This window comes from Sneathiella sp. (genome assembly GCF_041689005.1).
Classification (GTDB): domain Bacteria; phylum Pseudomonadota; class Alphaproteobacteria; order Sneathiellales; family Sneathiellaceae; genus Sneathiella.
This window is the reverse complement of sequence record NZ_JBDNHC010000069.1, coordinates 1-40,912: the sequence shown is the minus strand read 5'-3', so window position 1 is coordinate 40,912 and position 40,912 is coordinate 1. Positions and strand designations below refer to the sequence as shown.

Here is a 40,912-nt window from a genome sequence, read left to right as displayed (position 1 = left end):
TCATTCCCCCCAATTCGTTCGTGCTGGCGAGGACTGTGGAGTATTTTCGCATCCCTCGGGATGTTCTGGTGATATGCCTTGGCAAATCCACCTATGCCCGTTGCGGAATCATTGTCAATGTGACCCCCCTTGAGCCGGAATGGGAGGGCCACGTCACGCTCGAATTTTCAAACACCACCCCCCTCCCCGCCAAGATCTACGCCAATGAAGGCGCTTGCCAGTTTCTTTTCCTGAAGGGAAATGAACCCTGTGAAGTGTCTTATAAGGATCGCGCAGGAAAATATATGAATCAGGAAGGCGTTACACTGCCCAAATTATAATGGACATTATTTTTACTGTTCAGAATATTGAGGTAGCGCCGCGGTATTTTCTTTTCCTTTGGCTTATGAAATACTGTAAAAATTCCCTCGTTTGACGAAAATTGGGGATCAGTTTTACTTTCAGTGGCTGAATGTTACAGCCATGACGAAACAAGGTAATGTTATATGGATAGTATTCGAATAAGAGGGGGAAAGCCTCTTTATGGGAAAATTGAAATCAGCGGCGCAAAGAATGCCGCCCTCCCCCTTATGGTTGCCAGCCTGCTGACGGATGAAACCGTCACGCTTTCGAACCTTCCGCATGTAGCCGACATTTCCACCTTAATAAATTTATTGTGCCAGCATGGTGCCGACGCAAAGATGAACGGCCAGAATGACGCGAACGGATGCACCGGTGGCCGGACCCTGGCGATTACAGCCCGGAACATTACGAGTACGGAAGCCCCCTATGATATCGTGCGCAAGATGCGGGCGGGAGCGCTGGTCATGGGACCGCTTCTAGCGCGTGTCGGGAAGGCGCGTGTTTCGCTTCCCGGCGGGTGTGCGATCGGGACCCGGCCGATGAATTTGCACGTCAGCGCGCTGGAGCAAATGGGGGCGGAGATTAACATCACCGGCGGCTATATGGACGCCGTTGCAAAGAACGGATTGCGGGGCGCTGAAATCCGCTTCGACACCGTCTCCGTAGGCGCGACAGAAAACCTGCTGATGGCAGCATCACTTGCAAAAGGCACAACTGTCCTTGAAAATGCTGCAAAAGAACCAGAAATCACGGATCTCATAAAGTTGCTGCGGCAAATGGGGGCAGATATCGAAGGCGATGAGACAGACAGGCTTGTTATACGGGGCGTAGATAAACTTCACGGCGCGCAGCACCGGGTCATGCCGGACCGGATCGAAACCGGGACATATGCCATTGCGGCGGTCATTACCGGCGGAAGGCTGGAACTTACAAATACCGAAGCAGGCCTTATCCGTTCCGTTCTGGATATTCTGATTGAAGCAGGGGCCGAGATTGTCATAACCACCGACGGCCTGATTGTTTCAAGAACCGGACCCGGGGTTCGGGGCGTTGATATCATGACCATGCCCTACCCCGGATACCCGACCGACATGCAGGCGCAAATGATGGCCCTGATGACGATTTGCGACGGCGCCGCAATGATCACCGAAACGATTTTCGAAAACAGGTTCATGCATGTCCCGGAACTGGCACGTCTCGGCGCCAATATTACCGTACACGGTCATTCTGCCCTTGTACGCGGCGTTAACAGGCTGGTGGGGGCCCAGGTGATGGCTACCGACTTAAGGGCCTCAGTCTCTCTGGTACTTGCGGGCTTGGCAGCGGAGGGAGAAACAGTTATCAATCGGGTCTACCATCTTGATCGCGGATACGAGCGACTGGAAGAGAAGCTGGCGGCCTGTGGTGCAGATATCGAGCGCATAATGGCCGTCTGACTGCTAACTGTGAAATCAGGATATGATATATGCCCAAGGCTTTAAAACTCTATGCCACTGAAGTTGACGATATGGATATCCTTTCTGCGGCGGTAGAGAGACTGATAACCAGTCCCGGAGAAATGAGTTTCCTGAAAGGCAGCAGGGCGTTCCTGCTTGTCGGTTCCCGTTTCAAATGGGAGGATACCAACACCGAGCCTGATACAGCCGCAAACTGGCATCGTATTCGCTCAGGGATTTATATTGGCGACGTCCTGAACGTGAGAACCAGGGGGATATCACAGGAAACGCCGACCGAAGCCCTTGAACTGCTTAATCTCTCGACACAGAGGGGAACGGACGCGGCCGCTGAAATATGCCTGAATTTCGCAGGCGGCGGTACGATCTGTCTTGACACAGAATGTATAAATGTGACCCTGACAGATACTGGTGAGGCTTGGCACACAGAGCATAAGCCGGTTCATGCAGATGACGCCGGGTCGAAATAAATAGCAGTCATGCCGGAGCAATGATTTCCGGATCAAGGTAGCGGGAAAAATGGAGCAGCAGTGTGTCTTCGAGTGAAGAGTTGGTTATCGCCTTGCCGAAAGGGCGTATCTTAAAAGAAGTTATGCCAATGATCCGGGCGGTGGGCATTGAGCCCGAAGCCGCGTTTGACAATCCGGAAAGCCGCTTGCTGCAATTTCGGACGAACCATCCGCATGTCTCCATTATCCGTGTCCGCTCTTTCGATGTTGCGACCTTTGTGGCCTTTGGGGCCGCCCAGCTGGGGGTTGCCGGAAACGACGTCCTTCTGGAATTTGACTATCCTGAAATATATGCGCCCGTCGATCTCAATATCGGTCATTGCCATATTGCCGTGGCCCAGCCTAACAATCTGGAAGACGACAGGGACCCCAGTCGTTGGAGTCATGTCCGGATTGCGACAAAATATCCGAACCTCACTCACAAATTTTTTGCGGCCGCGGGTATTCAGGCAGAGTGCATCAAGCTTTCGGGCGCCATGGAACTCGCTCCGGGGCTCGGTTTATGCCGCCGGATTGTCGATCTTGTCTCCTCCGGGGCGACGTTGAAAGCCAACGGTCTGGTCGAGGTTGAGAAAATCCTCGATATCACCTCGCGCCTTGTTGTCAATCGGGCGGCGTTGAAAACACGGTCAGTTGAGCTGAATGGCTGGATCGAGAAATTCCGCGAGGTCGTCAATGGCGCTTAAGCTCACCAGCACGCAGAAGGATTTCGAAGCACAATTTGTAGCCTTGTTGAGCCGAAATCAGGAAGCTGATGGCGATGTCAATGCCATCACATCTGGAATACTGGCGGATGTGCGGGTTCGCAAAGACGCCGCAGTGCTGGAATATACCAACAAATTTGACCGCGTTTCCCTGACCAATGCCGCGGCGCTTCGCGTTACCGCCGCCGAGATTAAAACGGCGAAAAGCGCCTGTGACGGGCCGACGCTTGAGGCCCTTAAAGTCGCCGCACAGCGCATCGAGGCCTACCACCGCAAACAATTGCCCGAGGACCTATCCTACACCGATGAAGACGGGGTTGAACTTGGGTATCGTTGGACCGCCATCGATAATATCGGGCTCTATGTTCCCGGCGGACTTGCGACCTATCCCTCCTCAGTGTTGATGAACGCGATCCCGGCAAAGGTCGCCGGGGCCTCTCGCCTTGTTATGGTTGTGCCCATGCCCGACGGGGTGATCAACCCTCTGGTTCTCGCCGCCGCCGATCTTTGCGGCGTTCACGAAATCTATCGGATTGGGGGCGCACAGGCCATCGGGGCTCTCGCCTATGGGACCGAAACGATTGCGCCCGTGGATAAAATCGTCGGCCCCGGCAATGCGTATGTGGCCAGCGCTAAAAAACATGTTTTTGGCACCGTCGGGATTGATATGATTGCCGGGCCATCGGAAATCCTTGTTGTTGCAGATAGCAAGAACGATCCCGCTTGGATCGCCGCCGATCTTTTAAGCCAGGCTGAGCATGACCCGGTCGCCCAGAGTATCCTGATTACTGATAATGCGGATTTTGCCCGGGAGGTAGAGCGCGCCGTCGAACGGCACCTGGAAACGCTTGACCGCAAGGCAATCGCCGCCGCCAGTTGGCGTGACTACGGGGCAATCATACTTGTGCAAAGCCTCGACGAAGCGCCCGCATTAGTCGACAGGATCGCGCCCGAGCACCTTGAACTTTGTACCGATGACCCGGATTCTCTTGCCGCCCGTATTCGCCATGCAGGCGCCATTTTTCTCGGCCGCTACAGCCCGGAAGCAATGGGGGATTATGTCGTCGGGCCAAATCACGTTTTGCCCACCTCACGAACGGCCAGATTTTCATCCGGGTTATCAACACTCGATTTCCTAAAACGGACATCGATGATGCGACTGGACGCACAAAGCCTCGGGAAATTAGGGCCCGCCGCACGAACACTCGCAGAGGCAGAGGGGCTCGGGGCACATGCCCTGTCGGTTTCAATCCGATTGAACACGCCGGATTAACTCAGAGGAAAAAGCAAACGCCATGTCGGAAAACCAACATATCATAAAGATTGATCTTGATGAAAGAACGGTTATTCGGCGAAACGCAGACATTGAGCATGAGCGTAAAGTGGCCATTTTTGATATTCTTGAAGAGAACACGTTCGTCGTCACCGGATTTGAGACCGACGGCCCCTACTCCCTTCATCTCTGCATCGAAGACAATCGATTGATTTTTGATGTACGAACAGCGGATGACAGCACAGAACTCGTTCGCATTCCCCTGCCCGTGATTTCGTTCCGCCGTATTATCAAGGACTATTTTCAAGTCTGCGAGAGTTATTTTGACGCCATCAAGACCGCTTCCCCCTCAAAGATAGAGGCGATAGACATGGGACGCAGGGGGCTTCACAATGAGGGGTCGGAACTTCTTAAGGAACGCCTGGCCGAAAAAGCAGTCACGGATTCTAACACGGCCCGACGCCTTTTTACCCTTATGTGTGTTCTTCATATTCGAGGGTAGGATTAAAGATGCTCCTTATGCCCCATACTGCGCCAAAGAGACCGGGCCTCGTTGATTTATGAGCAAGCCTCCCTTTACGGATGAATTGCCCGGCAGTGTGCTGTTTGCCTGTACCCACAACAGCATCCGCTCGGCAATGGCCGAAACAATCATGAAAAGCCTGTATGGACATACCGTTTACGTTGACAGTGTCGGCGTGCTCGCCAAATCAATTGATGGGTTCGCAATCGAGGTGCTCGACGAAATCGGGCTTGATGCAACCAAACATATCGCAAAGAGTTTTGACGATCTGGAAGACAGCTCCTTTGATCTGATAATTTCCTTGTCGCCGGAGGCTCATCACAAAGCCCAGGAGATTACGCGGACAACTGCCGGCGAAACGGAATTCTGGAACATGATCGATCCGTCTCTCACCGAGGGGAACCGGGAAATGAAATTAAACGAATACAGGCATGTGCGGGATGACCTCTATGAAAAGATAAAGGGCCGCTTCAGGATCGCTCCAGCACCGGAAGTGTGAGCGTCACAGGATATTTCTGATAAAATCAGGCAGGTTTTTGCGGGTTTTAATGTTTCTTCACCGCAAAACGAAGGAAAAGCTTGCATTAAAGACCACGGCGACCTTATTTTGCAGCGATTAAAAATTTTGGAATAGGTATTTATGGCTAAAGAAGAACTATTGGAGTTTGATGGGACGGTCACGGAATTGCTGCCGAATGCAATGTTTCGCGTCGTTCTTGAAAATGATCATGAAGTACTTGCCCATACAGCAGGTAAAATGCGGAAACATCGTATCAGGGTGTTGGCGGGCGACAAGGTCACCGTCGAAATGACACCGTACGACCTCACCAAAGGACGGATTACGTTCCGCTACAAGTAAGGCCTCCGCTGATGGGTGACCGTACAGACGACCCGGCGGCGAAAACGCCACCCGCCGTATCTGCGGGTAAATTGACGGCACCGATATCGAAACCCGTGACCCTCGTCCTTGCCTCCGCCTCCCCCAGACGACTGGCTCTTCTCAAGCAACTGGGCATTACACCCGATATAATCGATCCGGCCGACATCGACGAGATGACGTTATCCGGCGAACGGCCACGTGATCTCGCCTTTCGCCTTGCAACAGAAAAGGCCGCCGCCGTGTCGGGCCGGCATGCCGGCGCGTTTATTCTTTCGGCGGATACTGTTGTTGCAGTGGGTCGGCGAGCGCTCGGCAAGGCACGCGACGAGAGAGAAGCCCGCAAATTCCTGTCCTTGCTGTCGGGCCGACGGCACAGGGTGCATACCGGCGTCACCCTGATCACACCAGATAAAAAAGTAATCTCCCGTGTCGTCTCAACCGCCGTTATTTTCAAACCCCTAAACGAAGCGGAAATACGAGGCTACCTCCAGACGGAAGAATGGCGCGATAAGGCGGGCGGATATGCTATCCAGGGACGTGCCGCCGCGTTCATCCGCGATATTCAGGGGTCTTACAGTAACGTCGTTGGCCTGCCTCTGTTTGATATAGGCAACCTTCTCGGGGGCAACGGCTTCAATCTATGGCTACAGGCGGATTAATGACGCGAACCCTGCTGATTGACGAAGCGTTATTTGAAACCCGTGCGGCCTTGATGCAAAACGAGACATTGATCGAGGTTTATATCGAACGGCATGACGATATCTCTTCCGTTGGCGAGTTTTATGTCGGACGCATCAGCAAATTAATGCCCAGTCTTGACGGTGCCTTTGTTGATCTTGGATCCGCGGGAAGCGGCTTCATCGTGAGTCGTGATATCGCAAGAGACGGAAAAAAAATAAGCAATCTGGTGCATGAAGGTGAAAAGCGGCTCTTTCAGGTAACGAAGGATCGCCTCGGAGAAAAACCCGTCCAACTCAGTTGCCGTTACCGCCTGGATAGCCCAAATTTTATTTTCCGGCCCATGGCTACAGGCCTGACTTTTTCAAAGAATATTCAGAGTAGCGATCTCCGCGACCAAATTACGTTGCTTGCCGGGACCCTTTTAGAACAGGGAAGCGTGACAGTGCGAACCTCTGCCAATGCCGCCTCCACAGATAATTTCAAGGCAGAACTCCAATATCTTGCGGACGAGTGGTCGAGAATACAGAATGAGCCAATCCAGAGCAGCAAGCCGCGCCGCCTTGGACCGGCGCAAACACCTCTTCTGCATATCCTGCACTCTTGCCTTACTTCCAATCTCAACATAATTGTCAATCGCTCCCGCGCCTTGAATGAGGCGAAAAAACATATTCAGCGTCTGTTTCCCTCCTCCCTCGCGAACCTGACACTTTGGGATAAGCGGGAGTCATTGTTTGAGGCATTCGGGGCGGAAGAACAGCTTGAGCAAGCGCTTCAGAAACATGTCCCTCTCCCGTCCGGCGCCAATATTGTGCTTGAGCGCACGGAAGCAATGATCGTCATCGATGTTAATTCATCCTCCTATACCTCAGCGACAGAGCCCGCGGCCTCGGCCCTCAGCACCAATCTGGAGGCCGCCCGGGAAATCGCCCGCCAGATCCGGCTTCGCAACTATGGGGGAATAATCATCATCGACTTTGTCCAGACGCAAGGCAGAGGCGATGTTGCAAAGATAACCCAGGAACTCCAGAATGCTTTTCAGGATGATCCCGTTCATACCCGGCTCATCGGGATGACCGAGCTTGGCCTGATGCAGGTGGTGCGAACCCGCACCCGAAAAGCCATCGCCGATATATTGCTTGATGACTGTCGTCTCTGTAATGGCGAGGGTACTATCGAGCAGACAACAACGCTGCTTTCCAAACTCCTTCGTGCCGTTGACAATGCTGCCGGTCACGCGCGAAAAGGCCATATCGATATTTATGCCGGAAGCGAATTGACCACGGAACTAAACCTTCACAAACAGACAATGGAGTCCTATCTGGGAATTAAGCTGAACATAATCCTCGATCCGCAAATGACATTTGGTGAATATACACTAGGGTAATGATTTAAATGACCACTCCTGAAACATCCGCGAAACCCTGCCCTCAATGCGGCAAGCCCGCCGTCACTGAATTTCGGCCGTTCTGCTCGGCCCGTTGTAAAAAAGTCGATCTTGGGAAATGGTTTAATGAAAGCTATGTCATTCCAGGCGACGAAAATGTGCCCGCCAATGATGAAAATGACGATTAAGAAAAAGCGAGGACCGGGCAACGCGGAAAGGCCGCAAGCTGAGGTGAAGTTTTTCGCAGTTTTTGAGTCAACTCCTATGGACAGCCTTGCTTATTTCTTTTATAAACCTGCTTCTTCTTCGCTCACGCATATTCACGTGAATTGACAATGCGCCCAGGTAGCTCAGTTGGTAGAGCAGCGGACTGAAAATCCGCGTGTCGGTGGTTCGAATCCGCCCCTGGGCACCATTTTTCTTAAATCCTCAGTATGCCATTAAGGCGAATAAAGATGTTGGGAATGTCGGCGCGTCGTCATTCTGTCGGTGGTTCGAATCTGCCTCTGGGCGCCACTTCTTCAGCTCTTCAGCGTGATTTCAGTCCAAAAAGAATACTCGACATGTCGACGCTCGACCATCGGCTAATGCGTTAAGCAACTCGGCGGATTGAGGCGAAACCAATCCGCCAGTGCGTTCATCAAGATACGCTCCGGTGCGCCTTTGGATGCCGCGCTTTTGATGATTGCACGCCACGTGATATCAAGGCCGTTCTGCGTCGCGCGCACGGGCCTAAGGTTGCCAGACAGAAACTGTGGGTAAATTGCCCAATGACTGAGAATCGAAATTCCAAAGCCCGCCTTGATCAGCTCGCAGATAGCATCCACCGAGCCAATGTTGTCTTCGCGTGGTGGCATCACGTTTTCCGGTGTCCAGATGCGATCTGCTTCGTACCCGAGCTGTCGCACAAGCGAATAGGTCAGAAACGGGTCATTCACAAAATCGCGCCCCGTTAGGTAACTCTTTTGACCGAGTGCGTGGCTGGGTGGCATAACAGCAACCAGCTCATCGTCAAAAAGATCCATCGATTCAAGTTGCCCCGGGAGCACGATGTCAGGCGACATTACAAGATCAATGCTGCCTTTGGACAACAGGTCGAACGGCGCGATGGCACCTTGGGTTTCGATTTCGATACCAATCTGCGGGTTTGCCACGCGAAACCATAACAAGAAATCTGGCAGCCAGTGGAACGCATTGTACACCGCAACCGATATGCGTAAGACGTGCTGTATGCCTTCAGATGATGCAATGGCGACCCGTTCGGACTGATAAAGATCCTTCATCACGCGTTCCGCAGTATGTGTCAGAATAAGTGCCGCCGCTGTCGGCCGGGCAATGCGTCCTCGCTTTTCAAAAAGGACAACACCCAGACGCCGTTCTGCTTCGCGTATGCGGTGGGTCAGCGCGGAAGGTGTTATCAGAAGCGTTCTGGCAGCATCGCCCATGGTGTCGCACCGATCAATCGCAACGAACATTTCCATATGGCGGAAGGACAGGTGGCGTGCTTCCATTGAATTTCTTTCAAGTAAACATGGAATACATAGAAATATATTAAACAAAAAGTCAAGGTATACTGGCCCTCCCAATCCCGGACAGAGGCGTTACCGCAATAACCCTGCGTTTGAAACGCCCACCGAGACTGTGTGAAAAAGGAAGTACAAGATGGAATTGAATATTAAGAACCGGCCAATGGCAAGTGCGCCGCTCTCCGCGTGCCTGTCGCTGATTGATCTGGAGCGATACCCTATCCATAACCCAAGCAGCCCAGTGTTGTTGGAAGTTATCGCCAAGGCACGCATCGAACTAGCCGACAGCGGGTGTGTACGCCTTCCCGGGTTTATTCTTCCCGAAGCGCATAGCGCTTTAGCGGCTGAAACGACAGCTCTCGCCCCATTGGCGCTGTTCAGCAGTGACGAATATACGCCATACGGCACCGGACCAGATGACAGTTTTTCCGAGCAGCACCCCATGCGCCGCGCCCATAGAACGACAAGTGGCCACGTTACCCGCGATCTTATTCCGGCGCAAACATCCATTCAGCAAATCTATGCAAATAGGGCATTGAAGGCCCTCATTGCCGCTTGCCTTGAGGCCGGCGATATCCATCCGTTCGCGGATCCCATGCGCGGACTGATTATCAACACGATGGACGTTGACAACGTGCTGGAATGGCATTATGACGCCAATGAATTCGTCGTCAGCCTTATGACTCGCTGTGCCGATCAGGGGGGTACACTTGAGTATTGCCCCAATCTGCGGGCACCGGGGAACGAGAATTTTGACGCGGTCCGTTCGGTTCTCGATGGTGAGAAGGACCATGTTCATAGCCTCGACCTGCAGGTCGGTGATTTACAGATATTCAAAGGTCGCTACTCATTGCACCGGGTCAACCGGATCGAGAATGGAACCCGCCATACCGTTATTTTTGGATATGCCCGCCAGCCCGGATTTATCGGAAGCGTCGCCAGCACGATGAAAGTCTACGGTCGCGTGATGCCCGAGCATATCGCAGCCGAGAATGATCGTAATAGCGATGGACTTGCAGGTTGAAACAGGCAAATAGGAGCAGACCTGTGGCGACACAAACCGTTTTGGGGAAAGATCCCGATTGGCATAACCGACTGGAACTGGGAAGGCTTGCGCGATTGAAAGAAAAGCTGCTGGAATTCAATTGCGCGGCTGGGCTTTTCTACGACCCAATCAACATTCGTTACGCCACCGGGACTAGCAACATGCAGGTGTATTCTCTGCACAACCCTTGCCGCTATGTCTTTGTAGCGGCCGAGGGGGCTACGATCTTGTTTGAGTTCAGCGGCTGCGAATTCCTTTCTGACGACCGATCCGCCGTAGATGAAGTTCGTGTTGCAAATGCGTGGTATCACTTTGCCGCGGGCCCGCGCGTGGCGGAGTTCGCGAAAGCATGGTGCGGCGAAATTGTCGATCTAATGAACACATATGGCGGTGATAATCGCCGTCTTGCCATCGACAGGATGGATCCAGTTGGCACCCATCTTCTTGAAGATAACGGTATCCAGATCGTCGACGGGTTCGAAGTTGCGCACTTGGCACGCATCATTAAAACGCCTGAAGAAATTGATGCCGTTCGCCAATCTGTTAATGTTTGTCAGGTTGCCTTAAGAAAAATGATTGCCGAAACAAAGCCGGGGATGACTGAAAACGGGATCTGGTCGATCCTGCACCAGACGAATATTGAACTGGGCGGTGAATGGGTTGAAACGCGCTTGCTGTCATCTGGCCCACGCACCAACCCATGGTATCAAGAAGCAAGCGAGCGACAGGTCGAACTGGGTGACATCGTCTGCATTGATTCAGATATGATTGGCCCACATGGCTACGGTGCAGATATTTCCCGCAGCTGGACCGTAGGTGACGGCAAACCAAAAGATGATCAGCGCAGGCTTTATTCCTTGGCCTACGAACAAGTGCAGCGCAATGTTGAGCTTTTCGTACCAGGGCGCAGCTTTTTCGAGCTGGCTGACCTTGCCCATCGGATGCCGGAGAAATACAAAGCCTTTGAGCTGCCCGCGATTGCCCATGGCAGCGGTCTTTGCAATGAATTCCCGTTGTTGATCCATTCGGACAAAATCCAAGCCAAAGGACATGATGGTATTCTGGAGCCGGGGATGGTGATTTGTGTCGAAAGCTATGCAGGTGCCCCCGGTGGCGCCGAAGGTATTAAGTTGGAGCAACAGATTCTGATTACAAATGAGGGGCTAGAGCTGCTGTCTGATATGGAGTTTGAGGAACCGCTACTGGCCTAGGATCTGGTAAGTTCACCCGGCTGCGCATAGCAATATGCAGGCGCGGCACTTGTGAAAAGGGAATACACCTATTGCATCCCCTGTGATTGCACATACTAACGGAAAACGTTGGACATGCGGCCAATCAGAACGTCATGGACGCAATGTGGCGATTTGAGCTGGAACACTAGGCCAAGAGCCTGGTCGCAAGCCGTTTACACGAGGGCATAGAGTGACCAAAAACGGCTGTTTATGGCACTTTTCAGACTTCGGCGCCTATTGTAGCATCCAGTAGTTTGGGCTTAGAGCCAACATTAAACATCTTCCCTCAATATCTCCTTCGGGCGCAAGGCAAACTCTGCAATACTACGGCTACAGTTTCTACAATCATACAGCATGCTGACGTGCTATCAGGTTGTCGGTGGTTCGAATCCGCCCCTGGGCACCATTTCCTTCCCAGTCCACCAAGACAGCGTATCCAGCCATTGTTCTATTGTTTCAAGATGGAATACCCTTACGCTTGTCAATTGATCTGCTAATATTCTCTGTCTTTAGTATCTGCAAAATCAAAGCAAGAATGGCTCAGGGTTCAACACGCAACCTCCATTCACCTTCCCGGAAATCTTCGCATACATTGCCCGCTTATAGTCTTCCAAAGGATAGCTGTGAGAAACAACGGGTGTGAGCAGGCCATCACTTGCCCATTTAAAGACGCTTTCCAAACGAGGAATACGTATTGAGGGGTCACGGTCGGAATGAATGATCATGGGCGATCCCATCACAAACAGGCCCTTCATCTGCATGATATTTGTCGGAAGACGATCAGCATTATCTGATCCGCGTTTTCCGCCTCCTTTTGCGACTTTCGTATTTTGAGCCCAACCGATGATGACCATCCTGCCGCCAAAGCCAAGCGAGCGCATTGCTTCTTGCGAAACGTCACCGCCGACCGTATCGAACACGACCTCAACCCCGCGTCCATCGGTCAATGCTTTGACTTCGTCACGGAATCTGGGTATCCCCTCTTCCCTGGGGCGAGGAGACGTATTGATGACATGATCTGCCCCAAATTTCTTCACCTGTTCCAGTTTTTTATCCGACCGACCTGTCGCAATCACATTTGCACCGAGTAACTTGGCGACCTGTATAGCGGCCATTCCGGCTGCTCCAGATGCCCCGGTTATCAGGACTGTTTCTCCTTCCCGCAATTGTGCACGGTTGATAAAAGCGTAATAGGGGGTTTCGTAATTGAGGAGCAGATTACATCCTTCATCAAAGGATAGGCAATCCGGCAACTTATGGACACCCTGTTCCGGTGCGACGGCAAAAGTCTGCCAGCCGCCGTCACCCTGATAGGCGCCGTTGCTACGAGGTCCTGTAACAAGAAAATCGCTCAAAACCCTGTCACCGACTGCGAGTTTACTCCCGTCTACATCACTTCCCGTCGCAAGCACCACACCGGAATATTCCATACCTAGAACACATGGCAACGGCGGCATTTTCTGGTATTGCCCACTCAGCATCAACAAATCGACAAACGAAACCGACGCACTACGGATACCGATAAGCACTTCGTGGGGTTGTAGTTTCCCGACTTCAGGGGCTGGTGACGCTTCCAAGGCCAGAATGTTTTCAATCGCGTCTTCTCTGTCTTGACCAAATTTATTGAGGACTAACTTTTTCCCTTGATGCATTACCGGCATTTCCTTTTTTATTTTTCGCCCACAGCTTCACATTACGCGGTCGTTTAGAAATAATGTAGGAAAATCATTGTGTTTACTGGCAGATTGAGAGACCGCCATTCACTCAGTACGCAATCCGCGTATCGGTGGTTCGAATCCGCCTCTGGGCACCATTTTTCCATAGGCATCATGATTGATCGGCAAACTGAATCCTGCGCCGCTTGTGTTTGTTGCGCAAAGAACTGGCCATTGCGCTGAAAGCAGACGACTTGCTTGGATGGTCAATGGTCTGCTGATGAAGCAAAGCGTACGAACTGAGTCTATGGATCATTGTCGAAAACTTTGTTAAGGTTGAAATTGTCTTGCCTTCACGACTTTCTCAATGACGAAAGAGTGCTCGTTATGAATGACACATCGACGCACGCCAGCTTCACCGGCTCTATCCCTGAAAACTACAACACTTATCTCGGGCCATTGTTGTTTGAGTTCTCAGGAGCTGACTTAGCACGTCGTATCAATACGACTGTCAGCCATCCGGCTAAAGTGCTCGAAGTCGCATGTGGCACGGGCATCTCTACACGCCACTTGGCCGAGGTATTGCCGATAGGTACGGAGATACTCGCCACAGACCTTAACGAAGCAATGCTGAACCACGCTTCGTCCGTCAACGCCAATCTGCCAGGCGTGACATACTCTCAAGCAAATGCGCTGGACCTGCCATTCGATGATGCCAGCTTTGATGCCGTTGTTTGCTCCTTTGGGATTATGTTTTTCCCAGACAAATCACTTGGTATGAAGGAAATGACACGCGTCCTAAAGCCCGGTGGTGTCTTGGCACTAAATGTTTGGGATGCTTTTGACCAAAACCTATCGGTCGGCGTCGTTGACCGTGTCATAAAACGGTTCTTTGAGAGCAATCCCCCTCGGTTTCTGGAGATTCCATTTGGCACCGTCGATGAAGAAAGTGGGCGTGGTTTGTTCCATGACGCAGGCTATGATGCAGTTGATGTAGCACATGTGTCGGAAGTGTTAGAGGTCAAAGACTATAGCCTTCCCGCACGCGGTTTAATTACAGGAAATCCGACCATCATAGAAGTTGAACAGCGAGCCGCTGTTGGAGTTGAGGAAATCATCGCTGCCGCTGAGAAAGCTCTGGCGGACGAATTTGGACCAACACCAGCAAAGTTATCATTTCAAGCTATCGTCTTTCTTGCTAAGAAACCCGAAAACTAGAATGTCTCCATATGGCACCTAGCGGATTTCATATCTGAGGCCATAAGACCCTCCTTCACCTAGCATGCCGACGCGCTATCTGACTGTCGATGGTTTGTTACGGCCCTTGGGCACCACTTTTTCCAATAGCATCAAAATTGAACGGCAAACTGAAAGCGGCGCCGCTTGTGTTTGTTGCACAAAGAACTGGCTATCACAATAGCAGCGGATTTGCCTAGACAATTGAATGGTCTGATGGTGACCCAGTGCAGTCATAGACTATTTCTCACCAGATGGCTTCCAACAACGCCGCATTCTTTCGCCCAACTAAACCTTGAACTTCTCGATGGGATAATTCCGGATGGATGCGACGGGCTTCTTTCAGGGCTGACGCGGCCTCTGACTGTCGTTCGGCACGCATCAGAAGAGCGGCCAAAATCACTCTGGAGTTTTGGGAACTGCTGTCAACGCGACAAGCATTTCGTGCTTCTTCGATACCATTTTCCAATTTGCCATGGCGGCTTAACGCCAATGCAAATATGCCACGCCAAAATGCTTGCCTACTATCGCGCGGTGACAACTCTAAACCATGACGAATGAACTCTACTGCATTCCCAATCTTACCGGAGGCAAAAAACGAAGAGCCCAAAGCGACCATTGCCTGGGCATTGCTTGGGTCCAGATCAAGCGCCTGTTCCAATATTTCGATGCCGCGGTTGGGAAACCCAAGATCTGTCAGGGCACAACCTGCATAGCCAAGTACTTCTGAGTTACCGTTGTCCAACGCCAGCGCCCTATCGGCGGCGGCTAAGGCTTCGTCTGGTTCGCTGACATAGCCAACAAGATGTCCGAGCGCCAATAATAGAGACAGGCCCGCGTAAGCTGGCGCGAACTGTTCATCCAGTGCGATTGAACGACGATAAAGTTCAGCTGCTGCCGTAAAGGTTTCTTTGCGCCAACCTTTTACCGCAAGCAACCCGGATGCCTTTTGATAATAGGTCCACGCATTGAAGTCCGAAAGTGGCCGGCGCTGTATTCGCTCAAATTCCATGCGGGTCAATTCCGGCAACAGATTGGACACGATGGCAGAGATAATCTCGTCCTGCAATTCGTAGATCGTATCTGACGGATGATCAAAATGCTTGGACCAAATATGTTGCCCGGTTTCTGTATCTATCAACTGGGCGGTAACCCGGAACAGCTTCCCAACCGGTCTTAGACTGCCTGCGATGGCGTATCGTACATTCAACGCACGACCAACTTCGCTTATATCCAGATCTTCTCCTTTGAACGAAAAGGAGGAGTTTCGTGCGACGACAAAAAAGTCGGGAACACGGGCCAGCAATGTCGTTAAGTCTTCGCTCAATCCATCCGCTAAATATTCATGTTCTGGATCGGCTGACATACAGTTCAACGGCAAGACTGCGATGGAAGGCTTATCGGAAAGAGCTGGAGCAACTTGTTGTGCCGCCGTTAGTTCACTTCCCACCGGCCAGTTCCAGACCGCAACAGGTCGGGCGATGTTTTTCAATTCATGCTGTTTGCCACCGCCAAATTTCGCGGCCGCCCTACCGTCCAAGCTGTGGTGCGCGGTGTCGGAGATCAGCACCTGCCCAGGTTTGGCCAGAGCCTCCAATCGGGCCGCGACATTGATCCCGTCGCCATAGACATCGTCGTCCTGAAACATAACATCGCCGCTGTGGATACCGACGCGCATACGTATGATCTCGTGCTTGGCTAGGCTTTCCTGCACCTCGATGGCAGATGCCACTGCGTCATAAACGTTTGGGTATTCAACAATCCAGCCATCACCCATACGCTTGATGACGTTGCCGCCATGGCTGGCGACCACCGGCTCAAAAAGATCATGGCGCAGTTCGCCTAAGGCAGCAAGCATACGTGCTTCATCCTCGCCCATAAGACGGGAGTAATCGACCACATCAGCGATCAATATGGCGGCTAGCCTGCGTTCCATAATGACAGTTCTCCCTTTGGAAGAATACTATCTGAACTATTGAGAAATACTAGAAGAGATGACGGTGGCTTTTGGCTATTAGCAGGCTTCAGCTATCGGTGATCCCACATATCACATCCACACAGCATGCCGACGCGTCGTCATTCTGTCGGTGGTTCGTTACTGCCCCTGGGCACCATTTTTCGAGGGTCCGTTTCGGGCACATAGGTTACGTTTTATATCGGAGACATAGGTAACACTTTTGGCCCGAATGGGTTTTGAAGCGGCTCCATCCAGCCTGCTTGCCCATCTTCACTCCTTAACGGCTACGATGAACCAAAAATCCTCTCTTATGCAAATTCAATATTCTGTCCCATGAATGCTGACGGGGAACACCGGTACCGCAGAAATGCACCTGCATACTAGATAAAACACTCACTGATACCCATCTATCAAATATCCCTTGGTTTACGGAGAATGATAATGACTGATTATCGTAAAACTTCCGAAGCGGTTTCAAAATTAACGCAGGAGCAATACCGTGTAACACAAGAAAGTGGCACTGAACTTCCGGGAACGGGGGTGCTTTTGGATAACAAGGAGCCAGGCATCTATGTCGATGTTGTGTCAGGCGAACCTTTATTCGCATCATCAGACAAGTTTGACTCCGGATGCGGATGGCCGAGCTTCACAAAGCCTATCAAGAAGACATATATAAACGAACTCCGCGATACCAGCCATGGCGCCGAACGAACCGAAGTGCGATCCACTCATGGCGACAGTCATCTCGGGCATGTCTTTACCGACGGTCCTCTTGACCGCGGAGGGTTACGCTATTGTATTAATTCAGCCTCGCTACGCTTCATCCACCGTGATGAAATGCAGACTGAGGGCTACAAGGAATATATTGATCAGGTGGAGGAGGTCGCATGACACAAGAACGTGCAGTATTGGCCGGAGGCTGTTTCTGGGGTATGCAGGATCTTATCCGGAAGCGTCCGGGCATCATTTCTACTCGCGTCGGATACACCGGCGGGGAAGTACGGAATGCGACGTATCGCAATCACGGCAATCACGCTGAAGCCATTGAGATCGTGTATGATCCTGACAAAGTCAGTTATCGGGATCTCCTGGAGTTCTTTTTTCAGATTCATGATCCGACGACAGCAAACCGGCAAGGTGGCGACATTGGTGTCAGCTATCGCTCCGCCATCTTCTACACGAGCGATGATCAGCGAAAAGTGGCAGAAGATACAATTACCGATGTTGAAGCTTCGGGCCTGTGGCCTGGAAAGGTGATGACAGAGGTAGAATCTGTGGGAGACTTTTGGGAAGCGGAGCCAGAGCATCAGGATTATCTCGAGCGAATTCCGAAAGGCTATACCTGCCATTTTGTTCGGTCCGGCTGGAAATTGCCGCATCGAACTGGCGCTAAAATTACGGTTTGACCTAAATCGACTTTAAGCGAAGTTGGTAACAGCCATGGGAAAATACGCCCCTGGGCACCATTTCTTCAAGTATTTTCAAAGCAGGCCAGGACAGTAAAAGATACTGTCCCTAACGCCCCATCCAACCGCCATCCACCGTTACAATTGATCCGTTTAAGTAATCCGACGCCGGCGAAGCGAGAAAGACCACTGTACCTGCAATATCCTCAACCTCACCCCATCGGTTGGCCGGGATACGCCCGAGGATCGCTTTATAGCGCTCAGGATCATCCTGCAACTCCTGAGTAACATCGGTTCGAATATACCCCGGCGCAATTGCATTCACATTGACGCCCTTACTGGCCCATTCGTTTGATAATGCCATCGTCAGCTGCCCGATCGCGCCCTTACTTGCAGCGTAACCTGGAACATTCAAGCCACCCTGGAATGTCAGGACCGAGGCGGTGAAGATGATTTTTCCCGATCCACGTTCCACCATTTCCTTGCCAAATTCCCGCGAAAGCACAAACGGAGCATTCAGATTAATTTCAATCACCTCATCCCAAATTTCATCCCGATGGTCGACGGCAGGCGCTCGCCTGACTGTTCCGGCATTATTAACCAATATATCAATTCGCGGATTGTCAGATTTCGCTCGGCCAATAAATCCATACAGCGCATTTCGATTACTAAAATCGCAGGCATATCCTTTGAATTTTCGACCTGTTGCTTGAACTGCTTGCTCTACCGCACTTCCGTACTCTTCCAGCGACGAACTCACACAGATAATATCAGCCCCGGCCTCTGCCAGTGCAACAGCCATGGCCTTGCCAATCCCGCGACTGGACCCTGTCACCAACGCTGTTTTACCATCAAGTTTGAACTTTTCCAGAATGCCCATATATGAAATCTCCTTGCAGCCATATTTCAAGTCTTATCGCTTCCGATAAATATTTAGCCGATCGACTCATCAATCGATCACAGTAGTCAATCTACGACAAAATTAAACCATGTTTTATGCAAGTACCTCTGTCACTCGGCAAAGACGTTATCGATCTTTGAAAATAGGCGCGAAACCAACAGCAATAAACATTTCGAGCGCAAAAGAGAGTATTCATCACGTTGGTGTCCTGCTGACGTGCTATCAGTCTGTCGGTGGTTCGTTGCCGCCTCTGGGCACCCCTTTTTCATTATTCTTACTAAGATTTCATGATAGCTTACTGGCCTAGAAGTCGGGATCATCGTTATCCGAAGTTGAAGCTTCACGATAGAGGTTTGTTGCTTCCGGTGACAGGTTGGCTGTAAGTGCAACAGCCGTGATTTGATTTTGGGCGCGAGATTGACCGCTCCAAAGCCGAAAAAGCGCTGTTACAACCGTTAATGCTGAAATCGTAGCGAGCAAATAGAAAAGCCCTTCGGGCCCATATTGCGAGATAGCAAAGGCCCCAAGTGTCGGGCCAAAGGTCATGCCAACGGCCAGAACTAATACTAGGGTACTGCTGGCGGTAACTACCTGCCCGGGTTTTAGATGATCGTTCATATGCGCCATACAGATGGAATAGAGCGGCAAGGTGAGGCCGCCGAGTATAGTGACCATCGCGTAGAGTAGTAGGTAGTTCTCTGATGGATTGTCCAGCATTGCGAGGAAGAAACACACCGGGATTGCGAGGCCCGGGGCACCGACGATGACTAAACGTCTGTCTATTCGGTCAGATAGCTTAGCCAGTGGGAACTGAAATAATACACCACCCAAAGTAATAAATCCGATCAGACCACCAATGGCGCCACTGGATAGTCCAATGGCGCTACCGTAAATGGCGAGAGCGACGTAGAGCGCTGTTTGCGAGATGCCATTGAGAAAGCTTCCGGTCAAGCCCATTGGAGACAGCCGGAACAGCTCCAATAGCGAAATTCGTTCAGGTAATTCATAGGGCGGGGTCGCGCTGGCGGAAATCAGCATGGGAACGAGTGAAAATGAGATCAGAATTGAGACGACGATAAAAAGCAGAATACCTTCTGGGGTGGAGAGGTTGAGCAGCATTTGCCCAATCATTACGCCACCAGTTTGAATGACGAAGTAGACTGACAGTAAACTAGCACGGCTTTCGTTGTTTGTGCTGCCGTTCAGCCAGCTTTCGGCGACGATATACAGGCCTGAAAAGCAGAAGCCTGTCAGCAAGCGTAATCCCCCCCAACTCCAGGGGTCAAAAGTGACGAGATGGACGAGCGCCACACCGCTGCATATTGAGGCTAGAGCCGCAAATATACGAATATGCCCAACCCGGATAATCAATTTGGGTGCGATCAGGCAGCCGAGCAAAGACCCGACAGGATAGGCAGACTGCATCAGTCCAATCGCTGACTCGCTGAAACCTAACTCCCCTGCACGCAATGTCAGTAGGGTTACCAATAATCCGTTGCTGACCATTAGAAAGATCATACCTGTGAATAGTGGCCAGGACGATCGCACTGCAGCCCACATTCTAATGCTCCCTTTATTGTAAACTTGAATTAAGGTTAGTAGAATCAATGCCGCGCAGACAGTGAATATTCATCTACAGGCTTGCTTCTGCTGTGTAGAAATTTGTCATAAGATCGTTTCAATTGTCCCGGAAATAATACACTGAACCATGCTTAGTTCCGCAAAGGCAATTCCAGACACTAGCTGACTTTACGAAGCTAACAAAACGATGATTTCAGTGACAGCATTCAGGTCATCCATGTGCTCTGCCAAGTTGTCTGACTTATGCCCGTACCCACAATGGCCGGGCCGGAGCCATGGAAAAACCAAAAAGAGAACTAATCTTGGAATTGAAATACTCTGCGAACGACAATCTATTTTCCCGTCCCACAGAAGATACTCTTGGTGGCCGTATTAAAACTGCGCGTGACGCATGTCACCTCACGGTCGCGCAACTGGCGCGGCGCATCAATGTCTTGTCAAAAACATTGCGGAGTTGGGAAAGAGACTGTTCCAAACCTCACTCCGATAACCTGCAAATGCTCGCCCATAAATTGGACGTGCTTTTGATATGGTTGCTCGGAGATGACGACACGTTTGCCAAGTCACTAATGTCTCAGTTGGGTCAAATTCAAAAGTTTTTGGTGCTCTGAAATCACTTTCGCTTTGCCACACTTTACAGACATTTTCACCCAACAAGTCGGCTTACAGCCCAAAAACGGAAGAAGTTGAATGATCCTGATTTGGCCTCAAAAGTGCTATAAGCGTTAGAAAATTGCTGATTTGGTTATAGTTTCATGTTTAGCCAAAAGCGGTTATTGGAAACGTTGTGTTTAATGAGCGGTTCATTGATCAACATCATTGATGGAGGCGCAGAACTGGGCTATCGTTTTCGACAGGCTCCAATCAGGGAGATTCTGTGAATAATTTCAAAACATATAACCGTATTGCCCGGCTCTATGATTTACTGGACCTACCTTTTGAATATGGTCGTTACCGGCCTTTGCGCCGAGTATTGTTTAGCAGATTGAGTGGCACTCTGCTCGACGCCGGGGTCGGTACGGGACGTAATTTCCCCTTCTACCCAGACGGCTCCAGGGTAACAGGCATTGATCTCAGTCCGGCAATGCTTAAGCGCGCCCGACTACGCAAGCACAAGCTTGGCACAGAGATCGATCTGGCCGAAATGAACGTTATAAAAATGGAATTTGCCGACGACAGTTTTGACGGCATCATCTCGACTTTTCTTTTTTGCGTGCTTGATGCGGACCACCAGCAGCCCGCTCTGGAAGAACTACGGCGCGTCTGCCGCCCCGATGGTACGATCCTTATTCTGGAATATGTCTTGCCGGAAAGCCCATTGCCGCGGTTCATCATGAAACTTTGGGCGCCTTGGGTGCGATTTGCCTATGGCGCAGAGTTTGACCGTCATACGGAGCAGTATCTGGAAGCCGCCGGATTGGAACTGGTGAGTAAGGAATTCCTGTATAAGGACATCATTAAATTATTGACGGTACGACCAGACGCTTCCGGGCGGCCTCGGAATTAGCCCCAAGCTAATAGTGGCCTCGTTGGTCCCGCACATTTTGTTCGGCGTATTTCTTTGGGAGCTTTACTGGGCCACGTTTATGCGGTCGGACATAAAAGAGTGAGACCACTAAGGTCCTCAAATATAGGAGCGCCACTTTTTAGGCCGCAATGGCCAATCGGCTGACGCGTTCCGACTATAACTCTAGGTCGTCAAACAGTGTTCGGCGCAATTTTTCTTGGAGAGTCATAATGAGCAGGACCAAGTTTTCCCGCTCGACGCTCGACCATCCCACCGTCACGCTGCCGTCTTTCCACAGAACGCTAACCGCGACGTCCTGGATTTCACCAATATTTTCAAGCCCACTTTCGAAAATTTCCACCGGTGTCGTGCCATACAGGCTTTCGATCTTTGCCATTTTTCGTCTCTCAATTATGCCCACACGGTCATGCGGTGGACCGTTTCAGCGCCTCGCTAACTGTTATTGGCGCCGAACGCTGGTATTAGGCCTAGGATTAGCGTTGCTCCACATTGATTTTGATCAAGTGTTCCTTGGCGTTTCCATCACAATTTGTTGAACTTGAGCGCCGTCTGCGCGACAGATAGGCAGGGGTGGCATTGCGTGGCTAAACAATTGGCTGAGGCTCATAGCGGTACTTTTGAGATCAAGAGCACAAAGAATTTGGAACCAAGTTTACTGTAATTTTCCCCACCGAACGGCTTATAGAATTATCGTCGAAAAAATCTAACCCGGAAATTGCGACTTCCAATTTGGTTCATTGACGCCCATACGGTAAATGGCTGCTTGGGGTCAAATTCGGCCCTTTTGACCAAGCCCGAATGACTTCCATTTAGCCCCTGATAACGGACATTAATGTTATTCTTTAACTAGCTGGACGTGATAAAGCCCGTAACGCTACTTCTTGAGATCACCTTTCGCGATTAGCTTCGCCAGATCCTGTGCCCCGCCCACCAGCATGCCCTTCACGAACACCATTGGCAGGGTTGGCCAGCCGGTCCACATCTTGAGCGCAAGACGGCGGCGCCACTTGCTGAAGTAGCTCCCATATTCAAGATACGTGTACTTGAGGTCGGCGGCGTCGAGCATTTTGCAGGCCTTCTTGGGATAAGGATTCTGCCGCATTCCGACCACAACGATGTCGTTGGCGGCGATGGCCGCCTTCACTTCAGCAATATCGTCTGCACCGACGTTATCGACGGCATCGCGGATGGCTAGGTGAATGAGAGAATCGTTGAGCGTATTGCGAGGCATAGGGATTCCTTACTTGATGGAGGGCTGTAGTTTGAGCTATTGCCAAAAGAGATGCCTTAACTCTTGAATTAAGCGGCGGTCAGATCAACCTCAATCATATACCAATTAAGACACTAAGTAACTTGGATCCAGCGACCTATCGATAAAAATGTTAGCGATATTCCTGAATTCCTTCCTTAAGTTCGCGCATACTGATTGCATTGGGGTGATCACCTCTTAACCGAAAAGATGTCGGTTTGTAGTCATTTGTAGACATCTGTCGTCGTTGGAAATTAGGGCCGCTATTAGTTCAAAAGCAATTTCTAACGAAGATAGCCCTAAGCAACAAAGTGGCGGAGGGTTGGTGACAATCCGCCGCATTTTTCCAATGTAATTATATCAAGGGGTTAGAGCTAAGTTACCTCCTTGCATTGATTAATCCTGTACCAGTTTTCTGTACCAGTTCAGCGGATTTGAAATTGATTGCAAATAACTCTGTTACTTTTGATATGAAATGCCATGAATGATTGACTGAGAGAACACAAAGCTCTCCCTTAGTTCACAGAACGCTGAGGCCGCATGTTTGAAACGTGTCGGAAGCCATAACTTAATACGCCATTGCCATTTCTTTTGACAGCGCCTGTTTGGCAACAAAGGGAGAGGCCATGGCACGGATCAAGGCGCTATAGTTAAGTTGGAACGTAATTTCAGCACCAATTAGGAGATGAACTCGACCAGAATCCACGATAAGATGATCGCTACTCGAACCGAGAATTTTGAACCCGAATGGCGGCACTAATGCTTCTGGATCGGTATCCATATGTCCCACGGCAAAGATGGCCTGGGAAATGCTTCCGCTATCGGGCGTTGGGATTGCTCCCCCAAAGGCGGTTTGTGCGATTTCACCCCATGGCTGCGATGGTTTGATCTTTGACTCGATCACTTCTGCGACGAGTGTTATAGCATCAGTGTAGAGCCCCTCGATCGGCTGGCGATTTAGGGGCTCGCAGCCGAGCAGAATGGCTTCGCCAAGGCGTAGGTTATTGATCCGGCCGGTATCGGCACCTCCCAGCACCCAATCAAGGTTACTCGAATTTCCGCCAGAGACAATAGAGAGAATGGGTCCGAAAGTTGCATCTATCGCATTCGCGAGTACTGATAATTCCGACATATTTGCAGCATCTGGCACAACACCGCAACGACAGGCCAGATTAGTTCCAATCCCTTTGAGGATAATGTTTGGGAAGCTAAGTGTCTGGCGCACGACATTTTCAAGATCAGCAGGCATGATGCCCTCCCGCAAATCCCCAAGCTCGACCATCAACAGCACCCCATGCGTCCGCCCCTGCGCTTGTGCGGCTTTTGAAAGTTCCGAGATGACGTCAAGTTCTGTGTTCAGGCTGGTGTCTGTATCTCTTACGATTACGGGTGCCTGGCTGATCATTGGCGAGCGGATGAGTGTTATGTCCGCATTTACCCCCGAACGGCGCATGGTCTGGATATTCTCAATACGCGAGTCTGCCAGCCCGCTTACCCCCGCCGCCAATAACTCTCTAGCAACGCTTGGCAGGCCCAGTACAGCTTTGGTCACCGCGGAAACGGAGATGCCCCGACAGCTAAGTAAATTGACCAGAAATCGAGCATTATGGTGGATTTTGGAGAGATCAATTTCGAGACGCGGGGTGGTCAATTGATCATGCCGGCCGACTTCTTTCTAAGCTCAGGGAATGATGCAAGAACCATCTCTACCAAATGAGCCGGCGATCTTGTCAGTGCATCGGTTACTGGAATACCAAGCTCCTTTTCAAAAGAGATGATCGCTGTGTCAACGTCGACACCAGTCATGTTCTCATGGTTGATTGTAAGGCCAATGACTTTTGTATCAGAAAAGGTCTCGATCAGATTAACCTCACTGGCAGGTGTTGGCATCGGCATTTTCTCAAAGTCGCAGCGGTTAGCGCGTCCGGGAGCATGCTGGAGTACAACGCCATCTGGACAGGCGCCTCGCAGGATGAAAGATGATGTTGAAAAAGCCGGATGACTGAGCGCGCCCTGACCCTCAACAATTATGATATCCGGGTTTTCTGCTTCGAAAGCCTCAACAATAGTGGCTTCCAATTCACCGGAGCAAAACTGAGATGGGACCGCGTCAAGCGCTATGCCGTATCGCGCGCCTTGAATTAAACCTGTTTGACCTGTGCCAACAATTACCGTCTTCACACCATACTCGTTCAGGGCCTGTGTCAGAATGGTCGCTGTTGTACGCTTGCCTATGGCGCAATCCGTGCCAAGCACAGCAATTCGGCGGCAGGTGACGTCCGATATTTTGCCGCTGAACGTGCGTAGATTTTTTTTGTCGCGTGGTTTGCGAATATCCAGAATAGTGACGTTGTTGGAAAGGCAGGCCGCTGCAAATTCTGGGTCGTCGTTGAGAAATTCATGCAGGCCATTCACAATGTTTATGCCACGGTTCATAGCATCGAGTGCGAGACTACGCTCATATGCCGATAACATTCCGCTTGATGGCGCCATTCCGAATATAAAATACCCGGGCAGTTTCTTAGCAATTGCCAGTGCTTCGTCGAGATCCCGGCAAATGGGTATGTCGTTGGGCGCGTCTCCGAGTACTACACCGGCGTCAAGTCCGGCCTTTTCACTATCAATAACCGAAAGAATTTCATATTTCTCCGAGTGCCGGATCAATCCGTTGGCTGTCTTGCCATCAATGCCTCCGAAATTGCCTTCGCAATATACGATTGCGGTGTTTGTCTTTCTAGGAATGTTACGACCCGGCACCTTGTTGGCCGATCCTGCATTCTTAATGATAGCGGATTGATTTTTGTGACTGGGCAATCTCGGTTGCACTAGTTGGGGCAGGGAAGACATATTAGTTCCTTGAAGGTCACTTGGCGCCAACGACGGGATCGTGCTAGCAAAGCAACTATGGTTCGTGGGCATGTTAAAGAAAGCGATTGCGATAGACTGCACTTATGATCGCGGGGTTACCGTGCATATGTTCGCTGGGATTACATGAAGAGAGCGTTTCCAACTCTCCCCGAGGAGGCGCGGCGTACCGCGTCTCGAGTGTGTTCGTTAATGGATTTTATCCATGCATGACTTGAGAAGCCCTGCTGGATTAAAAAAGCTAGATATTTTCCGCTAACGCGCTCTGACAGGCTTCTGCCAGCGCACGATCCGGCTTTTCAGCCCCAAGCGGGGTCGCCCAACCAGCATCCTCGACGATTCCACGCCGATTATAGCTACTGGCCTCGTTAAACTTAGCTAGCACATCGATTGAATTGGGGTCATTTTTGGAATTCTGTAAACAATATGGCATAAGTGCTGTCGCAACTGCCGATGTGGAATTCTCGTTCGACATTTTATTAGCCGAATTTTCTGTCGTCCAGCCACCCCAGTTAAATCCTACAATAGCCAACGCGATAGCGCCCGCGCCCATAAGCGCAGGTTTCGTCCATATAGGAATTTGCATTATTGAGTCCGATCTGTATCAGGACAGGCACGCATTATCGCGTGCAGGAGATGCTTTTATAGCACAGTATCCTAAATTTCTTGCACAGTTTATCCGCGGCGCTCTCATACTCAATTTATTGGGCGACATTAATTTTCTGATTTTTTTTATTATCTACCGTTTTTTTTAGGCATCTAGCCGATGTTGTCATGTCTGGATGGCGCTCCTATGGCAAGGTAAAAATGTGATGTTTTCTGGCGGCTGGGTGCAGTCATGTCTCCGGCCTTTAAACGCGGCTTTTATCTTACAACCGCTGGCCCTGATGTTTTTCGCTGGAACCGGTCCCTATCAGACTATCGCGCTTGAGTGGCGCAAGACAGCACCTCGGGTTTTTCAGTCCTGACGATTTCCATTTCGCCTTTGTTTCACATCATCACGTAATCACTCCGCCAACTGTAATGCCCAATAGGGGCAAATACTAAATATTACTTTCCCTTAAATTCTTTGTGAGGAAGCTTCCTTGAACATCGGGTTGTATGTCGTCTTTTGTGCCATAACCACCCTGTCCGTCATCAGAACATTTGTCAGTGATGGCTGTTTAATTGAGGTGAGTGTTTGGCCTCATCAGTTGGTTAATATTAGGCGGCAAGCTTGCGGTGGTGCAAGCGCCGTTGTTCGATTGTCTTTCGTTTGATCCTTTCTCGTTTGTTTAAAATGGCCTATGCCCTGCCGAAGTAGGCATCTGCCGGGGTTACGTTGTTAAGGCTCTCATGATAGCGCTGGTGGTTATAATGTTCGACGAACGCCTCAAGCTGCGCTTTCAGATCACCGGGCAGATAATAGTTTTCCAGCAGGATGCGGTTTTTGAGGGTCTGGTGCCAGCGCTCGATCTTGCCCTGGGTCTGGGGATGGAACGGTGCGCCGCGTACATGGCTCATCTTCCTGTCACTGAGCCAGTCGGCTAACTCGCCAGCAACATAGCTTGGTCCATTGTCGCTCAGCAGTCGGGGTTTATGAAGCACATTGGCTTGATCACAGCCTGATGCTTGCAGCGCGAGTTTCAACGTGTCGGTGACATCTTCGGCTTTCATTGTCGTGCAAAGCTTCCAGGAGATGATGTAGCGGGAATAATCATCGAGGATGGTGGATAGGTACATCCATCCCCAACCGATGATCTTCAGGTAAGTAAAATCCGTCTGCCACATCTCGTTGGGCCGTGTCGTTTTGTCTTTAAACTCATTGGCTGCTTTGATCACCACAAAGGCCGGGCTGGTAATCAGGTCGTGAGCCTTCAGGAGCCGGTAAACACTGGCCTCCGCCTTGGTGTCGGTGAACGTCACCGCCAATTCCCTGGGCGATAACTCAGAGCGTTCCAACGCCAGCTCAATGATCTGATCATGCACTTTTTGAGGGATGCGGTTCCACACTCGGTTTGGGCGTGATGGCTTGTCAGCCAGTGCCTCAGGGCCACCTTCCAGATACCGATCATACCAGCGATAAAAGGTCCGGGGCACGATACCTAGATGTCCCAGTGTTTTGCGTGCTGGCAAATGGGATTGCTCAACGATCCTGATAATCTCCAGCTTCTCTGATGCAGGATATCTCATTCTTCTTCTCCCCCATCCCCGATCATGCTTTTTTTGAGATGGCGCATCTCCAGCGTTTGCTCCGCGACAACCTCCTTCAGATTACGCGCTTGCGCGCGCAACTCACGCACCTCATCGCTATTAGCAGCACGGGCCGTGTCCCCAGAAAGATGGCGTTTGCCAGCCTCCATAAAGTCTTTCGACCATTTGTAATAGACGCCCTGTGCAATGCCCTCACGGCGGCACAGCTCGGCGATGCTATCATCGCCGCGCAAACCTTCCAGCACGATCCGTATCTTTTCTTCCGCACCGTACTGCTTGCGGGTTGCTCTGCGAATGTCCTTCACCACATGCTCAGCAGATGGCTTGGAATGTTTCTGTTTTGGTTTCATCTTCGTTCCTTTGTCACTACGATGAAACCAAAACACTCACTTATTTACAACACTATTTCTGTGACATAGGTGCTGACGGGGAACATTTCTCCATTTATCTTCACAAATATTTCGTCCAGGTGCCATCGCCAGTTGGAATGATTCCGGGAAGGATGAAGTCGCTTCTTTCGGATCTCGCGCGTAAGCAGTGGACCAAATCTGTTCCATCAATAGCGAATGGTTTTGTGGCTGATATCGATGCCACGTTCGTGGAGTAAATCTTCAACGTTACGAAGCGAAAGCGGAAATCTGACATACATCATCACAGCCAGGCGGATGATCTCAGGTGAGGTTTTGAAATACCGGAAGGGGTTCTTTTTTATCATGCGCGGAGGCTAGTCCACGAGTAAATGGCCATCAAGCTATTTTCTTCTGACAAAGCCCCCCTACGTTTTAACTGCCGAAATGCGTGATGCCGTATAGAATGAACCCGGCGATAAAGATGGTCTCGACTACAATCAGTATAATTGCCTGACCGCCGACGCCCACGATACCCTTGAGGGACGTTTTCATGCCGACCGCAGCAATCGAGACCAACAACGCCCATTTCGAAAGATCGGACAGGAATGCCTGCACGAAGGATGGGATCAGGCCGAAAGAGTTGATTGCCGCCAACAGCAGAAACATGAGAATGAAAAACGGCATGAGAGGGGGGCGTTTACCGTCAATATCCTCGTCGTTCTCCGCATAGGTGCGGATAACGAGGGAAAAGATCAGGACGACAGGTGCCAACATTGTCACGCGGATCAATTTCACAAGCGTTGCAGTCTCGCCTGTTTCATTACTCACCGAAAAACCGGCACCGACAACCTGTGCCACATCATGGATGGTGCCCCCAATGAAGACTCCCGTCGCACGGTTGTCGAGACCAAACGCTGCCGAAATAATCGGATAGGCGACCATCGCCAGCGTGGACAATAAAGTCACACTCAGGACCGTAAAAATCAAGTTGCGCTCGGAATGCTCGTTCTTGGGCAGGACTGCGGCAATGGCCATCGCGGCAGATGCCCCGCAGATGGCAACAGATCCACCGGTCAAGAGTGCAAAACGCCAGCCCCGGCCCAGCAGCTTGGCCCCGATGAGGCCTACTAGGATCGTGAGAATAACGCCAGCAACAACCAGGCCAATCAATCTCGGCCCCAATCCGATCAGCAGTTCCACGCTAATACGCGCGCCCAACAGTGCAACTCCGATACGCAACACGGTACGGGATGTAAGTGCGATGCCGGGAACGCACCGGCCTTCTTCGGCAAGGAAGTGAAATGCGATGCCCAGGAGCAACGCCATCAACATGGCCGGAGCGCCATAGTGGTCGGACAGGAATTGTGCCGCTGCTGCTACAACAACGGAAACGGCAAATCCGGGACTGTTCTTAGTTAGAAAGACCTGGATGCGACCAAGGAAGTCGCCGGGTGGAACCAATGGGGAAGTGATAGGACTATTTCTCCTTGACCGCACGCCATTTTCTTGACGTTGCACGGCGAATACAGGTGGTGGAATTTCAAGCCAGATAAGCGCTTTCTGGATGAGCGAGCGAGACACCATCCAAAAACAACAGGGCGTAGCTCTTCAGCGCATCGCAGAGGCGATCGGCGCTATGAAGATCATTTGTTGTATCATCGGCTTTCAGCGTGTTGCCATTCAGTGGACGGTTCACGAAGTCCGACGACGCATCGACGGCCTGCAGGACTTCTGCGACTGTGATCCGTTGGGCTGGTCTGGCGAGGATGTAGCCGCCACCGGCTCCATGTTGTGCAACAACGAGCCCGGCATTGCGCAACTGCGCCATCAGGCTCTCGGGGTAGGACAAGGATCGATTGATCCATTCGGCAAGCCGCCACGTGTTGTACGGTTTGTCTCTATTCTTTATTGCAAGGAGAACCAGTATCTCGACGCCCATGTGAGCTTTGCTGCTGATTTTCATCTTCTCAGACCTTCGTCATTAAGTGGCTATATAGTTTCGATACAGAATAATTTTATTATTGATTCGAAATTAACGTGTTGTCAATATAGTTTGTATTGGCTACTAATATTACAGTTAGTAGAGATCGGACAAGGAGTTTAAAATGGACAGCCGCGTGATCGCCGAACTGGTTTTGCATCTCGGGCGAATTACGTCAGGCGATGGCCTAGTGGGTGGACTGACCCCGGGCCAGTGGGCCATTCTTAGGTATTTAGCTAGCGCCAATCGCTTTTCGCGGACGCCGTCAGCGTTCGCTGCGTTTCACGGCACGACCCGCGGCACGGCCTCCCAGGCCATCAAGAGCCTGGTGGCGCAGGGCTATCTAAAACAGACCCGATCCAGGACCGATGGTCGCAGCGTGCGACTGGATATTACGAATAAAGCTAGGGCTATAATAGCCAAAGACCCGCTCGAAGCCCTGGTGCAGGCCGCGGACGCCCTTCCCCCCGGCGTCCGCGGTCATTTTTCCAATGGCCTTCAGCGCCTGCTGGGGCACGTCGCCTCGGCGACAAACAAGCCGCTTTTCGGAACGTGCAACACCTGCAGACATCTCAAAGGCGATGGCTGCTGTAAGGAAGGGCTCCCGACCTACATATGCGGATTCCTTAGCGAATCGCTTGCCGAAGAAGAGCTGGACGAGCTATGCATCAACTTCGCGCCCGACAAGCCATTGTCGCCACGAACACCTAGTGTCGGGCGCGCATAGGGATGAACCGGCTTTCCTCCTCAGCCGTCAGCTATGCGGGCGGTAACATTACAGTCGACGCGGATGCGCTTGCACCCAAGCTTGGCCTCTCCGCCGAAGCTTTGAAGGAGAAGATGGCTAAGGGGCTCGTCACCAGCGTAGCAGAGTCCGGCGTCGAAGAGGACTTAGGGCGCATGCGTCTCACTTTCTACTATCGAGCACGGGTTTGGCGCGTGGTCCTGGAGCCTGATGGGACGCTCGCCGATGATCCAGTGACGGCCATTAAGCCAAAGCCCGCGAAGGATTATTTTAGTCTACTCGATCTGGCGAGGGATGCATCGTGACGACCATGGCCAAAACTATTGCCCCGACGGCGATCCATGCGTTAGCCCCGCGAGTGCGAGCGCATCTTCACAGAATTGCCAGACAGGCGACACCAATCACCTATAAGGCAATCGCCGACGCCCTAGAGCTTACACCACCGAACACAATCCATCAGGTTTCGGAAGCGCTTGAGCACTTGATGCGAGAAGATGCGGCGAACAGCCATCCATTTATCGCAGCGCTTGTGATCAGTAAGGCGCGCGGCGGATTGCCAGCCCCAGGCTTTTTCGATGCCGCGCATAGGCTTGGACGCTTCGATGGCCACTCTTCAGGACGGGAAGCATGGACGTTTCACGGTATGGAGTTCGCCGCGGTGGTCGCATTCTGGCGTGGCGCGGACTCCACAGAGACGGATCACGTCGCACCGAGTGCAGGCGATATCTCCGTCATCGGCGATACGGCGATCTCCCATGACACGGCTGGCGCTCGGCTGATCACCGTCACGCATACCCCACCAAAAAATGACACTGTGGGTCGTTGCGCCGAACAAACGCCGACGACAGACGAAGGACATACAGCATGAACGCCGATCTGATGAAATCATTTAAAAGAGGAGATTTGACGCATGTTCATTCAAACTGAAGAGACCCCGAATCCGGCAACGCTCAAGTTCTTACCGGGCCAGTCTGTGATGGAAAGCGGCACAGCCAATTTCCCGACCCTTGAAGAAGCAGCGGCGTCGCCCCTGGCAAGTCGCTTATACGAGATCGACGGCGTCACCGGCGCATTCTTCGGCGCTGACTTTATCACAGTCACCAAGGCCGACGACAGAGATTGGGAATGGCTCAAACCGCAGGTGTTCGGCGCTATCATGGAGCACTTTACCGCTGGCGCACCGCTGTTCATTGACGGCTACACAGTTTCGGCGCATGCGACGTCCAACGAGGAGGACGAGTTCGTCACTCAGATCAAGGAGCTGCTCGATACGCGCGTGCGGCCGGCCGTCGCTCAGGACGGCGGCGATATCCTCTTTCACAGCTTTGAGAGCGGCGGCGTCTACCTGCATATGCAGGGCTCCTGCTCGGGCTGTCCGAGTTCGACGGCAACACTGAAATCGGGCATCGAGAATATGCTGCGCCACTACATCTCTGAAGTGATCGAAGTGCGGCCGGTATGACGCAAAGGACGTGCGTATATAATGAACTGAACTGCGCAACCTTGTTCCATTACGATGAACGTCTTGGTCTGCGTGAAGCTGCCCCGTCGGATAGCATGTTTATGGACTCAAGCAATGTTTAGATGCCTGGCCGCGACGACGAACGGCACCAGCGAATAGGTGGGAAGGACCAGATGCAACAAACAAATTATGATATCAGCGTTCATAAACTCGCGGAGATGCGGACCGACAGGGCCGCGCACACGGTGCTCGATATTCGGGAATCGGAGGAATTGGCTGTCTGCGACATCAGCGGCAGCGTCACGATCCCCATGCATCAGGTTCCCGACGAACTTAAAACGTTGTCCCGTGAACGTCCGCTGATCGTTATCTGCCACCATGGGATGCGCAGCGCCATGGTGACGGACTTTCTTCGCAAGAACGGATTTAACGATGCCTGGAACCTGACCGGCGGGATCGACGCTTGGTCCCGCCATATAGAACCGGATATGCCGCGCTACTAAGGAGAAGATCAATATGGATGCGATGACAGCACCGCTTAGGTTTGCCCAAGCCCGCCATACTGTGACTGCGCCGCATCAGGGACTCTATGAGATCACTGGGGATATCCAGGCGTGGCTCGGAGCACAGAACGTGACAGCGGGGCTGTTGACCCTCTATCTGCGCCACACCTCCGCATCGCTTCTCATTCAGGAAAACTATGACCTGGACGTGCTGCGCGATTTAGAGGACTTCTTCGCCGCACAGGCGCCGGAAGACACTTCGCTTTACCGACACATCGCCGAGGGTGCCGACGACATGCCCGCCCACATCAAGGGTGCACTCACGCAGACGCACCTTGCCATCCCGGTTTGCGATCGCGCCCTACTGCTGGGACGTTACCAGGGCATCTTCCTGTTCGAGCATCGGCGGACACCAAGAGCACGCGAAATCATTCTCCATGTAGAGGGCCAATGATGGCGCAGCGCCCGTTATCCATCACCCAAAAAGGCACGACGAAACAATGACCCATTTCGACAGAGCCCAAACAGCGCCAACTATTCATCCGACGTACCCGGCAAAGATCTCGTCGCATCCGGAAGCACCCATGATTGACCCATTCGGGCGAACGATTACCTATCTCCGGGTTTCCGTGACCGATCGCTGCGACTTTCGCTGCGTCTACTGCATGTGAGAACGCCGGAGCAATAATCCACCAGTGGTAAACTTTCTGCTTTTGCAGAGGGCGGGGATGAAGCAAGTGGAATTGTATGGTCGCGTACGCTATGCGGTAAAGATTCAAGGTATGAGCCGCCGCGAAGCCGCACGGTTGTTTGGCATTGACCGGCGCACGGTTGATAAGATGTTGGCGTTCTCGACCCCTCCTGGGTGTCGCCGCAAGAAGGCGCCGGACCGGCCCAAGCTTGATCCGTTTGTCGGTATTATCGATCAGATTCTTGAGGACGACACCAAGCGCTTGAAGAAGCAGCGGCATACTTCCAAGCGGATCTTTGAGCGCCTTCGTGATGAGTATGACTTTGCTGCCCGGCAACGTCAGCGAGAAATGTACGTGCCGTTGAACCATTTTCCGGGGCATGCCCAGGCAGATTTTGGTGAGGCGGATGCGACCATCGCCGGTGTTGAGTATCGGGCTCATTATTTTGTCATGACTCTTCCCTGGTGCGATATCGGAATAATAACTATTCGGTGCCCGTTGCCTTCGGCCATCAGGAAGTCTGGATCCGTGGCTATGTCCATGAGGTCATCATCGGCTGCGCCAGTGAGGAGATCGCCGGTCATAATCGTTCCTGCGACCGGGAGGATCTGATCTTCAACCCGATCCATTATCTGCCTTTGCTGTTGAAAAAAGCCGGTGCTCTGACACGGCTGCATGCAAGCAGAGCTTCCAGCCAGATGGAACGGTCTCTTTCTTTCTCCTGGACCAGAGCAGGACGGTTCGAGCCCCATGCACTAGCAGCTTCCTCAAGTAGTCCTCTCCGCGTTTCGATATCCGCCCGAGACGCCATTGCATCTCCTTCTCAAGGGCGGCGGAGCAGCCTTTAACCTCCGGCGTGAAAAGTAGGGTTTCTAGCCCATCCTATAAGGGCTTAAATCAATGCAGGTATAAGTGCTGAAAATATCAGCGACGATTTACGGATAGGGCGCAGTTTTTCGGGGTGCAAAACTTATACCTTCTCCCCAAGCCACGCCTTTCAATCCAATGTATAAGGCTCCATGCCTTTTCCAGAATATTCTAGCGCCGAGCCCCAGAGATCAAGTCAATTGTTCCTAGGACTTCGATCAAGAAGCGACAAGGATTTCATATATGCCCTGAAAGCGCCTAGGGAGTCGCGCAGAGCCACCTAGAGGATCTTTGGCTATCCATTTGCGCCAAATCCGCCTTAGAGCTCGCCAGCAAGACTCTGCGGGCGTTTATGAGATACCGGCGCTCTTCAGGTAGCCTTTGAGACCTTCCTCTTTGGCACCGGCGTCTTGAGATGTTAATGCTCTTTTTGATCAACCTCGGCAGCAAAGTGTCAGTGATGGAACGCTTTGGTTATAAACTCTGACTATGATCTTCTCAGTCTTTAGCATCAGGAGATTTTCAGAATCTGCCGCGGCTCCCCCTGTTTCTCCAAAACGATCCGATAACCTTCCCTGTCAGCGGAGGCGACTACATTTGCAAGATTAATTCCTCTGCGCAGCGCTTCCGCATGAGTTTCTGTATGCAAACCGCACATAAGCTGATCAAGGGCTTTTATTTGATCCCCGGTAAACCGAAAAATCACTTGCTTGCCGAACATATCATTGCCCCTCTAGGATCTCTGCACTACGCCTAATCGTAAGTTCTCATAGATTCAATATAGCAGGCAACTCCAAATAAGTAACTTGCACATCTCATGTATTATGCTCGATAGCCTGACCTGTTTTATCGCAAACGACATCTTTAGGGCACCTCTAAAAATACCCACACTGAACTTTGATCTGATAGAATCCCGTTAGCACGGCGTTGTGATCAAAGGGATAGAATATGAGCCAGCTTGGATTTTTTGATGTTTCTAATCGCTATGCTGGCTTGGATGCCAAAAATGATCCGCTGCTGAAAATAGACGGCATCGTCCCGTGGGAAGAGTTTCGTTCTCATCTTGAGGCGGTCTGGCGCAAGCCGGCCAATCAACGCAAATCATCGGCGGGTCGCAAGCCATGGGATGCGGTGGTGATGTTCAAGGCAATCGTGCTCTGTGCGCTTTATAATTTGTCAGACGATCAGGTGGAATACCAAATTCGCGACCGGCTTTCCTTCGTTCGGTTTTTAGGATTAGGCCTTGAGGACAAAGTCCCCGATGCCAAGACGGTGTGGTTGTATCGAGAGCAGTTGGCGCAAGCTGGCATGATCGCGACGGTGTTCGAGACCTTCGACAGCTATTTGAAAGACCGGGGTTATCTGGCGATGGGTGGGCAGATCGTCGATGCCTCCATCGTCTCCGTCCCCACCCAGCATAACAAGCGTGATGAGAATGCAAAGATCAAAGCCGGAGAGACACCGAAGGACTGGGTGGATAAACCGGCCAAATTCCGCCAGAAAGATACGGATGCCCGGTGGACCAAGAAGCATGGCAAGAGTCACTACGGTTATAAGAACCATATCAATGTGGACCGTCGGCATAAGCTGGTGCGTTGTTATCATGTGACGAATGCTTCGGTGCATGACAGCCAAGCCCTTGAGGCGGTCCTTGACGCAGACGACACAGCATCCGATGTGTGGGCCGACAGCGCCTACCGGTCCGCGGGCATTGAAAAGATACTGAAAGAAAAAGGCCTGTCGAGCCGCATCCACGACAAGGGCCACCGGAACAAACCTCTGAGCAAACGACAGGAGCAAGGTAACAAAACCCGCTCAAAGGTCCGCGTTCGTGTGGAGCATATCTTCGGAGCTCAAAGCAACGACATGGGTGGCACACAGGTACGCAGCATCGGGATCATCCGCGCCAAGGCGCGTATCGGGCTCAAGAACCTGGCTTACAATATGCGCCGCCTGGTTCAGTTGGAACACTTAGCCACAGCACCACCATGACCACACCCAGGGGCGGACTCTGCCTGAAACAGCGGTTCAGATGGCAATGCCCCGCTGGGACGCTGAAAAAGCCGATGAATCTTGGCAAAAACGCTTCGTATCGGGCCTGATTCAATCTACCATCGCCGAAATGAGGTATTATTCGAGGTGCCCTAGGGAATAGCAGTTATAGTCAATGACGGCCACACTTCTTGACTGTGGCTCGTTAAGCCAGGTAAATAAACTCGGATAGATAATCACGGGAGAGATGGACATATAATGTAAAATGCCAACCACCAACCCATTAATGGCTAACCGATTAAAACTAAAGCAGTATGACGGTATAAGCAATACTTATTTATTAAGGGCATCTCTAAAAATGCCCCCTGCTTTTTTTAATCTGCTAGAATCACGATAGCACAACGTTTTGATTAGGGTAGACAGACAATGAGCCAGCTTGGATTTTTTGATATTGCTAATCGGTATGCTGGCTTGGATGCCAAAAATGATCCGCTGTTAAAGATAGACAGCGTCGTCCCGTGGGAAGACTTTCGGTCACAGCTTGAAGCGGTTTGGCGCAAACCGTCTAACAAGCGCAAGTCATCTGCAGGGCGCAAGCCGTGGGATGCTGTCGTGATGTTTAAAACGATTGTGCTCTGTGCCCTTTATAATTTGTCAGACGATCAGGTGGAGTATCAAATTCGTGACCGGCTTTCCTTTGTTCGGTTTCCAGGGTTAGGCCTTGAGGATAAAGTAGCCGATGCCAAAACGGTGTACCTGTACCGAGAGCAGTTGGCGCAGGCCGGTATGATCACGACGGTGTTCGAGACCTTCGACAGCTATTTAAAAGATCGCGGTTATCTGACGATGGGCGGGCAGATCATCGACGCATCAATCGTCTCCGTTTCCACACAGCACAACAAGCGTGATGAGAATACAAGGATCAAGGCCGGTGAGACGCCGGAGTGCTGGGTTGAAAAACCGGCCAGGTTCCGCCAGAAAGACACGGATGCGCGGTGGACCAAGAAACATGGCAAAAGCCATTTTGGTTACAAGAACCATATCAACGTGGATCGTCGGCATAAACGGGTTCGGCGCTACCATGTGACAGATGCTTCCGTGCACGACAGCCAAGCTATTGATGAGATCCTCGATGCGAACAACACCGCATCAGACGTCTGGGCCGACAGCGCCTACCGCTCGGCTCAGATTGAAGAGATGCTGGCGGATAAAGGCCTGACGAGCCGCATCCATCGCAAGGGCCACAGGAACAAGCCTCTGAGCAAACGCGAAGAGCAGGGCAACAAGACCCGCTCAAAAGTCCGTGTTCGCGTGGAGCATATTTTTGGCTCTCAAAGCAACGAGATGGGTGGCACGTTGGTGCGTAGTATCGGGATTGTTTGCGCCAAGGCCCGCATCGGGCTCAAGAACCTGACGTACAATATGCGCCGTCTGGTACAGTTAGAGCTGTTGGCCGTCGCGCCGCCATGACCGTATCAGGGCCGGACTCTGCCTAAAACGGCAGTTTTACCGAGCAATCAGCCCATTGGAGCATGGATTACCATGAAGCCATCATAAAGTGGCTTCATATGGGGCCGAAGTCGGTCTAAACTTTACGGAAAAGGGCATTGTTCGAGCTGCCCTTGAGATAGAGATCAAGGTGACAAAGGAAATGCATATGGATATTTACAATGGCGAAAACCATCATCTTGCTTCTCGGAATTGGGATACTGTCAGGATGTGCTAACAGCTATCAAGCAAACGACCCTAAAGCCCCAGCAACCAAGATCTCTGCAAACAGCAAATTCTATGTCATGCAGCCGAAAGACGGAGATTATGGCAATACCCATTATGCCGGGTCAGGAAGGATGACGAGTGCGGCTGTGGCGGCTGAACTTAGCAAGCGGGGAAGCGAGGTTGTTATCGCAGAAACTGCTGAGACCATAGAAGCAGCTAGAATAAAAGCGAACACTAGACCTGTTGCAAAAGTCTGTGGGATTCACAAGGAATCTGTTCTGTGGTTCAATGATGAAAGAGCATTGGAGGCTCTTTCATCATGACAAAGTTTAACGCATCCAGACCCTGTCCCGCATTTTATGTAAGTGCCGGGTTTACATGTACTCGGTTAATCGATCTTCGAAGTCAATCATAAAACGATTGAGCGCCATTTTCCAGTTTCTTATCGGCATGGTCCATTTTTTGGAGGCATCCTGAATAGCCAGATAAATCACCTTCCTGGCTGCATCATCGGTGGGGAACAGTTTCCGCTTTTTGATGGCCTTGCGAATGATGCTGTTGAGGGGTTCAATGGCGTTTGTCGTGTAGATGGCTTTGCGAATATCATCGGGATAGATAAACAGCGTGCTCAGGTTATCCCAGTGGTTCCGCCACGAACGGCTGATTTGAGGGTATTTATCATCCCAGCGATCCGCGAACTGATCCAGAGCCCGCAAGGCTTCCTCTTCGTTAATCGCACGATAGATACGTTTTAAATCCGCCGTTACGGCCTTGTAATCTTTCCACGGCACATATTTAACTGAATTTCGAACCATATGAACGATACAGAGCTGAACCTGTGTCTGGGGAAAGGCCGTATTAATCGCATCAGGGAAGCCCTTCAGGCCATCAACGCAGGCAATCAGAATATCCCGGATGCCCCGGTTTTGCAGCTCGGTCAGCACGCTCAGCCAGAATTTCGATCCTTCGTTTTCTGACAGCCAAAGGCCCAGCAGCTCTTTGTGGCCTTCCATATTAACCCCTAGAGCCAGATAAACCGCCTTGTTGATCACCCGCTTGTCCTGACGAATTTTAACCACAATGCAATCGAGATAGACAATCGGGTAAATGCTATCAAGCGGACGTGATTGCCATTCAATGATCTGCTCAATCACGGCATCGGTAACCCGGCTGATCAGGCTGATCGAGATGTCGGCATCATACATTTCCTTGAAGGTAGCGACAATCTCACGGGTGGTCATGCCCTTGGCATACAGGCTTGGAATCTTGTCATCCATAGAGGTGAAACGGATTTGATGCTTCTTGACCAACTGCGGCTCAAAGCTGCCTTCCCGGTCTCTTGGGGTGTCCAGGTCAAACTGACCATCCTCGGTCCGCAACGTCTTGGCGCTCGTGCCATTGCGGCTGTTGCCATTCTCAGACAGTTCATGCCGCGCATAACCCAGATGCTCATCAAGCTCAGCATTCAACGCCGCCTCAACCGTCACCTTCGTCAGGATCTGTCGGAAATCATCCAGATCCTTCTCGCTCTTAATCCCTTTCGCCGCTTCACGGGCAAAAGCTTCCAGTTCTTTCTTGTCCATAATGTCCTATCCTTGCCTCCAAGAGGTCAATTATAGGCACTTACACAATCTTTGGGACAGGCTCGTTATTTGACGGGTGTCTCCCCTGATATTTTTGTATCTATGACGGATCGTCTGCGGCCTTCGTGGGAACAGCTGTGTCGCCGCAAAAATCGTGCGGGACGTCCTTATGGCGCGGGCGGTCTTGAGGATCATTTGCTTGTAATGCTGATCCTATATCGCTGCCATATAACGCAAGATTTTTTGGGCCTGCTCTACGGCGTAGACAAGGCAACGATCTGCCGTAGCCTGCGACGGATCGAGCCTCTTGCTCGGCGCGTTCTTGGTGTAAAACGAGCGATCCGGGTTTGGGGGGAAGAAGCGCAGGCGCTTTTAATCGACGCAACGGAGCAGCCCGTACAGCGCCCGCAGCGTAAGCAAAAATGCTGGTATTCCGGCAAAAAGAAACGCCACAGCATCAAGAACGAAATCATCACCACTGAAAAGGGCCAGATCGTTTCCGTATCGAAGTCCGCTCCCGGAACGGTGCATGATATAATGATCCGAAGACGTGGCCCACCTCTGCCGGAAAACACCCGTGTATACGTTGATAGCGGCTACCAAGGCTATCAGGACGACCACCCCGCCATAGACATCCCCTATAAAAAACCAAGAAAAGGAAAGCTCTCGATCGAGGAAAAAGAATATAATCACGCCTTGTCCCGTTTTCGCGTGCGCGTCGAACACGCCATCGGCCGCATGAAACGCTTCCGTATCCTCGCCGACAGATATCGCTATCCCCGAAACAGGCACAGCGTAAAGTTCGCCATAATCGCAGGTATCACAAACCTCATGGCAGGCTTCTGAAAGAAAAACACTCAAGAGAAATTGTGCCCTTCTCTCAAACGGGCTACTTTT

Annotated in this window: 41 protein-coding genes, 1 tRNA gene and 4 pseudogenes; 30 read left to right on the top strand and 16 right to left on the bottom strand. The window is 51.5% G+C overall.

The annotated features are described in order from the left end of the window. The 12 genes from dcd to ACESNI_RS07700 all read left to right on the top strand — a co-directional run. A partial coding sequence (dcd, locus tag ACESNI_RS07755) for a dCTP deaminase (protein WP_373085970.1) occupies positions 1–320 on the top strand: 320 nt, incomplete at its 5' end. A 165-nt stretch (positions 321–485) separates the two neighbouring features. Continuing rightward, positions 486–1,778, top strand: coding sequence for a UDP-N-acetylglucosamine 1-carboxyvinyltransferase (murA, locus tag ACESNI_RS07750; protein WP_373085969.1), 1,293 nt, complete (start codon positions 486–488; stop codon positions 1,776–1,778). 29 nt (positions 1,779–1,807) lie between these two features. Then, on the top strand, positions 1,808–2,266 hold the full coding sequence (locus ACESNI_RS07745; RefSeq protein ID WP_373085968.1) for a DUF2948 family protein: 459 nt from the start codon (positions 1,808–1,810) through the stop codon (positions 2,264–2,266). Between the two features lie 62 nt (positions 2,267–2,328). Beyond that, positions 2,329–2,991 carry an ATP phosphoribosyltransferase gene (hisG, locus tag ACESNI_RS07740; protein ID WP_373085967.1) on the top strand — a complete coding sequence of 221 codons (663 nt, stop codon included), beginning with the start codon at positions 2,329–2,331 and terminating at the stop codon, positions 2,989–2,991. Further along, the gene (gene hisD, locus ACESNI_RS07735) at positions 2,981–4,282 is read left to right on the top strand and encodes a histidinol dehydrogenase (RefSeq protein WP_373085966.1); all 1,302 of its coding nucleotides are present in this window, start codon (positions 2,981–2,983) and stop codon (positions 4,280–4,282) included. The genes hisG and hisD overlap by 11 nt, the downstream gene beginning before the upstream one ends. A gap of 22 nt (positions 4,283–4,304) precedes the next feature. Next, entirely contained in the window at positions 4,305–4,784 is a 480-nt protein-coding gene (locus ACESNI_RS07730; protein ID WP_373085965.1) for a UPF0262 family protein, read from the top strand. A 58-nt stretch (positions 4,785–4,842) separates the two neighbouring features. After that, entirely contained in the window at positions 4,843–5,304 is a 462-nt protein-coding gene (locus ACESNI_RS07725; RefSeq protein ID WP_373085964.1) for a low molecular weight phosphatase family protein, read from the top strand. A 141-nt stretch (positions 5,305–5,445) separates the two neighbouring features. Next, positions 5,446–5,664: a translation initiation factor IF-1 gene (infA, locus tag ACESNI_RS07720; RefSeq protein WP_373085963.1), complete on the top strand. Its 219-nt coding sequence runs from the start codon at positions 5,446–5,448 to the stop codon at positions 5,662–5,664. 11 nt (positions 5,665–5,675) lie between these two features. Further along, positions 5,676–6,344 carry a nucleoside triphosphate pyrophosphatase gene (locus ACESNI_RS07715; protein WP_373085962.1) on the top strand — a complete coding sequence of 223 codons (669 nt, stop codon included), beginning with the start codon at positions 5,676–5,678 and terminating at the stop codon, positions 6,342–6,344. Then, a complete protein-coding gene (locus ACESNI_RS07710) occupies positions 6,344–7,750 on the top strand; it encodes a ribonuclease E/G (RefSeq protein WP_373085961.1) in 1,407 nt (468 codons plus the stop codon). The genes ACESNI_RS07715 and ACESNI_RS07710 overlap by 1 nt, the downstream gene beginning before the upstream one ends. An 8-nt stretch (positions 7,751–7,758) precedes the next feature. Continuing rightward, a complete protein-coding gene (locus tag ACESNI_RS07705) occupies positions 7,759–7,938 on the top strand; it encodes a DNA gyrase inhibitor YacG (protein ID WP_373085960.1) in 180 nt (59 codons plus the stop codon). 151 nt (positions 7,939–8,089) lie between these two features. Beyond that, positions 8,090–8,165, top strand: a tRNA-Phe gene (locus tag ACESNI_RS07700). 169 nt (positions 8,166–8,334) lie between these two features. On the opposite strand, the gene ACESNI_RS07695 is transcribed toward ACESNI_RS07700, so the two are convergent. Further along, positions 8,335–9,261, bottom strand: a complete 927-nt coding sequence (locus ACESNI_RS07695; RefSeq protein WP_373085959.1) for a LysR family transcriptional regulator — start codon at positions 9,259–9,261, stop codon at positions 8,335–8,337. A 151-nt stretch (positions 9,262–9,412) separates the two neighbouring features. Between ACESNI_RS07695 and ACESNI_RS07690 the strand changes: the two genes are divergently transcribed. Together ACESNI_RS07690 and ACESNI_RS07685 are read left to right on the top strand one after the other, a co-directional pair. After that, positions 9,413–10,300 carry a hypothetical protein gene (locus ACESNI_RS07690; protein WP_373085958.1) on the top strand — a complete coding sequence of 296 codons (888 nt, stop codon included), beginning with the start codon at positions 9,413–9,415 and terminating at the stop codon, positions 10,298–10,300. Positions 10,301–10,323: 23 nt separating this feature from the next. After that, positions 10,324–11,532, top strand: coding sequence for a M24 family metallopeptidase (locus ACESNI_RS07685; RefSeq protein WP_373085957.1), 1,209 nt, complete (start codon positions 10,324–10,326; stop codon positions 11,530–11,532). A gap of 545 nt (positions 11,533–12,077) precedes the next feature. Here ACESNI_RS07685 and ACESNI_RS07680 read toward each other — a convergent pair. Then, a complete protein-coding gene (locus ACESNI_RS07680; protein ID WP_373085956.1) occupies positions 12,078–13,205 on the bottom strand; it encodes an NADPH:quinone oxidoreductase family protein in 1,128 nt (375 codons plus the stop codon). 390 nt (positions 13,206–13,595) lie between these two features. On the opposite strand from ACESNI_RS07680, the gene ACESNI_RS07675 reads away from it, so the two are divergent. Continuing rightward, on the top strand, positions 13,596–14,426 hold the full coding sequence (locus tag ACESNI_RS07675) for a class I SAM-dependent methyltransferase (protein WP_373085955.1): 831 nt from the start codon (positions 13,596–13,598) through the stop codon (positions 14,424–14,426). Positions 14,427–14,691: 265 nt separating this feature from the next. Here ACESNI_RS07675 and ACESNI_RS07670 read toward each other — a convergent pair whose 3' ends face one another. After that, positions 14,692–16,380: an adenylate/guanylate cyclase domain-containing protein gene (locus ACESNI_RS07670; RefSeq protein WP_373085954.1), complete on the bottom strand. Its 1,689-nt coding sequence runs from the start codon at positions 16,378–16,380 to the stop codon at positions 14,692–14,694. Positions 16,381–16,842: 462 nt separating this feature from the next. Here ACESNI_RS07670 and msrB point away from each other — a divergent pair, with 462 nt between their 5' ends. Further along, on the top strand, positions 16,843–17,292 hold the full coding sequence (gene msrB / locus ACESNI_RS07665) for a peptide-methionine (R)-S-oxide reductase MsrB (protein ID WP_373085953.1): 450 nt from the start codon (positions 16,843–16,845) through the stop codon (positions 17,290–17,292). Continuing rightward, positions 17,289–17,807, top strand: a complete 519-nt coding sequence (msrA, locus tag ACESNI_RS07660) for a peptide-methionine (S)-S-oxide reductase MsrA (protein WP_373085952.1) — start codon at positions 17,289–17,291, stop codon at positions 17,805–17,807. Before msrB ends, msrA begins: the two co-directional genes overlap by 4 nt. Before the next feature lie 109 nt (positions 17,808–17,916). On the opposite strand, the gene ACESNI_RS07655 is transcribed toward msrA, so the two are convergent. Together ACESNI_RS07655 and ACESNI_RS07650 are read right to left on the bottom strand one after the other, a co-directional pair. Beyond that, a complete protein-coding gene (locus tag ACESNI_RS07655) occupies positions 17,917–18,687 on the bottom strand; it encodes an SDR family oxidoreductase (RefSeq protein WP_373085951.1) in 771 nt (256 codons plus the stop codon). Between the two features lie 324 nt (positions 18,688–19,011). Beyond that, positions 19,012–20,268, bottom strand: coding sequence for an MFS transporter (locus ACESNI_RS07650; protein WP_373085950.1), 1,257 nt, complete (start codon positions 20,266–20,268; stop codon positions 19,012–19,014). A gap of 296 nt (positions 20,269–20,564) precedes the next feature. Between ACESNI_RS07650 and ACESNI_RS07645 the strand changes: the two genes are divergently transcribed. Both ACESNI_RS07645 and ACESNI_RS07640 read left to right on the top strand, forming a co-directional pair. Next, a complete protein-coding gene (locus tag ACESNI_RS07645; protein WP_373085949.1) occupies positions 20,565–20,900 on the top strand; it encodes a helix-turn-helix domain-containing protein in 336 nt (111 codons plus the stop codon). Between the two features lie 266 nt (positions 20,901–21,166). Then, positions 21,167–21,796 (top strand): methyltransferase domain-containing protein, encoded by a 630-nt coding sequence (locus ACESNI_RS07640; RefSeq protein ID WP_373085948.1) that lies wholly within the window; start codon positions 21,167–21,169, stop codon positions 21,794–21,796. A 175-nt stretch (positions 21,797–21,971) separates the two neighbouring features. On the opposite strand, the gene ACESNI_RS07635 is transcribed toward ACESNI_RS07640, so the two are convergent. The 9 genes and pseudogenes from ACESNI_RS07635 to ACESNI_RS07595 form a co-directional block, all read right to left on the bottom strand. Then, the gene (locus ACESNI_RS07635; RefSeq protein WP_373085947.1) at positions 21,972–22,193 is read right to left on the bottom strand and encodes a hypothetical protein; all 222 of its coding nucleotides are present in this window, start codon (positions 22,191–22,193) and stop codon (positions 21,972–21,974) included. A gap of 498 nt (positions 22,194–22,691) precedes the next feature. Beyond that, positions 22,692–23,048, bottom strand: a complete 357-nt coding sequence (locus ACESNI_RS07630) for a glutaredoxin (RefSeq protein ID WP_373085946.1) — start codon at positions 23,046–23,048, stop codon at positions 22,692–22,694. A gap of 586 nt (positions 23,049–23,634) precedes the next feature. Continuing rightward, the gene (locus ACESNI_RS07625) at positions 23,635–24,717 is read right to left on the bottom strand and encodes an alanine/ornithine racemase family PLP-dependent enzyme (RefSeq protein ID WP_373085945.1); all 1,083 of its coding nucleotides are present in this window, start codon (positions 24,715–24,717) and stop codon (positions 23,635–23,637) included. Beyond that, on the bottom strand, positions 24,714–25,904 hold the full coding sequence (locus ACESNI_RS07620) for a DUF1611 domain-containing protein (protein WP_373085972.1): 1,191 nt from the start codon (positions 25,902–25,904) through the stop codon (positions 24,714–24,716). Before ACESNI_RS07620 ends, ACESNI_RS07625 begins: the two co-directional genes overlap by 4 nt. Positions 25,905–26,172: 268 nt before the next feature. After that, positions 26,173–26,517 carry a hypothetical protein gene (locus ACESNI_RS07615; RefSeq protein WP_373085944.1) on the bottom strand — a complete coding sequence of 115 codons (345 nt, stop codon included), beginning with the start codon at positions 26,515–26,517 and terminating at the stop codon, positions 26,173–26,175. 617 nt (positions 26,518–27,134) lie between these two features. Beyond that, a pseudogene (locus ACESNI_RS07610) lies at positions 27,135–28,474 on the bottom strand (IS3 family transposase). A 226-nt stretch (positions 28,475–28,700) separates the two neighbouring features. Continuing rightward, positions 28,701–28,839 (bottom strand): annotated as a pseudogene (locus ACESNI_RS07605) (IS6 family transposase); the annotation flags it as partial. 67 nt (positions 28,840–28,906) lie between these two features. After that, positions 28,907–29,935, bottom strand: coding sequence for a YeiH family protein (locus ACESNI_RS07600; RefSeq protein WP_373085971.1), 1,029 nt, complete (start codon positions 29,933–29,935; stop codon positions 28,907–28,909). Positions 29,936–30,014: 79 nt separating this feature from the next. Beyond that, positions 30,015–30,437 (bottom strand): Rrf2 family transcriptional regulator, encoded by a 423-nt coding sequence (locus tag ACESNI_RS07595; protein ID WP_373085943.1) that lies wholly within the window; start codon positions 30,435–30,437, stop codon positions 30,015–30,017. A gap of 142 nt (positions 30,438–30,579) precedes the next feature. Here ACESNI_RS07595 and ACESNI_RS07590 point away from each other — a divergent pair, with 142 nt between their 5' ends. The 7 genes and pseudogenes from ACESNI_RS07590 to ACESNI_RS07560 all read left to right on the top strand — a co-directional run. After that, on the top strand, positions 30,580–31,182 hold the full coding sequence (locus tag ACESNI_RS07590) for a MarR family winged helix-turn-helix transcriptional regulator (protein WP_373085942.1): 603 nt from the start codon (positions 30,580–30,582) through the stop codon (positions 31,180–31,182). Between the two features lie 2 nt (positions 31,183–31,184). Continuing rightward, on the top strand, positions 31,185–31,505 hold the full coding sequence (locus ACESNI_RS07585) for a DUF6522 family protein (RefSeq protein ID WP_373085941.1): 321 nt from the start codon (positions 31,185–31,187) through the stop codon (positions 31,503–31,505). Next, positions 31,502–32,068: a hypothetical protein gene (locus tag ACESNI_RS07580; protein WP_373085940.1), complete on the top strand. Its 567-nt coding sequence runs from the start codon at positions 31,502–31,504 to the stop codon at positions 32,066–32,068. The genes ACESNI_RS07585 and ACESNI_RS07580 overlap by 4 nt, the downstream gene beginning before the upstream one ends. A gap of 42 nt (positions 32,069–32,110) precedes the next feature. Continuing rightward, positions 32,111–32,662, top strand: coding sequence for a NifU family protein (locus tag ACESNI_RS07575; protein ID WP_373085939.1), 552 nt, complete (start codon positions 32,111–32,113; stop codon positions 32,660–32,662). A gap of 173 nt (positions 32,663–32,835) precedes the next feature. After that, complete coding sequence (locus tag ACESNI_RS07570) at positions 32,836–33,165, top strand: rhodanese-like domain-containing protein (protein WP_373085938.1); 330 nt, start codon at positions 32,836–32,838, stop codon at positions 33,163–33,165. 13 nt (positions 33,166–33,178) lie between these two features. Beyond that, on the top strand, positions 33,179–33,619 hold the full coding sequence (locus ACESNI_RS07565) for a secondary thiamine-phosphate synthase enzyme YjbQ (RefSeq protein WP_373085937.1): 441 nt from the start codon (positions 33,179–33,181) through the stop codon (positions 33,617–33,619). A 328-nt stretch (positions 33,620–33,947) separates the two neighbouring features. Continuing rightward, positions 33,948–34,519: pseudogene (locus tag ACESNI_RS07560) on the top strand (hypothetical protein); the annotation flags it as partial. 16 nt (positions 34,520–34,535) lie between these two features. Here the strand turns inward: ACESNI_RS07560 and ACESNI_RS07555 are convergent. Then, positions 34,536–34,664 (bottom strand): annotated as a pseudogene (locus ACESNI_RS07555) (transposase); the annotation flags it as partial. 1,008 nt (positions 34,665–35,672) lie between these two features. Between ACESNI_RS07555 and ACESNI_RS07550 the strand changes: the two are divergent. From ACESNI_RS07550 to ACESNI_RS07540, 3 genes are all read left to right on the top strand, one after another. Next, positions 35,673–36,716 (top strand): IS5 family transposase, encoded by a 1,044-nt coding sequence (locus tag ACESNI_RS07550; RefSeq protein ID WP_373085936.1) that lies wholly within the window; start codon positions 35,673–35,675, stop codon positions 36,714–36,716. A 426-nt stretch (positions 36,717–37,142) separates the two neighbouring features. Continuing rightward, positions 37,143–38,186: an IS5 family transposase gene (locus ACESNI_RS07545; protein WP_373085935.1), complete on the top strand. Its 1,044-nt coding sequence runs from the start codon at positions 37,143–37,145 to the stop codon at positions 38,184–38,186. Between the two features lie 200 nt (positions 38,187–38,386). Next, the gene (locus tag ACESNI_RS07540) at positions 38,387–38,755 is read left to right on the top strand and encodes a DUF4823 domain-containing protein (protein ID WP_373085934.1); all 369 of its coding nucleotides are present in this window, start codon (positions 38,387–38,389) and stop codon (positions 38,753–38,755) included. Between the two features lie 51 nt (positions 38,756–38,806). On the opposite strand, the gene ACESNI_RS07535 is transcribed toward ACESNI_RS07540, so the two are convergent. Next, positions 38,807–40,015, bottom strand: a complete 1,209-nt coding sequence (locus tag ACESNI_RS07535) for an IS256 family transposase (protein WP_373085933.1) — start codon at positions 40,013–40,015, stop codon at positions 38,807–38,809. 102 nt (positions 40,016–40,117) lie between these two features. Between ACESNI_RS07535 and ACESNI_RS07530 the strand changes: the two genes are divergently transcribed. Continuing rightward, on the top strand, positions 40,118–40,861 hold the full coding sequence (locus ACESNI_RS07530) for a transposase family protein (RefSeq protein ID WP_373085932.1): 744 nt from the start codon (positions 40,118–40,120) through the stop codon (positions 40,859–40,861). Positions 40,862–40,912: the final 51 nt, after the last annotated feature.

Bases quoted from the DNA above. Each gene is read 5' to 3' on its own strand.
- hisD (WP_373085966.1), top strand. From the start codon at position 2,981: ATGGCGCTTAAGCTCACCAGCACGCAGAAGGATTTCGAAGCACAATTT.
- ACESNI_RS07725 (WP_373085964.1), top strand. From the start codon at position 4,843: ATGAGCAAGCCTCCCTTTACGGATGAATTGCCCGGCAGTGTGCTGTTT.
- ACESNI_RS07615 (WP_373085944.1), bottom strand. From the start codon at position 26,517: ATGCAAATTCCTATATGGACGAAACCTGCGCTTATGGGCGCGGGCGCT.
- infA (WP_373085963.1), top strand. From the start codon at position 5,446: ATGGCTAAAGAAGAACTATTGGAGTTTGATGGGACGGTCACGGAATTG.
- ACESNI_RS07730 (WP_373085965.1), top strand. From the start codon at position 4,305: ATGTCGGAAAACCAACATATCATAAAGATTGATCTTGATGAAAGAACG.
- ACESNI_RS07715 (WP_373085962.1), top strand. From the start codon at position 5,676: ATGGGTGACCGTACAGACGACCCGGCGGCGAAAACGCCACCCGCCGTA.
- ACESNI_RS07670 (WP_373085954.1), bottom strand. From the start codon at position 16,380: ATGGAACGCAGGCTAGCCGCCATATTGATCGCTGATGTGGTCGATTAC.
- ACESNI_RS07550 (WP_373085936.1), top strand. From the start codon at position 35,673: ATGAGCCAGCTTGGATTTTTTGATGTTTCTAATCGCTATGCTGGCTTG.
- ACESNI_RS07630 (WP_373085946.1), bottom strand. From the start codon at position 23,048: ATGCCTCGCAATACGCTCAACGATTCTCTCATTCACCTAGCCATCCGC.
- ACESNI_RS07595 (WP_373085943.1), bottom strand. From the start codon at position 30,437: ATGAAAATCAGCAGCAAAGCTCACATGGGCGTCGAGATACTGGTTCTC.
- ACESNI_RS07535 (WP_373085933.1), bottom strand. From the start codon at position 40,015: ATGGACAAGAAAGAACTGGAAGCTTTTGCCCGTGAAGCGGCGAAAGGG.
- ACESNI_RS07530 (WP_373085932.1), top strand. From the start codon at position 40,118: ATGACGGATCGTCTGCGGCCTTCGTGGGAACAGCTGTGTCGCCGCAAA.
- ACESNI_RS07710 (WP_373085961.1), top strand. From the start codon at position 6,344: ATGACGCGAACCCTGCTGATTGACGAAGCGTTATTTGAAACCCGTGCG.
- ACESNI_RS07575 (WP_373085939.1), top strand. From the start codon at position 32,111: ATGTTCATTCAAACTGAAGAGACCCCGAATCCGGCAACGCTCAAGTTC.
- ACESNI_RS07565 (WP_373085937.1), top strand. From the start codon at position 33,179: ATGGATGCGATGACAGCACCGCTTAGGTTTGCCCAAGCCCGCCATACT.
- ACESNI_RS07540 (WP_373085934.1), top strand. From the start codon at position 38,387: ATGGCGAAAACCATCATCTTGCTTCTCGGAATTGGGATACTGTCAGGA.
- ACESNI_RS07645 (WP_373085949.1), top strand. From the start codon at position 20,565: ATGGAAAAACCAAAAAGAGAACTAATCTTGGAATTGAAATACTCTGCG.
- ACESNI_RS07590 (WP_373085942.1), top strand. From the start codon at position 30,580: ATGGACAGCCGCGTGATCGCCGAACTGGTTTTGCATCTCGGGCGAATT.
- ACESNI_RS07695 (WP_373085959.1), bottom strand. From the start codon at position 9,261: ATGGAAGCACGCCACCTGTCCTTCCGCCATATGGAAATGTTCGTTGCG.
- ACESNI_RS07655 (WP_373085951.1), bottom strand. From the start codon at position 18,687: ATGGGCATTCTGGAAAAGTTCAAACTTGATGGTAAAACAGCGTTGGTG.
- msrA (WP_373085952.1), top strand. From the start codon at position 17,289: ATGACACAAGAACGTGCAGTATTGGCCGGAGGCTGTTTCTGGGGTATG.
- ACESNI_RS07650 (WP_373085950.1), bottom strand. From the start codon at position 20,268: ATGTGGGCTGCAGTGCGATCGTCCTGGCCACTATTCACAGGTATGATC.
- ACESNI_RS07745 (WP_373085968.1), top strand. From the start codon at position 1,808: ATGCCCAAGGCTTTAAAACTCTATGCCACTGAAGTTGACGATATGGAT.
- ACESNI_RS07545 (WP_373085935.1), top strand. From the start codon at position 37,143: ATGAGCCAGCTTGGATTTTTTGATATTGCTAATCGGTATGCTGGCTTG.
- ACESNI_RS07635 (WP_373085947.1), bottom strand. From the start codon at position 22,193: ATGGCAAAGATCGAAAGCCTGTATGGCACGACACCGGTGGAAATTTTC.
- ACESNI_RS07705 (WP_373085960.1), top strand. From the start codon at position 7,759: ATGACCACTCCTGAAACATCCGCGAAACCCTGCCCTCAATGCGGCAAG.
- ACESNI_RS07585 (WP_373085941.1), top strand. From the start codon at position 31,185: ATGAACCGGCTTTCCTCCTCAGCCGTCAGCTATGCGGGCGGTAACATT.
- ACESNI_RS07675 (WP_373085955.1), top strand. From the start codon at position 13,596: ATGAATGACACATCGACGCACGCCAGCTTCACCGGCTCTATCCCTGAA.
- murA (WP_373085969.1), top strand. From the start codon at position 486: ATGGATAGTATTCGAATAAGAGGGGGAAAGCCTCTTTATGGGAAAATT.
- msrB (WP_373085953.1), top strand. From the start codon at position 16,843: ATGACTGATTATCGTAAAACTTCCGAAGCGGTTTCAAAATTAACGCAG.
- ACESNI_RS07680 (WP_373085956.1), bottom strand. From the start codon at position 13,205: ATGCATCAAGGGAAAAAGTTAGTCCTCAATAAATTTGGTCAAGACAGA.
- ACESNI_RS07690 (WP_373085958.1), top strand. From the start codon at position 9,413: ATGGAATTGAATATTAAGAACCGGCCAATGGCAAGTGCGCCGCTCTCC.
- ACESNI_RS07570 (WP_373085938.1), top strand. From the start codon at position 32,836: ATGCAACAAACAAATTATGATATCAGCGTTCATAAACTCGCGGAGATG.